Consider the following 55,695-nt stretch of genomic DNA (forward strand, 5'->3'; position numbering starts at 1 on the left):
ACCGAGAGCGTGTCGCAGCGGCATCTCGGGGGCGCCGAAGGAGCAAATCCTCCCCGGAATCTCTCAGGCATCCGTACCGCAGGGGCGAGGTCACTCTGGAAAGCAGGACCCGCCCCGGGAGCGCCGTTCACGGGACGGGTCTTCACCGAAGGTGAAAGCCGTCCCGTCAAGGGGCGGTGAAACTCTCAGGTTCTGATGACAGAGGGGGAGGCCGTACGGGTGCCCGCGCCGGGTACCCCCGAAGGTCGTCGCCGACCAGGAGGCCTCCGCAGATGACTGAGCCGACCGCCCGCCGCACCCCGCTCGCCGACCTCGAAGCCGGCCTGCCCTTCGCCCGCCGCCACATCGGCCCTGACGCGGCGGACCGGGCCAAGATGCTCGCCCAGGTGGGGTACGGCTCGCTCGACGAGCTGACCGCCGCGGCCGTACCGGACACCATCAGGAGCGCCGAGGCCCTCGCGCTGCCCGCCGCCCGCACCGAGGCCGAGGTGCTGGCCGAACTGCGCGAGCTGGCCGACCGCAACCAGGTGCTGACCCCGATGATCGGCCTGGGCTACTACGGCACCTTCACGCCCCCGGTGATCCTGCGCAACGTCATGGAGAATCCCGCCTGGTACACGGCCTACACGCCCTACCAGCCGGAGATCTCGCAGGGCCGGCTCGAAGCCCTGATCAACTTCCAGACCGTCGTCGCCGACCTCACCGGGCTGCCCACCTCCGGCGCCTCGCTGCTGGACGAGGCCACCGCGGCGGCCGAGGCGATGGCGCTGTCCCGGCGGGTCGGCAAGGTCAAGGACGGCGTCTTCCTGGTCGACGCCGACACCTTCCCGCAGACCACCGCCGTGATCGGCACCCGGGCCGAGCCCACCGGCGTCGAGGTCGTGGTGGCAGACCTGAGCGACGGCATCCCGGCTGAGGTCGCCGAGCGCGGCGTCTTCGGCGTTCTGCTGCAGTATCCGGGTGCCTCGGGCGCCGTACGGGACCTGCGGCCGGTCATCGAGCAGGCGCACGGGCTGGGGGCGGTCGTCACGGTGGCCGCCGACCTGCTGGCGCTGACCCTGCTCACCTCGCCCGGCGCGCTCGGCGCGGACATCGCGGTCGGCACCACCCAGCGCTTCGGCGTCCCCATGGGCTTCGGCGGGCCGCACGCCGGATACATGGCGGTGCGCGAGTCCTACGCCCGCAACCTGCCGGGGCGCCTGGTCGGTGTCTCGGTCGACGCCGACGGCGACACCGCCTACCGGCTGGCGCTGCAGACCCGCGAGCAGCACATCCGCCGGGAGAAGGCCACCAGCAACATCTGCACCGCGCAGGTGCTGCTCGCCGTGATGGCCGGGATATACGCCGTCTACCACGGCCCCGAGGGCCTGGCGCAGATCGCCCGCCGCACCCACCGCTACGCGGCCGTCCTGGCCACGGGTCTGCGGGCGGCCGGCGTGGAGCTGGTGCACGACGGCTACTTCGACACCCTCACCGCCCGGGTGCCGGGACGGGCCGCCGAGGTCGTCGCCGCGGCCCGCGCCGCCGGCGTCAACCTGCGGCAGACCGACGCCGACCTGGTCGGCATCGCCTGCGACGAGACCACCAACCGCGCCGCGCTGGCCGCGGTGCTCGCCGCCTTCGGTGCCACCGGCGACATCGACGACATCGACGCCGCCACGCCGGACGCGCTGCCCGCCGGCCTGGTGCGCACCGAGCCGTACCTGACCCACCCGGTCTTCCACCTGCACCGCAGCGAGACCGCCATGCTGCGCTATCTGCGCCGGCTCGCCGACCGCGACTACGCGCTGGACCGCGGCATGATCCCGCTCGGCTCCTGCACCATGAAGCTCAACGCGACCACCGAGATGGAGCCGGTCACCTGGCCCGAGTTCGGCGCGCTGCACCCCTTCGCGCCCGCCGAGCAGGCCGAGGGCTACCTGACCCTCATCCGTGGCCTGGAGGACCAGCTCGCCGAGGTCACCGGCTACGACAAGGTCAGCCTGCAGCCCAACGCCGGTTCGCAGGGCGAGCTGGCGGGCCTGCTCGCGGTCCGCGCCTACCACCGGGCAGCCGGGGACACCGCCCGTACGGTGTGCCTGATCCCGTCCTCCGCGCACGGCACCAACGCCGCGAGCGCCGTGATGGCCGGTATGAGGGTCGTCGTGGTCAGGACCGGCCAGGACGGCGACGTGGACATCGACGACCTGCGCGCGAAGATCGAGCAGCACCGCGAGCAGCTGGCCGTGCTGATGGTCACCTACCCCTCCACGCACGGCGTCTTCGAGGACAACATCACCGACATCTGCGCCGCCGTGCACGACGCGGGCGGCCAGGTCTACGTGGACGGCGCCAACCTCAACGCGCTGGTCGGCCTCGCCCGGCCCGGCCGCTTCGGCGCCGACGTCTCGCACCTGAACCTGCACAAGACCTTCTGCATCCCGCACGGCGGCGGCGGCCCCGGCGTCGGTCCGGTCGCGGTGCGCGCGCACCTGGCGCCGTACCTGCCCAACCACCCGCTCCAGCCGGCCGCGGGCCCCGCCACCGGCGTCGGCCCGATCTCGGCGGCGCCCTGGGGCTCCGCGGGCATACTGCCGATCTCCTGGACGTATGTGCGGCTGATGGGCGCCGACGGGCTCAGGCAGGCCACCCAGCAGGCGGTGCTGAGCGCCAACTACGTCGCCAGGCGCCTGGAGCCGCACTACCCGGTGCTCTACACCGGCCCCGGCGGCCTGGTCGCCCACGAGTGCATCGTCGACCTGCGCCCGCTGGCCAAGGAGACCGGCGTCAGCGTCGACGACATCGCCAAGCGGCTGATCGACTACGGCTTCCACGCGCCGACCATGTCCTTCCCGGTCGCGGGCACGCTGATGATCGAGCCGACCGAGAGCGAGGACCTGGCGGAGCTGGACCGCTTCTGCGACGCGATGATCGCCATCCGCGGCGAGGCCGACCGGGTCGGGTCCGGCGAGTGGCCCGCCGACGACAACCCGCTGCGGGGCGCCCCGCACACCGCGGCGGCGCTGGGCGGCGACTGGGACCACCCGTACAGCCGGCAGGAGGCGGTCTTCCCCGCCGGGGTCTCCGCGGCGGACAAGTACTGGCCGCCGGTGCGGCGCATCGACGGAGCCTACGGCGACCGCAACCTGGTCTGCTCGTGCCCGCCGCTGGACGCCTACGACAACTGACGTCGACCGCCCGCCCGCGCGCATGGCGAAGCCGGTTCCCTTGGCAACGGGGGAACCGGCTTTGTGTGCTGCGGCGCGACGGTGCGGGCGTCAGGCCGCGGTCGTGATGTGCTCGGTGCCCAGCGGGCGGTGCGGCGCGATGATCTGCCCGTCGGGCAGCAGCTCCCCGGTGTCCTCGAAGAGCACGACGCCATTGCACAGCAGGCTCCAGCCCTGCTCCGGATGGTGGGCCACGGTGAAAGCGGCCTCACGGTCGGGGCCTTCTGCGGTGGGGCACTGCGGCTTGTGCTGGCACATGGATGGAGTCTTTCGCTGCGTGAGGTGAGTGGTGCGGTGGGTCGCGCGATCTGCTTCGTACATCTCCGTCCCCCGATTGTGCGTGCGGCCGGTCCCAGTGTTGCCCTCCTGGCGTCAATCCGCAGGGATTTCGGCGAGGCGGTACTCCACGGGGGAAGACGCGTCACCCACCCGGGCGGTTGCCGTCACCGTCTGTTCACGGCCGGCGGCGTGTTCACGCACGGCGCCCCGACACCCGGCTCGGCAGCGGCCTCCCCGTACGCGCAAAGGTGGTGCCCCGCGGCCCGACACGGGCGCGGGGCACCACCTCAGGGCGCGGGACGTCAGGCGGGCGAGCCCATCAGCGGTGGCGGCGCGAGTCGCAGGCTCAAGGCCGGCGCGAGCTCCGTCAACCGGTGCACCCGGTGCGGTGCGATACCGGGGGGCGCGGGCGCCAGCGGCACCAGCAGGTCGTCCGGGTCGGGCTGGGCCGTGGACGCATCGGCCCGCGCGTCGCAGTGCAGCCACAGCGCCAGCATGTACAGCCCGGGTACCGAGAGCAGGTGCGGCTGGTACGTCGCCGGCAGCGTCTCCGCCTGCATCAGCGCCCGCTCGATCGACGCCAGGAACGGCCCCTCGGAGAAGCGCGAGAAGACCCAGCCGTCGGGGGTCACCACAGTCTCTCCCGCCGCGGCCACCCGGGCACCTGCCCTGATATGGAAGCGCCAGCCGGTCAGCCGCGCCTGCGGCAGTGCTCCGGGAACGGCCGCCGGCTCGAACACATGGACAGGCAGCGGGTGTTCGGCGGCCAGCGGCCCTTCTGCGGTACGCAGCGCCGGTGTCCTGGCTTCCAGGACCGCGGTGGGCGAACTGAGCGCGGCGAGGACGCTCAGCAGGGCTGGGGCGGGTGCTGGGGGAACAAGCAGCGGCATGATGTCGCCTCTCACTGGGAGACACGTGGTGCGGGGAGGGCGGGGCGCGGACGGCACGTCGGTTCGATGCTCTGCGGGAGACCTGCTCAGGCACGTCCGGCGACGGCGGATGCTTTGCCTTGTGCGCGGAGTTTATACGACCTGTGTTCGCTCCGTGTTTCATCTAGTCGCTGCCAGTATTACGCGCAAGGCGATAATTCGCCTTCTTCTGCGGACGTGTCGATGGCATTCTCGCAGCGTATGGGGAGGGCGGCGCATAATTCTGCCCGCCACGGACGGCCGGATCCCGACGGTCATTTCACCCGTACTTCCGCGGGTCCCATGGCATCCGAATGTGCCACTGGAACGTGCGCGTTCGCTGCTACAGCAAGCCTAGCGTGGACCGGCACCGCGGTGGGGCCTTATCGATCATTTGGGTGGGCATCCTCCGATGGGCGGCCGTGCGGCGGCCGGGTGAGGAGGAGTGCGCCGATGGGGGAGAAGGTCGTCGCCAGCGGGTTCGAACCCGCCGATCGCGGGCGCTACCGGCACAAGCTCCAGCAGTGCCTGCGGGGGCTGGAGCGGCTGCTGGAGGGGCAGCGTTTCGACCGGCCCCGCAATCTGATGGGCCTGGAGATCGAATTGAATCTCGCGGATTCCGCGGGACTGCCGCGCATGATGAACGAAGAAGTGCTCGAGCGCATCGCGAGCCAGGATTTCCAGACCGAGCTGGCTCAGTTCAACATTGAAGTGAACATAGCCCCGCACCGGCTTTCAGGCTCCGTACTCGACCGGCTGGCCGAGGAACTGCGGACCGGTCTCGCATACGCCGACCGGATGGCGGGCGAGGTCGGCGCGCACATCGTGATGGTCGGAATTCTGCCGACCCTCGAAGCGCAGGACCTGGTATCCGCCAACCTCTCCCGCGCCGACCGCTACACCCTGCTCAACGACCGCATCCTGGCGATGCGCGGCGAGGACATCACCCTGGACATCCAGGGCGTGGAGCGCCTGGTCTACACCTCGGCCTCGATCGCCCCCGAGGCGGCCTGCACCTCCACCCAGATGCACCTGCAGGTCACCCCGGGCCGCTTCGCCGCGGTCTGGAACGCCGCCCAGGCGGTGTCGGGACCGCAGGTCGCCGCCGCGGCCAACTCGCCCTTCCTCTTCGGCCGCGAGCTGTGGCGGGAGACCCGCGCGCCGCTCTTCCAGCAGGCCACGGACACCCGCCCGCAGGAGCTGCGCAGCCAGGGCGTACGCCCGCTGACCTGGTTCGGCGAGCGCTGGATCGACTCGCCGCTCGACCTCTTCGCCGAGAACGTCCGCTACTTCCCCCCGCTGCTGCCGATCTGCGACGACGAGGAGCCGCTGCGGGTGCTGGACGACGGGGGAGTGCCCGCACTGCGCGAGCTGACCTTGCACAACGGCACGATCTACCGCTGGAACCGCCCGGTCTACGCCGTCGTCGACGGGGTGCCCCACCTGCGGGTGGAGAACCGGGTCCTGCCGGCCGGCCCCACCGTCGCCGACGTCCTGGCCAACGCCGCCTTCTACTACGGCCTGGTCAGGTCGCTGGCCGATGCGCCCCGCCCGATCTGGCAGCGGCTCCCCTTCGACGTGGCGGCCGCCAACTTCGACGCGGGCTGCCGGGACGGCATCGGCGCCGTCATGCGGTGGCCGCGCGGCCGCGGCGGCCTGGTCGAGATCCCCGCCGCCGACCTGATCAGGGACGAGCTGCTGCCGCTGGCCGCCGCCGGGCTCGACGGCTGGGGCATCGAGCCCGCCGACCGCGACCACTACCTCGGCATCATCGAGGAGCGCTGCCGGCTGCGCAGCAACGGCGCGGAGTGGCAGGCCGCGACCTTCCACCGGCTGCTGGAGCGCACCCCGGACCGGCGGGCCGCACTGGCCGCCATGACCCAGCGCTACCGCGAGAACATGCGCGACGGCGAGCCCGTGCACCGGTGGCCCGCGGGCTGAAACCGGCGGCACCGGCGGGGGGTGGCTCCGCGGCGGGAGGCGCGATCTTCGTATCTTGTCCGGAGACACCCGCGTCGTTGGAGGACCCCGCATGCGCACAGAGCCACATCCCGTGGATGCGGAAGAGGGACAGCCGGACCGGACGCTGCGCAACGAGACGCTGATCGTGCTGGCGCTGTCCCTGGGCGCCAGCGGCCTGTCCGCGCTGATCAGCTTCGTCGGATCGGTCACCAGGCCGGGCGCGCTGAAGAACCAGTCGGCGACCCTGGTCGGCTCCTACGCGCACGGCCGGCCGTGGCTCGACCTGGCCTGGCAGCTGTTCTCCATCGCCACCGCGCTGGCCCCGGTCGCACTGGTCGCCCATCTGCTCGGCCGCGAGCGGGCCGGCATGCGGTCGATCGGCTTCGACCTGAGCCGCCCGCGGTCGGACCTGGCCAGGGGCGCGGTGGTCGCCGCGGTGATCGGCGGTACGGGCCTGGCCTTCTACCTCGGTGCGCGGGCGGCGGGCTTCAACCTGACGGTGGTGCCCGAGTCGCTGCCGAACGTGTGGTGGAAGATCCCGGTGCTGATCGCCTCCGCCGTGCAGAACGCGGTACTCGAAGAGGTGATCGTGGTGGGTTACCTGCTGCGCCGGCTCGACCGGCTCGGCTGGACCCCGGCGGCCGCGCTCGCCGCCAGCGCCGTGCTGCGCGGCTCCTACCACCTCTACCAGGGCATCGGCGGCTTCCTCGGCAACATGGCGATGGGCGTCGTCTTCGTGCTGCTCTACCGCCGCTGGGGCCGGGTCGGGCCGCTGGTCGCCGCGCACGCCCTGATCGACACGGTCGCCTTCGTCGGCTACGCCCTGCTGGCGGGCCGGGTCGGCTGGCTGCCCACCGGCTGACCCCGTCCCGCCGCTCTACGGCACCGCGTGCAGCTCGCCGTCGATCACCGTCACCGCCGACCCGGTCAGCAGCACCCGGTCGCCCGCCAGCCGGGTACGGACCAGGCCGCCGCGGGCCGAGGCCTGCCACCCTGCCAGCTCGGTGCGGCCCAGCCGGGCCGACCAGAAGGGCGCCAGCGCGGTGTGGGCGCTGCCGGTCACGGGGTCCTCGTCGATGCCGACCGCCGGGAAGAAGCCGCGCGAGACGAAGTCGTAGCCGGCGGCGGGGTCGGCCCCTGCCGCGGTGGCGATCACGCCGCGCCGCGACAGCCGGGCCAGCGCGGCGAAGTCCGGGGCCAGGGCGCGCACCGCCGCCTCGTCGGCGACCTCGACCAGCAGGTCACCGCAGTCGGGCCCGGTGTCGAACACGGCCAGCGCAGCGGTGCCCAGCGCCTCGGCCAGGCCGTCGGGCGCATGCTCCGGGGTCAGCGGCGCGGCGGGGAAGTCCAGGGTGATGGAGCCGTCGCCGTTCGCGTCGGCAGTCAGCACGCCCGCCCTGGTCCTGAACGCGACGGCGCCACTTGCCGCGCCCGTCGTCCGCAGCACGTGGGCGGTGGCCAGCGTGGCGTGGCCGCACAGCCCCACCTCGGTCGCGGGGGTGAACCAGCGCAGCGCCCAAGCGGCCTCCGGCGCACCGGTCAGCGGGTGCGCGAACGCGGTCTCGGACAGGTTGACCTCGCCGGCGACCTGCTGGAGCCAGCCGTCACCGGGGAAGCTGTCGGAGTCCAGCAGCACCACCCCGGCGGGATTCCCGGCGAAAGGGCGGTCGGTGAACGCGTCGACGATACGGATACGCATGGCGAGAGCGTAGGGGACCGGGGACCCCGCGCACCGGCACACGGCCCGAGAACCCCCGGCGGCCGGGACGGACGCCTGTCAGCCGCCCTGCGGCCCCTCGTCCTTGAGCGTGGAGCGGACCTGGTCGCGCAGCTCCGGGCTGTCGCTGTGCCCGTGCACGGAGACCGCGTGCTCGCTCGCGGCCCGCACCACTTCGTCTTCCTCACCGGAGATCGTGAGCGTGCAGTTGGTCTCGCTCGGGAATTCCCTGCAGTCGGCGACCTTGCGCATGGCTCTCTCCTCCTTCTGCCTACCTCCGAGTCTAGGTCGGCGCCGCCGGGCACGGGGCGCCGACCAGCCGGATCAGTGCTTGGCCTGGTTGAACCGCACCTCGTTGCCCGCCGGGTCGCGGAAGGCGCAGTCGCGTACGCCGTAGGGCTGGTCGGTCGGCTCCTGGACGACGTCGGCGCCGGCGCTCTGGACGCGGTCGAAGGTCTGGTCGACGTCGTCGGTCCAGAACACCACGCGGGCGTACACGCCCTTGGCCATCAGGTCGGCCACGGCGCTGCGGTCCGCGGGCGACATGTTCGGATTGGCGGCCGGCGGTTCGAGGACGATGTCGACCTCGGGCTGGGAGGGGGCGCCGACGGTGACCCAGCGCATGCTGCCGTAGCCGACCTCGTTGCGGACTTCCAGGCCGAGCACGTCGCGGTAGAACTCGACGGCCTTGTCGTGATCGTCGACGGCCAGGAAGGTGTGCGAAAGTTTGATGTCCATGCGGCTCACGCTATGGCAGGACCCGCACCTCGGGCTTCTCCGTTCCTGACCGGACGGGTGATCATCCTCGCGACGCAGGCGGGCAGCGCGGACAGCTCGGAGTGGTTGCGCGCGCGATAGGCACTCGGCGTCTCGCCGACCAGCTCGGTGAAGCGCGAGCTGAACGAGCCCAGCGACGAACACCCCACCGCCATGCAGACATCGGTCACCGACATGTCGCCCCGCCGCAGCAGCGCCTTCGCCCGCTCTATCCGGCGGGTCATGAGATACGCGTACGGCGTCTCGCCGAAGGCCGCCCGGAAGCTGCGCGAGAAGTGCCCGGGTGACATCAGTGCCTCGCGCGCGAGCGCCGGCACGTCGAGCGGCCGGGCGTGGTCGCGGTCCATCCGGTCGCGGGCCCGCCGCAGCCGTACGAGATCCGATCTGTCCATGCCTTCAGTATGTCCGAACCCTCTGACACGCCCCCGGCTCCGCCCTGACCTGGATGCTTGCCAGTCGAACACTTCCGATATATCGTTGAGCCATCGCGAATGGTTCGCGAACCATCACGACAGGAGTATCACCATGCATGGACACGGACACGGACACGAGCACGGCCCCTGCGGCACCGACCGGCGCGGCTGGGGCGAGCGCGAGGGCCGCAGGGCCGCTTTCGGGCCCTTCGGACCGCCCTTCGGCGGCGGCCCGTTCGGACCTGGCGGCCGAGGGCGCGGCGGACCGCGCGGCCGAGCGAGGCGAGGTGATGTGCGGGCGTCGATCCTGGCCCTGCTCAAGGACCGGCCGATGCACGGCTACGAGATGATCCAGGAGATCGCCGAGCGCAGTGGCGGCGCGTGGAAGCCGAGCCCCGGCTCGGTCTACCCGACGCTGCAACTGCTGGAGGACGAGGGCCTGATCAGCAGCGCGAGCGAGGGCGGCAAGAAGCTGTTCACGCTCACCGACACCGGCAGCCAGGAAGCCGAGGCCGGGCCCGAGGCCCCCTGGGAGGACGCGGGCCGCGGTGTCGACTGGGACGCCATGAACGAGATAAGGAAGGCCGGCGGCGGCCTCATCGAGGCCTTCCGCCAGGTCTGGGCCACCGGCACCCCGGAGCAGCGCGAGAAGGCGCTCACCGTGGTGAACGAGGCCCGCAAGAGGCTCTACCTGATCCTCGCCGAGGAAGACGCCGAGCGGGACTGAGCCGCCCCGCGGCGCCGGTGACAAGACCGAGCCGCGATTGTCGACCGAGCCGGCCCAGGGATCACACCCCGGGCCGGCTCGATCCGCGTATCAGCAGCCGGGTCGGGATGATCCGGGGCTGCGCCTGCGCGGCGTCCACCGTGGTCGCGTCGATCAGCCCGCGCAGCGCCTCCACCGCCGCCACCCCGAGCCCCCGCTGGTCCTGCGCGACCGTGCTCAGCGCCGGCCGTACCAGCGCCGCCGCGTCGATGTCGTCGAAGCCGACCACCGCCAGGTCGCCGGGCACCGTCAGGCCGGCGTCGGCCGCCGCGTGGATGGCGCCGATCGCCATCTGGTCGCCGGCCGCGAAGATCGCCGTCGGCCGGTCGGGGGCCGCGAGCAGCCGCTTGCCCGCGGCCTCGCCGCTGGCCAGGAAGAAGTCCCCCTCGGTCACGTATTCCGGCGGCACGCTCAGCCCGAGCCGGGAGCAGGCCCGCAGGTAGCCCGCGAGGCGCTCCGCGGCCGGCGGCAGGTGCAGCGGCCCGGTGACGGTGGCGATCCTGCGGTGACCCAGCTCGTACAGGTGCTGCACGGCAGCCTCCGCGCCCGCCGCGTTGTCCGAGCTGACCCGCACCGTGCGCGGCCCGGTGAAGGCCGTGTCGATCCCCGCGCAGGGCACCGTCGAATCGGCGAGGACCCGCAGGCAGCGGTCGTCCGGCGGGGTGGTCAGCACGATCACCCCCTCCAGATTGTGCCGCTGCACCGCCTGCAGATGGGCCCCGTCCTGGTCCTCGGCGCCCGGTGTGGTCAGCAGCATCAGGTGGTAGTCCGCGTCGGACAGCGCGGTGCGCACGGCGCTCAGCAGGCCGAGCAGAAAGGGGTTGTGCTGGCCCATCGCCTCCTGCCCGCTGTCCCACACCAGCCCGATCGTGTCGGACCGGCGACGCACCAGAGTGCGGGCGGGCTCGTTGGGCGCGTACCCCAACTCGCTCGCCAGCCGCCGGATCTTGGCCCGGGTGGCCTCGCTCACCTCCGCGCGGTCGTTCAGCGCCCGGGAGACGGTGGCGGTCGACACGCCGCTGCGGCGGGCGAGTTCACGGATGTTCACGGCATACCCGTTCTGCGCGAGTGGACTTCGGGACCGGACGAGGACCGGATGGCGACGATATGAGAATTGTGTGAGGACGCCGCAAAAAGCTTCCTGCGCACAGTCTTGACGATCAGTCGGGGCAAGGACAGACTTCCCGCCGATCGGAAACGTTTACGGCTATCGACCCCGGTCAGCCGGGGCCCCCAACAGGAACGGGACGCCTGCGATGCCAACGAACGCTCGACGACTACGCATGAGAAGCCTCCTGACACTCGCCACCGCGGCCGCCTGTGTCGCCGCCGTGGCATCCGTACCGGCGCAGGCCGGCGACAACCCGAGCTACACCAATCCCAAGGCCCCGATCGACGTCCGGGTCAAGGACCTCCTCAAGCGGATGACGCTGGAGGAGAAGATCGGGCAGATGGACCAGATATCGGTGGTCAGGATGCAGGGCGACTGCCAGTGGAGCGGTGGTGCCTACACCGAATCCTGCCTGAAGTCGGTGCTGGTCGACAATGCCGCCGGCTCGGTGCTCTCCGGCGGCGGCGCCGGCCCCACCGTGAACACGCCCGCTAACTGGGCGACCATGGTCAACACCGTGCAGAAGTACGCGATCGACAACTCGCGCCTGCACATCCCGATCATCTACGGCGTCGACGCCGTCCACGGCCACAACAACGTGTTGGGCGCCACGATCTTCCCTCAGGAGATCGGCCTGGGCTCCACCTGGAACCCGGACCTGGTCAAGGACGCCGGCGCGTCCACCGCCAAGGCGGTCGCCGCCACCGGCATCGACTGGAATTTCGCCCCGGTCGCCGACATCGCCCGCGACCAGCGCTGGGGCCGCTACTACGAGACCTACGGCGAGGACCCGCTGCTGGCCGGCACGCTGGCGTCCGCCGCGGTCGAGGGCATCCAGGGCGCGGACGGCGCCAAGAACGTCGCCGCCACGGTCAAGCACTTCGGCGGCTACGGCGAACCCGGCAACGGCCACGACCGGGTGCCCGGCGACGTCTCGATCCGCTACCTCCAGGACACCCTGCTCCCGTCCTACAAGCAGGCCGTGGACGCCGGCGCCATGTCGGTCATGGTCAACTCCGGCGCCGTCAACGGCATCCCGGCGACCTCCTCGCACTACCTGCTGACCGACGTGCTGCGCGGCCAGTGGGGCTTCCAGGGCGTCGAGGTCAGCGACTGGCAGGACGTCCGCGCCCTCCAGACGACCTACCACATCGCCGCCGACTACCCCGAGGCCATCGCGAAGGCCGTCAACGCCGGCCTGGACATGGCGATGGAGCCCTACGACGCGCAAGGGTGGAGCGACGGGCTCAGGACCGCCGTCCAGCGCGGCCTGGTCTCCGTCAAGCGGATCGACCAGTCGGTGAGCCGCATCCTGACCATGAAGTTCAAGCTCGGCCTGTTCGAACACCCCTACGTGGACGCCTCGAAGGCCGACTCCCGGGTCCTCGGCGCCGACACCGCGCTCGCCCGGCAGGCCGCCGACGAGTCGCAGGTGCTGCTGCGCAACGACGGCAACGTGCTGCCGATCCCGTCCTCGGCGAAGAAGATCGTCGTCGCCGGCTCCTACGCCGACGACATCAACGACCAGGCCGGCGGCTGGACCGTCGGCTGGCAGGGCGTGCCCGCCGGCGTGCAGCTGCCCGGCACCACCGTGCTCCAGGGCATCAAGGAGGCGGCGCCCTCGGGCACGTCCGTGGTGAGCGCGACCTCTTCCGACGACGCGGTCGCGCAGGCCCGGGACGCGGACCTGACCGTCGTCGTGGTCGGCGAGAAGGCGGCGGCCGAGGGTTCCGCGGACTCCCCGCGGCCCGCGCTGTCCGCCGACCAGCAGGCGCTCGTCAAGTCGCTCAAGGCGACCGGCAAGCCGGTGGTCACCGTGGTCATCGCCGGCCGCCCGCTGGTCCTCGGCGACGCCGACGGCACCCAGGGCCTGCTGATGTCCTGGCTGCCCGGCAGCGAGGGCGGCCACGCGGTCGCCGACGTGCTCTTCGGCAAGGTCGACCCCAGCGGCCGGCTCAGCGCCTCCTGGCCCAAGGACATCGGCAACGAGCCGCTGTACTACCAGCAGCTCCCCGGCACCAACGCCGGAACCGAGTCCACCTACGACGCGGCCTACCGCTTCGGCGCCGGACTGTCCTACACCAGCTACTCCTTCGACGCGATCACGGCCGGCTCCCCGACCGCCCGCCCCCGCGACACCGTCAGCCTCCAGGTGAAGGTGTCCAACACCGGTGCCAGGGCCGGCGACCTGGTCGTGCCGGTCTACGTCTCGCAGCCGTCGAGCGACGTGCTCGCGCCGCCCACCAAGCTGGTCGCCTTCACCAAGGTGCACCTGGCGGCCGGTCAGAGCGCGACGGTCACCCTCAAGGTGCCGCCGAACCGGCTGGCAGTCACCCCGGGCGACATCGACGGCTCCGGCAGCCAGCAGGTGGCCCGCGGCGCCTACGTCTTCACCGCCGGCGCCCAGAGCACCACGGTCACCCTGCGCTGACCGCTCCCGCCGGCCGCCCCACCGGCCGCGCACAGCCACGACGGGCCGTGCCCGGGACACCTTTCCCGGGGACGGCCCGTCGTGCCGCGTGCGCCGCGCGACCGCACCGGCAAGGCTGGGGTGGACAGCCGGAGCCGCACGCTCGTGGGAGGACGCACATGCAAGGCAGGAACGAGGACGAGGGCACCGTGCGCGGTGGGACCGCGGACCGGGACGGGGACGCCGGTGCCGTACGCGACAGGACCGCGGACGGTGCCGCCGACGCCGACCGGGCGCTGCTCGCCCGGATCAGGGCCGCGCCCGTGCTCGCCGGGCCGCTGCCGCGGTTCGACCCGGACAGCGCTCCCGGCGCCCCCGGACCGCTCTTCGCCGGCTGGCTCGACCGGGCGCTGACCGACGGCGTGCCCGAACCGCAGATCATGACGCTGAGCACGGCCGGGGCCGACGGCACGCCCAGCGCCCGGGTGCTCATCCTGCGCGGTGTCGACTCCGCGGACTGCGCCTTCGTCTTCGCCGCGGACCGCGGCAGCGGCAAGGGCCAGGACCTCGCCGCGCGGCCCTTCGCCGCCCTGACCTGGTACTGGCCGGCACACGGCCGGCAGATCCGGATGGCCGGTCCGGTCGACGTCCTCGGCGCCGAGGCCGCCCGGCAGGACTTCCTCGGGCGCTCGCCCTCCTCCCGCGCAGCCGCCTTCACCGGCCGCATCAGCACACCGCTGAGCGGAAGAGAGGACTACGAGCGCGAGCGCCGCGCCGCCGAGGCGCTGGTGGCGGAGCAGCCGGAAAGGGTGCCCGCCGGCCACACCGTCTACCGGCTGCGGGCTGCCGAGGCGGAATTCTTCCAGGCCGACCCCGCGCGCTTCCACCTGCGGCTGCGCTACACCAGGCAGGGCGACGGCTGGACCCGCACTTTGCTGTGGCCATGACTCATCCCCACGGAGGAGGCACCCGCCCGCCGCCCCCCTCCGAGGGCTGACGCCGAGATGCCCCGCTCAGCCGATGCGGCACGCCGGGGCGCTCTGGTGAGATGGCTGGTGTGTACAGCGACCACGGGCGCCCGCTCGATCCGGCCCACCCGGCGGACGACGCCCGCCTCACCGCCGAGGTGCGCGCGGTGGCCGCCAGTGCCCGGCGGCGGGCGGTCAGGGACGGCGACTCGCAGGCCGACACCGCCCACCTGCTGCACTCCCTGCTGGAGTACGACCCGGAGGCCCGCGCCGCCTGCGACATCCCGGCCGGCCGCAGCGCCCGGGTGCTCGGCTATCTCGTGCAGCGCAGCATCGGCTACGGGCTGCGCTGGCGCGGCTCGGTGGAGGACTCCGGTGCGCTGCCGACCCTCACGCTGACCGTGCCGGGCTGGAGCCCGGCCGCGGCGGCGGCCTTCCGCGCCGCGCTCGACCTGGCCGGGCAGCGCGGCGGTGCGCAGGCCGACGGCATCGACCTGCTGCACGCGCTGGCCGCCGACCCCGACTGCCGGGCCGCCGACGTCCTGCGCTCGGCCGGCCTCGACCCGGACGGTCTGCACGACGGTCCCGGGTCCGTGCCGGGGCCGCGCGATGTCAGGGATTAAAAGGGTGACGGTCCTGTCGCCCGCTGGCATGATGACCTGATGCACGGATCAGGCGGCAAGAACAGCGGACTCGGGCTCGCGCTGCTGTCGGCGTTCGCCTTCGGCGGCTCGGGCGTGGCCGCCAAACCGCTCATCGACCTCGGCATCGACCCGCTCCAGGTGGTGTGGATGCGGGTGGCCGGCGCCGCCCTCATCCTGCTGCCCGTCGCGCTGCGGTCCCGCGCACTGCTCCGGCAACGGCCCGGCCTCGTCGCCGGGTTCGGGCTGCTGGCCATCACCGGCTGCCAGGCCCTCTACTTCGTGGCCATCGCCCGCATCCCGGTCGGCATCGCCATCCTGGTCGAATTCCTCGGCCCCGCGCTGCTGCTGGGCTGGATCCGCTTCGTCCAGCGCCGCCCGGTCACCCGGGCCGCCGCGCTCGGCGTCGTCCTCGCCTTGGCCGGCATGACCTGCGTCGTCGAAGTCTGGTCCGGGCTCGCCTTCGACGCGCTCGGACTGCTCTACGCCTTCGGTGCCGCGTGCTGCCAGGTCGCGTACTTCGTCCTCGCCGACCACCGCACGGACGGGGCTGACGCCCCGGAGCCTCTCGCCGTCATCGCGCACGGCCTCGCCGTCGGCGCGGTCGTCCTCACCGCGCTCGCCCACCCGTGGACCATGGACTGGTCCACGCTCGGCCACCAGGCCGCGCTCGGCGACCGCGACGTGCCCGCGGTGCTGCTGATCGGCTGGATCGTACTGGTCTCCACGGTCGTGGCCTACCTCACCGGTGTGCTCGCGGTCCGCACGCTCAGTGCGCAGGTCGCCGGCGTCGTCGCCGGCCTCGAAGCGGTGGTCGCCACGGTGCTGGCGTGGGTGCTGCTCGCGGAACACCTGGGCTCCGCTCAGATGTTCGGGGGTGCGCTGGTCCTGGCCGGCGCGATCGTCGCCCAGACCGCCCCAACCGAGCCGGCTGCGCCGGAGCCGCTCCCCGACCGGGCGCTGAGCTCCGGCTGAGCCGCGCCCTGCGGGGCTGTTCGCGTCTCCACGGTTGCGCCGTGTGGGCGGCTCGGCGCGCAGTTCTGTGGGGATACCCCCACGCGCCCCTGGCGGTGCGGTGGTTGTGTGGCGGTGTGTGCGCGACCGCCACGACGCGCCCGCAGGCGAGCAGCGCACCGCAAGGGGCAGGTCGGAGAGATCCGGGGGAGCCCATAGGGTGGGGGAATGCATTCCACCGTATTGCCGCCTCCCGCTGCCTGACGCGGGCAGCGGCTCAGCGGCCCGCAGGGGCCGACGGATGACGTAGACGCGGACCGGGTCCGCCCGGCGGGGATACCGCCGGGGTGCCAGGCGGGGATACCGCCGGGGTGCCCGGGACGGTCGGTGCTGCCCGCACACGGCGATGAGCGAACCGGCCACCCCCCTCTTCCCATCGGGAGAACTCCGTGTCATCCAGGCATGCCCCGGCCACCCGGGGCCTGATCTACGTCGTCGTCGCGGCAACCGGCTGGGGCACGGCCGGCGCCGTGGCCGCGGCGTTGTACGGCCGCAGCGGCCTCGGCCCGCTGTCCCTCACCTTCTGGCGCGCCGCAGGCGGCTTCGCGCTACTGCTCGCGGTCCGGCTGCTGCGCCGCCGCCCGGCGCGGGGCGTCGCGGCGCCGCGGGGGGCGGCCGTGCGCCGGCTGCTGGCGACCGGCGCCGGGCTGACCCTCTTCCAGGCCGCCTACTTCTGCGCGGTGCGCTCGACGGGGCTCGCCGTCGCCACCGTCGTGACGCTCGGCTCGGGCCCCGTGCTGATCGCGCTGGTGGCGCGGTTCACGATGGGCGAACGGCTCGGCCGCAGCGGTGTCCTGGCCGTGGCGGGGGCGCTCGGCGGGCTGGCCGTCCTGGTCCTGGGCGGTGGCACCGGCGGCGCCGTCCGTCCGGCCGGCGTCGGCCTCGCGGTGCTGTCGGCGGCGGGCTATGCCGCGATCACCCTGCTGACCCGCTGGTGGGGGCGGCAGGGCGTGGCGGGCGACCCGTTCGACACCTCGATGTGGGCGTTCGGGATCTGCGCGGCCCTGCTGCTTCCCGCCGCATGGGCCGAGGGACTGCTGCCGCACGCGGCGGGGCTCGGTCGCACCCTGCTGCTGCTCGGCTATCTGGCCTCGGTGCCCACCGCGCTGGCCTACGGCCTGTACTTCGCGGGCGCGGCGGTGCTGCGCGCCGCGACGGTGTCGGTGGTCGCGCTGATCGAGCCGGTGTCGGCGACGGTGCTCGCCGTCATGCTGCTCGGCGAGCACCTGACCGCGCCCACCGTGCTCGGCACCGTGTGCCTGCTGGTCGGGTTGCTGGTCGCCGACGAGGTCCGCGGTATGCGGCGGGCGCCGCGGCGGGTGGTGGTGGTCAGCGCGGCAGCGGCGGCAGGTAGTCCGGCAGCGGTACGTCCTGGCCGGGAATCTCCGCGGGTTCGGGAGAGCCGTAGGAGGTGATGACCGGGACGACGCCGGACCAGTGGGGGAGTGCGAGGTCCTCCGGCTCCTCGTTGGGGCCGCCGGAGCGCAGCTTCGCCGACACCTCGTGCAGGTCGAGGCGTATGACGGCGGTCTGCGCCAACTCCTTGGCGTTCGGCCGCCGCGCGTCGGCGGAGCGGCCGGGGACCGCCTGGTCGACGATCGCGTCGAGTGCGGCGGCCCGCTCGTCCGGGTCCACCACCTGGTAGGCGGTGCCGTGCACCACCACGGAGCGGTAGTTGATCGAGTGGTGGAAGGCGGACTTGGCCAGTACCAGGCCGTCCAGATGAGTCACCGTCAGGCACACCGCGAGGCCGCCGTCCGCGGCTCCCCGTAGCGGGCGGGACCCGGTGGAACCGTGCACGTACAGCACCTCGCCGCTGCGGGCGTAGAGCGTCGGCAGCACCACGGGTGCGCCGTCCCGGACGAAGCCGAGGTGGCAGACGTAGCCCTGGTCGAGGATCGCGTGCACGGTCGCGCGGTCGTAGGCGGCGCGCTCCTTGGAGCGGGTGGGCGTGCTGCGGTCGGTGGCGGGATAGCCGGCAGGGGATGCGGTGGTCATGGCGCGATCCTTTGAACTAGTGCATAATCTCGTTTGTGCTAGGAGAGTATCGAATCACCGGGCGTGGCGCATCGGGAATCGCCGCCGACATCGAGAGTGCGGTGGGCAGTGGCGCGCTGGGCCCCGGCCAGTCGCTGCCGCCCCTGCGGGAACTGGCCGCGGAGCTGGACGTCAACCCGAACACGGTGGCGGCCGCCTACCGGCTGCTGCGCGACCGCGGGGTGATCGAGACCGCGGGCCGCCGCGGCAGCCGGGTCAGGGCCAGACCGGCGACCGCCCCGCGCGAGCAGATCAGGATCGCCGTCCCGCCCGGTGCGCGGGACATCTCCGCGGGCAACCCCGACCCCGCGCTGCTGCCGCCGCTGGCCGAGGCGCTCGCGGTGGCCGCCGCCCGGCACGCGCGGGCGCCCGCGCTCTACGGGGGTCCGCCGGTGGACGAGGACCTGAGCCGCCTGGCCCGCGCCGCGCTGGACGCGGACGGGGTGCCCGCCGGGCCCGTCGGGCTCACCTCGGGCTCGCTGGACGCCATGGACCGGGTGCTCACCGCGCATCTGCGGCCGGGCGACGCGGTGGCCGTCGAGGACCCGGGCTGGGGGAGCGTGCTCGACCTCGTACCGGCGCTGGGGCTGCGGGCGGTGCCGGTGGCGGTGGACGACGAGGGACCGGTGACCGAGGAGGTCGCACGGGCGCTGCGGTCAGGGGTGCGCGCCCTGGTGGTGACCGACCGCGGGCAGAATCCCACCGGCGCGGCCCTGTCGGCGGCGCGTGCCGGCGAACTGCGCGCCCTGCTCGCCGACCACCGCCGGGTGCTGGTGATCGACGACGACCATGTGAGCGGCATCGTGGACCTGCCGCTGCACTGCCTGTCGGGCGCCACCGAGCACTGGGCGCTGATCCGCTCCGTCGCGAAGGCGTACGGCCCGGACCTGCGGCTGGCGCTTTACACGGGTGACGCGACGACGGTGGACCGCGTACGCGGCAGGCATCGTCTCGGCGCGGGCTGGGTCAGCCATCTGCTCCAGCACGCCCTGGTCCACCTGTGGCGGACCGGCGCGGTCGACCCGGCGGCGGTCGCCAGGTCGTACGGCGAGCGGCGCGACGCGCTGGTACGGGCGCTGGCCGCCCGGGGAGTGCCGTCCCACGGGCGTAGCGGCATGAACGTCTGGGTGCCGGTCAGCGACGAGACCGGTGCGGTCGCCGGACTGTTGCAGCGCGGCTGGGCGGTCGCGCCGGGCGCCCGCTTCCGGGTGCGCTCGGCGCCCGGAGTGCGGCTGACCGTCTCACCGCTCGCCCCGGGCGACATCGAGCCGCTGGCCGACGCGGTCGCCGAGGTGCTGCACGGCCCGGCCGCCGGCGGCCGCTACGGCTGAGCCTCGGCGGCCGGCCGCGGCTTCGGTCGCCGCTGGGTGAGCGCGGCGCCGACCAGGATCACCACCGCACCGACCGGTTCGTTCCAGTGCAGCGTCTCGCCGAGCAGTGCCACGCCCGCCGTGGTCGCGACGATGGGTATCAGATACGTCACCATGGAGCCGATCGTCGGGCCCTTCTCCGCCACCAGGCCGTACTGGATCAGGAAGGCCACGCCCGTGCCCAGCGCGCCCAGCGCCAGCACCGACAGGACCGACTTGGCGGGCCAGCTGTCCGGCATCGAGGTGAAGAACGGTGTGACGACCAGCAGTTGCAGCGTGCCGAGCAGCAACTGGCTGGCGGACACCGCCAGGTGCGAGCTGCCGGTGCCGGTGAGGGTGCGGCGGACGTAGGCCCAGCCCACCGCGTAGCTGAGGGCGGCGGTCAGCGCCATCACCGTGCCCTTGGGGTCCTGGCCGGAGAAGCCCTGCCAGGCGCCGAGCACCGTCAGCACTCCGATGAAGCCCAGGCCGACGCCTGCGAAGCGCTCCCGGGACGGGCGGTCCTCGGACAGCGCGACGAGCGAGACCAGCATCGAGAACAGCGGTGTGGCCGCGTTGCATATACCGGCCAGCATCGAGGGGATGGTCTGCTCGGCGGTCGCGAAGAGCGTGAAGGGCAGCGAATTGAGCAGGAAAGCGGCGACTGCCAGATGCAGCCAGGTCCGCGGGGAGCGCGGCAGCCGCTCCCGCTTGACCGCGACCGCCGCGGCGAGCACCGCGGTGCCGAAGACCATCCGGCCGAGCGTGACCTGGAGCGGTGCGAAGGCTTCGTTGCCCACCTTCATGAACAGGAAGCTGAAGCCCCACACCAGACCGAGGGCGGCGAAGCGGATGCGCCAGTCCACCGCCGGCCGGCGCGCGGGCGACGCGGCTGCGCCGCCAGGACTGGCGCCACGACTGGCGGCGGGCGCGGCTGGGGCGGTTCGGCTCTTGGCGGGTGCGGTCATGCCACCACCATGACGGCTGTGATCTCGTAGAACAAGCGAGTTTTCGTACACAGTCGACGTAGTATTTCTTACATGTTGAGCCTGGAACGCCTGCGCATCCTGCACGCCATCGACACCTACGGTTCGGTGAGCGCCGCCGCGGACGTGCTCGGCGTGACCACGTCGGCGGTCTCGCAGCAGATGGCTAAGCTGGAGCGGGAGACCGGGCAGTCGCTGCTGGCCAAGAGCGGCCGCGGTGTGCGGCTCACCGACGCGGGACGGCTGCTGTCCGGGCACGCCGAACGGATCCTGTCGCTGGTCGAGACGGCGCACGCGGACCTGGAGGCGCACCGCGGGGCCGCGCTCGGCGACCTGATCGCCGGTGCCTTCCCCACCGCGGTGCGCGGCCTCTTCCCCGCCGCGCTCACCGAGCTGCGGCGCGAGCACCCGCAGCTGCGCACGATGGTGCACGAGCTGGAGCCGCAGGAGTCACTGGCCCGCCTCACCCGCGGCGACATCGACCTGGCGCTCGTCCTGGACTGGTACAACAAGCCGCTGTCGCTGCCGGGCGGACTGGCCAAGGTGCCGCTCTTCGACGACATCGTCGACGTGGCCCTGCCGGCCGGCCACCCGCTGGAGGACCGCCCGCAGATCGACCTGGACGAGCTCGCGCAGGACGCCTGGATCGCCTGGCCGGACGGCGGCTTCTGCCACGAGTGGCTGCTGTTCACGCTGCGCGGCAAGGGCATAGAGCCGCGGGTCGCGCACCATGCCGAGGAGCACGCCACCGTGCTCGCCCTGGTCGCCGCCGGGCTCGGCGTGGCGGTCATCCCCCGGCTGGGCCGCGACCCGATGCCGGCCGGCGTCCGGGTGGTGCCGGTACGCCACACCATGCGGCGCCACGTCTACGCGGTGTGGCGCGAGGACGCCGACCGCCGCCCGGCGATCCGGGCGGCGGTCGACGCCCTCAGGACCGCGGCACGCCGCTACTGCTGACCAGGGACTTGCCTCGCGGGGCGGGTCAGGCCAGGGAGACGGTGCCGCCGGAGACGGTGACCGACTGCGACGGCAGTGCCTGGGTGGCCGGGCCGTGCGCCACCGAGCCGTCGGCGATGTGGAATTTGCTCCCGTGACAGGGGCAGTTGATCGTGCCGCCGGTGACCTCGGCCACCGTGCAGCTCCGGTGGGTGCAGACCGCCGAGAAGCCCTTGAAGTGGCCGGCCGTCGGCTGGGTGACGACCACCTTCTGGTCGGCGAAGACCTTCCCGCCGCCGACCGGGATGTCCGCGGTCTTCCCCAGCGGGGCCCCGCCGGCGGCGCCGAAGGAGGACGACGCGGACGGCGTGCCGGTGTCCGAGGGAGCCGAGGACGGCATGTCGGACGTGGGGGCGTCGGACGAGGGGGCGCCGGCCGCCGAGCCCGAGCCCGAGTCGGACCCGCATGCGGTGAGGACGGCGGCGAGACCGGCACCGCCCGCGGCGGCGAAGACGGTGCGGCGGGTGGGGGACACGGAGGGTCCGGGGGTTTCTGCCATGAGCTGCATCCTGTCCGCTGATCGGGCCGGACGGCCGCATTGGGCCGCCCGGCGGCGTGTGGCCACGCGTGTCCGTTGATACGGGCGGTCACCGCGATCCGTTCAACGACGCGCGCGGGAATTCCCCCGGGCGTCGCAGCGGCCACCCGGCCGTCCGGCCCCCGCCGGCACCGGCGATAGCCTGGGGCAATGCTGAGAGACGTGACGGGCATCCGCTATGTGACGCCGCTGCGCGAGGGCGGCTCGGTGCCCGGTGTGGTCGAGGCCGACGACCTCGGCACGTACGTGGTGAAATTCCGCGGCGCCGCCCAGGGCCGCAAGGCGCTGGTCGCCGAGGTGATCGCCGGCGAGCTGGGCCGCAGGCTGGGCCTGCGGGTGCCGGAGCTGGTCCGCTTCGACTTCGACCCGGTGATCGGCCTGGGGGAGCCCGACGAGGAGATCCAGGACCTGCTCAAGGCCAGCGGCGGCCTCAACCTCGGCATGGACTTCCTGCCCGGCTCTCTCGGCTTCGACCCGCTGGTCTTCGGCGTCGAGCCCGCGGAGGCGAGCCGGATCGTCTGGTTCGACGCGCTGATCGGCAACGTCGACCGGTCCTGGCGCAATCCCAACCTCCTGGTGTGGCACCGCAGCACCTGGCTGATCGACCACGGCGCCTCGCTGATCTGGCACCACAACTGGAAGACCGCGCGGACCGCGGCCGCGAAGGCCTACGACGCCTCCGACCACGCCCTGTCCCGCTTCTCGCCGCAGCCGGCCGCCGCCGCGGCCGAACTGGCGCCGCTGGTCACCGCGGAACTGCTCGCCGAGGTCACCGCGCTGGTCCCCGATGAGTGGCTGGCCGACGAGCCGGGCTTCGAGGCGCCCGACGACGTACGCCGGGCGTACGCCGAACTGCTGGCCGCACGGGCGGCGGACATCCACGAACGGATCACGCTCGCGCCCGTGTCGCGCGAGCGGCAGCCGCCGCCGGAGTGGCTGCGTACCTGGGTCGAGGGGAAGAACGCCTGATGAGCGGGCGCGAGGTGTTCGAGTACGCGCTGGTGCGCGTGATGCCGCGGATCGAGCGCGGCGAGATGATCAACGCCGGGGTGCTGGTCTACTGCAGGGCCAGGAGCTTCGTCGGCGCCCGGGTGCACCTGGACGAGACCCGGCTGCGCTGCCTCGACCCCGAGGTGGATGTGCCGGGGGTGCGGGCCGCGCTGCGCGGCTACCAGGACGTCTGCGCGGGCGGCGAGGACGCCGGCCAGGCGGGCGGCGACGACCCGGGGCGCCGCTTCCGCTGGCTGACCGCGCCCCGCAGCACGATCGTGCAGCCGGGCCCGATCCACACCGGGCTGACCGCCGACCCGCGGGCCGAGGTGGACCGGCTGCTGGCCCTGCTGGTCCGCTGAGCCGCCGGAAGCGCGGGTGCGTCCGGTGCGCTGAGCCACATCCCCCGTGGTGGCGTTGACACTGGGTCACTGTCCTCCTACGGTTTCGGCAACGGGACCTACTAAGCGGTCGCTCATGCGTTTCGGGCGCGGGCCGGCCGCACCACAGGGCTGAGGAGAACAGATGTCCAGCACCGAGCAGCGCGTCGCGATCGTCACCGGCGCCGCCCGCGGAATCGGCGCCGCCACCGCGGTGCGGCTGGCCGAGCAGGGCCGCGCCGTCGCCGTACTCGACCTCGACGAGAGCGCCTGCAAGGACACCGTCGAGACCATCACCGCGGCTGGCGGCCGGGCCGTCGCGGTGGGCGCCGACGTGTCGGACGAGGCGCAGGTCGAGGCCGCCGTCGCCAGGGTCGCCGCCGAACTGGGGCAGCCGACCGTCCTGGTGAACAACGCGGGAGTGCTCCGCGACAACCTGCTGTTCAAGATGAGCGCCGGCGACTGGGACACCGTCATGGGCGTCCACCTGCGCGGCGCCTTCCTGATGACCCGTGCCGTCCAGAGCCACATGGTCGACGCGCACTTCGGCCGGGTGGTCAACCTCTCCTCGTCCTCCGCGCTGGGCAACCGCGGCCAGGCCAACTACTCCGCCGCCAAGGCCGGCCTGCAGGGCTTCACCAAGACCCTCGCCATCGAGCTGGGCAAATTCGGCGTCACCGCCAACGCCGTGGCCCCCGGCTTCATCGTCACCGACATGACGGCGGCCACCGCCGCCCGGGTCGGCATGGACTTCGAGGAGTTCCAGACCGCCGCCGCCACCCAGATCCCGGTCCAGCGGGTCGGCAGGCCGGAGGACGTCGCGGGCGCCATCGCCTTCTTCACCGGCGACGACGCCGGATTCATCTCGGGACAGGTGCTCTACGTGGCCGGCGGCCCGCTCAACTGACCGGCCGGAGGCCCGACATCATGACCCAGCTCCCCAGCACCACCCCCGGCGCCGCGCCCGTCCAGGACACCGGCAGGGTCGCCCTGGTCACCGGCGCGAGCCGCGGCATCGGCTACGGCATCGCGCAGGCCCTGGTCGCCCGCGGCGACCGGGTGTGCATCACCGGACGCAACGAGGACGCGCTCAAGGACGCCGTCGAGCGGCTCGGCCCCGACCGGGTGATCGGCGTCGCGGGCAAGGCCCACGACGAGGCGCACCAGGCCATCGCCGTGGAACGCACCATGGAGGCCTTCGGCCGGGTGGACTACCTGGCCAACAACGCGGGCACCAACCCGGTCTACGGCCTGCTCGCCGACCTCGACCTCGGGGTGGCGCGCAAGGTCTACGAGACCAACGTGATCTCCGCGCTCGGCTTCGCCCAGCAGACCTGGCGTGCCTGGCAGAAGGACAACGGCGGCGCGATACTCAACATCACCTCGATCGCGGGCCTGGCGCCGTCGCCCTTCATCGGCGCCTACGGCATCAGCAAGGCCGCGATGGTCAACCTGACCGTCCAGCTCGCCGCCGAGATGGCACCCGGCGTGCGGGTCAACTCCATCGCCCCCGCGGTGGTCAAGACGAAATTCGCCGCGGCGCTCTACGAGGGCCGCGAGGAGGAGGCCGCCGCCGGCTACCCGCTGGGGCGGCTCGGCGTGCCGGAGGACATCGGCGGCGCCGCCGCCTTCCTGCTCGGCGACCAGGCCGGCTGGATCACCGGCCAGAACCTGGTGATCGACGGCGGGCTCTTCCTGCGCGCCGGCGGCGCCTGAGCCAAGCGGCGCCGGCCGCCGCCCGGCCCCGGCCCCCTGCGGCCGGGGCCGGGCGGCGGCCGCGATGTGGGCGCTGTCAGTGCCTGCCGGTACGTTCTGACGCAGTAACGGATCGCGTACCGGAGGTTCCCGACGTGCCCAGCATGCTGCCCGACTCCTGGCAGAGCGTCCTCGGCGAGGAGTTGGACAAGCCGTACTACCGGCAGCTCACCGAGTTCGTGGAGGCCGAACGCAAGGAGCACCGGATCTTCCCGCCCCGCGACGAGGTCTTCGCGGCGCTGGAGGCGACGCCCTTCGACCGGGTCAAGGTGCTGGTCCTCGGCCAGGACCCCTACCACGGCGACGGACAGGGCCACGGGCTGTGCTTCTCCGTCCGCCCGGGCGTGAAGACCCCACCGTCGCTGCGCAACATCTTCAAGGAGATGCGCGACGAGCTGGGCCACCCCGTGCCGGACAACGGCTATCTGCTCCCCTGGGCGGAGCAGGGCGTCCTGCTGCTCAACGCGGTGCTGACGGTGCGCGAAGGCGAGGCCAACTCCCACAAGGGCAAGGGCTGGGAGAAATTCACCGACGCGGTGATCAAGGCCGTGTCGGCGCGCACCGACCCCGCGGTCTTCGTGCTGTGGGGCAATTACGCCAAGAAGAAGCTGCCGCTGATCGACACCGGCCGGCACGCCGTCATCCAGGGGGCGCACCCCTCGCCGCTGTCGGCGAAGCTCTTCCTCGGCAGCCGCCCCTTCACCCAGATCGACGCCGCGGTCCGGGCGCAGGGGCACGAGCCCATCGACTGGCGCATCCCCGATCTCGGGGTGCGCGCCGGTTAGCGTCGTCGGATGCGAGGACATCAGGAGGCGCCGATGGAGGACCCGGCGGCCGCGGACGACGCCATGACGGGCAGGATCGGGCAGGTGGTGATGCTGCTGCACGCCGGGGACCGGGAGGAGGCGCGCAACCGCTTCACCGCCCTGTGGGCCGAGCTGGGGGAGCAGGGCGACGCCCTGCACCGCTGCACCGTCGCGCACTACCTGGCCGACGCCCAGGACGACCCGGAGGACGAGCTGGCCTGGGACCTGCGGGCGCTGCGGGCCGCCGACGCGGTGGCCGCGGAGCGCTCCGGCGACGAGCGCAGGACCGGCCAGGTACGCGGCTTCTACCCGTCGCTGCACCTGAACCTGGCGGCGGCCTACGCCCGGGTCGGCGAGGACCGACTGGCCCGCAGCCACCTCGCCCTGGCCCGCAAGGCCTGCGGCGCCCTGGCCGAGGACGCGTACGGCGACGGGGTGCGGGCCGCGGTGGGCCGGCTGGAACTGCGGCTGACCGGTTCGGGTCAGCTGCCCTAGGACCGCGCGCAGAGGGCGGCCGTGGGACTGTCCGCCGCCCAGCCGCCGTACGTACGGCCCAGCGCGCACGCCCCGGCCGCCGCGGGCACCCGCGGCACCGGTGTCCGCGGCGCCCGGTGCACCACCGGCCGCCTCCGGCGCCGTACGGCCGGTACGTGCCGCCGCCGGGGGGCCCGCGCGGTCCGGGCCGGTGGCGGCACGGCCTCGGCGGCGGGGGCCGCGGCGTCCGGCGCCGCCGTCGCCAGCAGCGGCCGGGCCGGTGGCGGGGTCAGCCGGACGACGTCGGGCGCCCCGCGGCTGGGCGCCGGGGCGGGAAGGGCGGGCGGGGAGGCGGAGACGGTGGTGCATCCGGCCGCGGCACAGACCGCCACCAGGACCACCGCAGCGGGGAGCAGGCGCACGGTCCCAACAGTGCCCGCACCCCGGGGCGCCCGACAGTCCCCGCAGGGGTGAAAGACCCGCCCCGGACGTTCGCCGCTCACCCGGACGAGTGAGCGGCGGCCCCGCCGCCCCGGTTGGGAGCTGGCCGGAATCCGGCCCGTATGCTGCGGTGACACCGCTCCCACCAGGGGGTATTGCGGGACCGGCACGAGGAGCACGCATGGCATCGGGCAGCGCCCCTTTGAAGATCGGCGTCATCGGACTCGGTGACATCGCGCAGAAGGCGTATCTGCCGGTGCTCGCCGCCCAGCCGGGCCTGGAGATCCATCTGCAGACCCGCACCCCCGCGACCCTGGACCTGGTCGGCGACGCCTACCGGCTGCCGTACCGGCACACCGCCCTCGACGACCTGCTCGCCCAGGGCCTCGGCGCCGCCTTCGTGCACGCGCCCACCGAGCACCACGTAGACATCGCCTCCCGCGTCGTGGCGGCCGGGGTGCCGGTCTACGTCGACAAGCCGCTGGCCCGGGACGCCGAGGGCGCCCGCGGCCTCGTCGCGCTCGCACGGCGGCACGGCGTGCCGCTGATGGCCGGCTTCAACCGCCGCTACGCCCCCGGCTACGTGCAGTGCCTGGACCACTCGCGGGATCTGATCTTCCTGCAGAAGAACCGGATCGGGCTGGCCGACGATCCGCGCGAGGTCGTCTTCGACGACTTCATCCACGTCGTGGACACCCTGCGCTTCCTGGCGCCCGGGCCCGTCGAGCAGGTCAGGGTCTCGGCGAAGGTCGCCGGCGGCCTGCTGCACCACGTCGTGCTGCACCTGTCGGGCGCGGGTTTCACCGCGATCGGCTCGATGAACCGGATGAGCGGCTCCGTCGAGGAGAGCCTCGACGTCAGCGGCGGCGACACCCGGCGCCAGGTACTCAACCTCGCCGAGGTCGTCGACCACAAGGGCCAGCCGACGGTGCGCCGCCGAGGCGACTGGGTGCCGGTCGCCCGGCAGCGCGGCATCGAGCAGATCACCCTGGCCTTCCTCGACGCGGTCCGCGCCGGCACCCCGCTCGACGGCGGCGACGCGCTGGCCACCCACGAGCTGTGCGAACGGATCGTCACCGAGGTACGGGAACAGGCCGCCTGACCGCGCACGTCAGCTCGTAGGCCGCCGCGGCCAGCACCAGCAGCAGCGCCAGGTGCGGCACCCAGTCGCCGAACCGCACGTAGAGGCTGCGGCCGGACGCCAGCGGCACCTCGTAGACCGCCGAGGTGCTGCTGCCGGTGCCGATCGCGGGGCCGACCCGGTCGCCGTCGGCGTCGTAGACCGCGCTGATCCCTGTCAGCGTGGCGTGCACCATCGGCCGCCAGCTCTCGGCGGCCCGCAGCGCGGCGAGCGAGGCGTGCTGCGCGGGCGCCCAGCTGTGCTGGAAGGACGACGTGGAGGACTGGGCGACGAGCAACTGGGCGCCGTCGCCGGCCAGATGGCGGCTCATGTCGGGGAAGGCCGTCTCGAAGCACACCAGCGGCCCGAACCGCAGCCCCCCGGCGTCCATCACCACCTGCCGGGTGCCCGGCTGCCGGTCCTCGCCCGCGGCCTTGCCCACCGACGTGGCCCAGCCCAGCACCGACCGCAGCGGGATGTACTCGCCGAACGGCACCAGCCGCATCTTGTCGTACGAGGGTCCGGCGACCCCGTCCGGGCCGACGAGCACCGTCGTCTTGGAGATGCCGCTGCCGTCGGCCCGCGCGGCGTCCACATTGACCAGCAGGTACGCCCCGACCTGCCGGGACAGCGCGGCCAGCCGACGCGCCACGTCGGGCCGCGCGGTCAGGTCGACGCCGATGCTGCTCTCGCCCCACACCACCAGGTCCGGGTGGTCGCCGGCCAGCCGCGCGGTCAGCAGCGCCTCCCGGTCCAGCCGCGCGTCACCGCCTGCGACGACCCCCGGCTGGACCACCGCGATCCTGGTGCTGCCCGCGGTCTGCGGGCGCGGTGTCCACAGCCAGACAGCGCCGGTCAGCACCGCGGTGGCCAGCAGCGCCCCCGCGGCCCGCCCGCGCACCCCGGGGACGGCGACCAGCACGACCACGGCGGTGTTCACCAGCACGACCAGCAGGCTGGCCAGCCACACCCCGCCGATCGACACCAGCCGCAGCGCCGGGGCCACTTGCCACTGGCTGGCCCCCATCAGCCCCCACGGTCCGCCGAGATACTGCCAGGAGCGCACCAGCTCCACCATCAGCCACCCGCACGGCAGCAGCGCCAGGGCGGCCCCGACCCGCGGCGCCCCCTCCGCGCCTGCCCCGAGCAGCCGGCGCACCAGCCAGCCCCACGGCGCCCACAGGGCGCCGAGCAGCAGCGCGAGCACCACGATGAAGACGTTCAGGCTCGGGATCAGCCAGTGGTGCACGGCCAGCATGAAGCCGGCGCCGCCGAGCCACCCGTCGAGCAGCGCCCGGCGCGGACTGCCGGCCGAGCGCGCCAGCAACATCCACGGCACCAGGGCCACGTAGGCCAGCCACCACAGCGACGGCGCGGGGAAGGCCAGCGCGGGCAGTGCCCCGGCGAGTGCCGCGGCGGCGCCGCGGATCCAGGGCGACGCGAGCCGCGACCGCTGTCCCCGTACCGTCACCGTCATACGCGCTCCCTCACCCGTCGGCGCACACCGGCCCGTACCGGCTACGGGGATGTGGAGCGACCAGTGTGCGGGGTCCTGCGGGCCCCGGGCGGTCGGCGACATGCGGGGCGCCCGGCGTGTCGGGCGCCGATCCGGCGGGGCTCACGGCCGGTCAGGCGGTGCCGCGCGCACCGGTGCGGCCGCCGGGCGTACGGCTCAGGGCTGCCGGTTCCAGGAGGTCAGCACGTGGCGGCCGTGTTCGGAGCCGAGCCTGCTGACCGTACCGGTTGCCAGTTGGAACAGGGCGCCGTCGGCGGGCGGCAGGCCCAGCCGGCGGGCCGTCAGGACCCGCAGGAAATGGGCGTGCGCGACCAGCACCACGTCGCCGCCGTCGCCGTTGGCGAAGGCCGCCTCGGCCCGCGCGAGGACCCGGTCGGCGCGCTCGCCGATCTGCTGCGGGGACTCACCGGGATGGCCCTCGGGCCCCGGGATCACACCGTCGGTCCACAGATCCCAGCCGGGCCGCTCGCGCAGGATGTCCCGGGTGGTCACGCCCTCGTAGCCGCCGTAGTCCCATTCGCGCAGTCCCGGGTCGACCTTGGTGTGGTCGAGTCCGGCCAGCTTCGCGGTGTCGCGGGCGCGCTGCATCGGGCTGGTCAGGACGCAGGAGATGTGCCGGGAGGCGAGCAGCGGCGCCAGCGAGCGGGCCTGCTCCTCGCCGTGCGCGGTCAGCGGGAGGTCGGTGTAGCTGGTGTGCCGCCCTGTCATGCTCCACTCGGTCTCACCGTGCCGGATCAGCACCAGTTCACCCATCGCGCACCTCCTGCGACGCCGCTCGGCGCCCCGAAGTGATCATACGTCGCAGGCGTAACCGACGGCCGGGCCGCACCGTCCCGCCGGGCGCCCGACCGGTGCCGGTCACCGGCATGTCATCCGCGACGCACCTGGCATGACACGCGGGCGCCGGGAAAGACTTCCGGTCATCCGGCGTCGTTACGATGACCGCGCGCCCCCCGGTTGCGGCATCAGTGTGACACCGGTGTGATCGAAGGGGCGTGCCGCGGACCGTGGTGTCCCAGGCCCCGCCGGGTCCGCCCCGCCGTCCGCCGACAGCAACAGGAGCTGCCATGAACGACGCCTCCCGCACCTACGACGTGATCGTCATCGGTGCAGGCCCTGTCGGTGAGAACCTGGCGGACCGGGCCCGGGCCGCCGGGCTGAGCACGGTGGTCGTGGAGAGCGAACTCGTCGGCGGCGAGTGCTCGTACTGGGCGTGCATGCCGAGCAAGGCCCTGCTGCGCCCGGCCCTGGCCCGGGCGGACGCCCGCCGGCTGCCCGGCCTGAGCCGTGCCGTGAGGGGGCCGCTCGACACCTCCGCGGTGCTGGCCAGGCGCGACGAGTTCACGTCCCACTGGAAGGACGACGGGCAGGTGGGCTGGCTGCGGTCGGTCGACGTGGATCTCGTCCGCGGCCACGGCAGGCTGACCGGCGAGCGCCAGGTGGCCGTCACCACCCCGGAGGGCGACACCGTACGGCTGGCTGCCCGGCACGCGGTGGCGGTGTGCACCGGCACGACCGCGGCGCTGCCGCCCATGCCGGGCATCGCCGACGTCAACCCGTGGACCAGCAGGGACGCCACCAGCGCCAAGAAGGCCCCGCGGCGGCTCGCGGTGGTCGGCGGCGGCGTCGTCGCGGTCGAGATGGCCACCGCCTGGCAGGCGCTCGGCTCCCAGGTCACGCTGCTGGTGCGGGGCGGCTCGCTGCTGGACAAGATCGAGCCCTTCGCCGGCGAGATGGTCGCCGACGCGCTGCGGGAGGCCGGGGTCGACCTGCGGTTCGGGGCGAACGTGGCGTCGGTGGAGCGGGACGGCGCCCACGGCGAGGTCAGGATCGGCCTGGAGGGTGGCGCCCAGGTCAGTTGCGACGAGGTGCTCTTCGCCGTGGGACGCGCCCCGCACACCGGCGACATCGGCCTGGAGACCGTCGGCCTCAAGCCGGGCGGCTGGCTGCAGGTCGACGACACCTGCCGGGTCACCGGCGTCGAGGGCGGCTGGCTGTACGCGGCCGGCGACGTCAACCACCGGGCGCTGCTCACCCACCAGGGCAAATACCAGGGGCGTATCGCCGGCGCGGTGATCGGCGCCCGCGCCAAGGGCGAGCCGGTGGACGACGCTCCCTGGGGCGCCCATGTCGCGACCGCCGACCACGCTGCGGTGCCGCAGGTGGTCTTCACCGACCCCGAGGTCGCCGCGGTCGGCCTGTCGGCCGCCGAGGCGGAGCAGGCGGGCCGGCGCACCAAGGTCGTGGACTACGACCTCGCCCAGGTTGCCGGCGCGAGCCTGTACGGCGACGACTACCGCGGCCGGGCCAGGATGGTCGTGGACCTGGACCGCGACATCCTGCTGGGTGTCACCTTCGTCGGCCCGGGCGTCGGCGAGCTGCTGCACTCGGCGACGGTGGCGGTCGCGGGCGAGGTGCCGGTGGACCGGCTGTGGCACGCCGTCCCGGCCTACCCGACGGTCAGCGAGGTCTGGCTGCGGCTGCTGGAGGCCTACCGCGGCTGACCGGGCGCCCCGGGTCAGCCCGTGGCACTCACCGCGCCCGTGGCGAGCTGCGGGTAGAGGGCGGTGAGGTCGGCCGCCAGCCCCGCCTTGACCTGCTTGCTGAGGTCGTCGGCGAGCACCTCGTGCAGCCCGTCCCGTACGCCGTCGAGCGCGGTGCGCGCGACCGCCGCGGGGTCGAGCTTCGGGGCGGTGACCGCGGCCGTCATGTCGGTGTCCATGTAGCCGACGTGCAGCGAGGTGACCTGGGTGCCCTGCTCGGCGAGCGCCACCCGCAGCGCGTTGGTCATCGACCACTCGGCCGACTTCGCGGCGGCGTAGGCGGCGGAGCCGGGCATCGTGACCCAGGACAGCACCGAGAGGACGTTGAGGACCGCGCCGCCCCCGTTGCGCGCCAGGACGGGAGCGAAGGCCCGGCTGACGTCCAGGGTGCCCAGCACGTGCGTCTCGAACTCCGTGCGGTAGGCGCCCAGCTCGCCGTCCAGGATGGCCGCGCCGGTCGAGGTGCCCGCGTTGTTGACCAGCAGGGTGACGTCCTGCGCCTGCTCGGCCGCGGTGCGCACCGAGGCGGGATCGGTGACGTCCAGGGCGATCGGCACGGCTCCGGGGACCCGCACCGAGCCGGGGTTGCGTGCGGCGGCGTAGACCTTGGCCGCTCCGGCGTCGAGCAGTGCCTTCACGAACTGCTCGCCGAGCCCGCGGTTGCCACCGGTGACGAGTGCGACTGCTCCGTCGATCTGCATGGGAGGTCCTTCGGTAGGAATGTCCGACCAGTGGAAACCGATCGGTTTTCACCACGGTAAACCGATCTGTTTCCGATGTCGAGCCGGGGCGGTAGTCTCGACTCATGGACACCGAGCAGCAGCAGCCGAGCACCGGGAGGCCGGCGCGCGCGGCGACGCCCTCGCCGGCCGTGAAGGCCTCCTCGCGGGACCGCCTGCTGGACGCCGCGTCCGCGCTCTTCTACCGGCAGGGCGTCGGTACCGGCATCGACGCCCTGTGCAAGGCCGCGGGTGTCTCGAAGCGCTCGATGTACCAGCTCTTCGACGGCAAGGACGACATGCTGGCCGCCGCGCTCGAACGGTCCGCGGCCGGCTACCAGGCGCTCGTGCTGCCGCCGCCGGACGGCCCCGGCACCCCCCGCGACCGGCTGCTGCACGTCTTCGAGCGGCTGGAGCAGGCGGCGCTGTCGCCCGACTACCTCGGCTGCCCGTTCCTGGCCACCCAGGTGGAGCTGAAGGATCCGGCCCACCCCGCCAGCGTGGTGGCCGCCCGCGGCAAGCAGGTGCTCACCGACTTCTTCCGGGCGGAGGCCGCCCGTGGCGGCGCCGCCGACCCGGACCTGCTGGCCCGTCAGCTGACGCTGGTCTTCGACGGGGCGAGCGCCAGGGCCGGGATCGGCGCGGACAGCCTGGACGGCCTCGCGGTCACGACGGCCGCCGCCCTGGTCGACGCGGCGGGCGTCGAAGGGTGACTGTCCGGGGCCGGGGGAGTGGTGGGAACGCCCCTTCTCGGGACCCGGCGGAAGCCGTCCATCCAATGGTCATGATGTCCAGCATGCGGGCAGGTGTTTGACCGGGCTCCTCCGCGCCGGTTACGTTGCGCGGCATGCAGCGCACCACACACCTGACGACGCGGGGTCATGTCGACCTCAAGCGTGTGTGCTCCGCCGCGTGTCACCAGGTCTGACAGCACAGCTCCGCGAGGAGCGCCAACGGGATCGCCCGCCCCGCCGGTTCGCCACCGGTGCGGCCCTACGGGTACGCCCGCCGCCGTCGACCACCCTGGAAGGCCATCGTGGTAGTCCTGCCACCGCCCGACCGCCGTGACACCGCCCCGCCGCTCCCGGCTCCCCTTCGCCGCGCCGACCTTCCGCAGCCCGCTGCCCCGCCCCGCCGTCCGCCCGCGGCCGGCGCCGTGCTCGGTGCGATCCTCGACCACGGGCCGGTGGCCCGCAGCACCGTCGCCCGGCTGACCGGCCTGTCGCCCGCCGCGGTCAGCGGGCACTGTGCGCAGTTCCTGGCCCGCGGGCTGGTCCGGGAGAGCCCGGAGACCGCGGGGCCCCGCGGACTCGGCCGCCCGCACATCCCGCTGGAGATCGACACCAGCCGCTATCTGGTGGCCGGCGCGCACATCGCCGTCGCCCACTCCACCCTGGCGCTGATGGACCTGCGCGGCCGTATCGTCGTGGGCGACCGCACACCGCACCGCGGCACCGACCCGCAGCAGGTGCTCGGCGGACTCGCCGCCCGGCTGCCGCGGATGGTCGCCGCGCACGCCGACGGCCGTACGGTCCTGGCGCTGGGTCTCGCCACCGGCCAGTGGGTCGACCCCGAAGCCGGTGTGATCGTGGACCACCCCCGGTTGGGCTGGCGCGACGTGGCGGCCCGTGAGTTCCTGACAGCTGCCACCGGACTGCCCGTGTACGTCGACAGCCACTCCCGGGCGCTGGCCCGCGCCGAGCAGCTGCTGGGCGCGGTCGCCACCCGGGACAGCGCGGTGCTGCTCTTCGTCGGCGCGGTCGTGGACGCCGCCTTCGCCACCGCGGACGGCGTCCACCGCGGCCCGCGCTCGGCCGCCGGCAGCGTGGCGCATCTGCCGGTCGGACCCGGCACCGACTCCGCCGAACCCTGTACGTGCGGTACGGCCGGCTGTCTGCAGTCCGAGGTCTCCGAGCCCGCCCTCGTACGGCAGGCCGCCGCCCGCGGGCTGGAGGTCACCGACTTCCGCGCCCTGCTCGACCTGGCACTGGCCGGCGAGCCGCGCGCGGTGGACCTCTTCCGGCGGCGGGCGCTGCTGGTGGGCCGGGCGGTCGCGCTGCTGCTCGACATGTTCGACCCGGAGGTCGTGGTGGTCGTCGAGGCGGGCTCGGGGCGGCTGGCGGAGTGTCTGGCCGTACTGCGCGCCGAGGTCGCCGCCCGCTCGTGGGTCTGCGACGACCCGGAGCGGGCAGTGGTGCCGAGCAGCTTCACCGGGTCGGTCCTGCCGGTCGCGGGCGCCGCGGTGGCACTCGGGGCGCTCTACGCCGACCCGCTCGGTCCGTGGCCGGTGCTGCCCGCCGTGTGCTGAGCCGGTGTGTGCTGAAGGGGTGTCACCTGAACCGGTGTCACCTTCGCCGGAACCGCCGTCGGGACCGCCGCGGTAACCGACTTAATTCAGGCAGTTGCATTGTTGACCCGGGCACGGCACGGACGCGAGAATGGAAACATGAACGGTCAGCAGCGGAATCCGGAGCGGGCGCAGAGCCCGACGCTTTCCTGTTGTCGCCACAGCGCCGCCGGTGCGTGTTGTCCGCGCCGTTCCCGCCAGGGCGCCCGCCGGGCCGCGTAATCTTCGCGCCGCCCGCATAACGAAAATCCCACTGCATTTCCGTCGTATTCCACTGTGTGAACAGCCGCGCCCGCAGGGTGCCGCACAAGGCCGTGCGGCCCGTCGACGCGGTGCTTTCTGCTGCGCACATTCCGCCCCACCCAGGTAAATCGGGGGAGACGTTGACCATCACCGTGCCGTCGCTTCCCGCCACGGGCATCGCCCCTGAGCGGTTCAAACAGATATTCCGCAACCACCCCGCGGGCGTGGTCGTCGTCACCGTGGACGCCGGCAGCGGTCCGGCCGGCTTCACCGCGACCTCGCTCACCTCGCTGTCCCTCGAACCGCCGCTGGTGTCCTTCGGTATCGGCGTCACCGCGTCGTCCTGGCCGCATGTCGGGCAGGCCCGCAGCGCGGTGGTCAACTTCCTCGGCTCCGACCAGGAACAGCTCGCCAGGACCTTCGCCACCAGCGGGATCGACCGCTTCGCCGAGCCCACCCGGTGGCGTCGGCTGCCGGACGGCGAACCCGTGCTCGACGGGGTGACCGGCTGGCTGCGGCTCGACCTGGAACAGATCGTGCCGGCCGGCGACCACCGGGTCGTCATCGGCCGGGTCCAGGACTCCTGGACCGGCGGTGCCCGCGCCCCGCTGGTCTTCCACGACGGCGGCTACCACTCCCTCTGACCGGCCACGTATCCACACCATCCACCCGACCAGCGACCGGACGACGATTCCGGCCTCTCACCAGGAATTCACATGAGCGCACGTCCCATCGCCCGACTCGTCCCCCGCCGGTCGTTTCTCGCCCTCGCGGGCGGAGCCGCGTTCCTCGCCGCCTGCTCCCGGAATTCGGCCGCGTCGATCGACACCGTCCCGACCCGCGGACTCCCCTCGGGGGCGCCGCCGCCCGGTACCAAACTCGCGATATCCATTCACACCTCGCAGCTGCAACTGGCCGACTCGGGCCTGGACAAGCAATTGCCCTTCACGGTGTCGAGTTGGCCCAACCTCACCGCGGGGCCCGACGTCATCCAGGGATTCCGCGCCCATTCCATCGACCTGGCGAGCAACGCCGGAATTCCGCCGATCCAGGCCGAGGCCATCAAGGTCGGTGCCCGTATCGTCGCCGTCCAGACCCGCGACCACCCCATCTACAGCTTCGCGACCGCGCCGGGCTCCGGCGACGCCATCGCCTCGGCGAAGGACTTCCGGGGCAAGAAGATCGGCTTCTCCCAGGGCCAGGCGCAGGGCGTCGTGGTGCTGCGCGCCCTGAAGGAAGCGGGGCTGCGCAATTCCGACGTCCAGCTGATCGCGCTGCCCAGCACGCAGTTCCTGACCGCGCTGCAGTCCAAGCAGGTCGACGTGGCGCCGCTGGCCGAACCGTCGCTCACCAAATACCTGGGCCAGTACGGCAAGGACGGCGCCCGGGCGGTCGCCACCGACGTGGTCGACCTGCTGGCGATCCTGTGGGCGCCCACCGAGGTCCTCAACGACGACGCCAAGGTCGCCGCCATCCGCAGCTTCATCCCGCTGTGGGCCAAGGGCCTGGTGTGGGCCTGGGAGAACACCGACCAGTGGATCCAGAGCTACTACGTCAAGGACCAGGGCGTGTCCGCCGCGGCCGGCCGGCGCATCGTCTCCTCGCTCGAGCAGCCGCAGTTCCCGCGCAGCTGGGACAAGGCCATCGCCTGGGAGCAGGAGACGGCCGATCTGATGGCCGAGGGCGGCTTCGTACCGAAAATCAAGGCCGAGACGCTCTTCGACCGCCGCTTCGAGGGGCTCGCGGCGCGGGCCGTACCGGCGAAATATCAGGTGGCGTCATGACCGACATCCTGCCCCAGGTGCGGACGGCCGAGCCCGCCGCCAAGGACCGTGCCCAGCCGTTCCCCACCGTACGGGAGCTTCGGCCCGCCACCACGGCGACCGGCACCCGGCGGCGGCTCGGCCCCGGGAAGGCCGTCCCCTTCGCCCGGCTGACCGGTCCCGTGCTGGTCGTGCTGATCTGGTGGGCCGCCTCCGCCACCGGCTATCTCGACCCGCGCATCCTGTCGGGACCCGGCGCCGTCGCCTCCACCGCCGCGGACCTGATCAAGAGCGGGCGGTTGCAGAGCAATGTGGCCGTCTCGCTGCAACGCGCCGGGCTCGGCCTGCTGTTCGGGGTGCTCGCCGGCGTGCTGCTCGCGGTCGCCGCGGGCCTCAGCCGGGTCGGCGAGTACCTGCTCGACGGCACCCTCCAGGTCAAGCGGGCCATCCCGTCGCTCGCCCTGCTGCCGCTGATGATCCTCTGGCTCGGCATCGGCGAGGAGATGAAGGTGACCCTGATCGCGCTGGGGGTCACCGTCGTCGTCTACATCAACACCTACGCCTCGCTCACCGGCATCGACCGCAGGTACGTGGAGCTGGGCGAGAGCCTGGACCTGAGCCGGCTGCAGTTCATCCGCAAGGTGGTGGTCCCCGGCGCGCTGCCCGGCTTCTTCGTCGGCCTGCGCCTCGCGGTCACCGCGTCCTGGCTCGGCCTGGTGGTCGTCGAGCAGGTCAACGCCACCAAAGGCCTCGGCTACATGATGTTCCAGGCCCAGCTCTACGCCCAGTCCGACGTGATCATCGTCGGCCTGGTCGTCTACGGAGTCTTCGGATTCGTGTCGGACGCGCTGGTGCGCGCCGCGGAACGGAGGGTGCTGTCATGGCGACGCACACTGGCGGACTGACCGCACCGCGCCCGGCGGTCCGCGCCGCCGCGGTCCGCACCACCCGCCTGGTGCGCTCCTTCGGCGACCGGGACGTGCTCAAGGGAATCGACCTGACCCTGGGCCAGGGCGAGTTCACCGCGCTGCTGGGCCGCAGCGGCTCCGGCAAGTCCACCCTGCTGCGCGCGGTCGCCCGGCTCGACCACGGGGTCGCGGGCTCCGGCGAACTGCACGTGCCGGAGCGGGTGTCGCTGTCCTTCCAGGACTCCCGGCTGCTGCCCTGGCTGCGGGTGCTGGACAACGTGGTGCTCGGCGTGCGCGGCAGGGACGCCAAGGAGCGCGGCGCCAAGGCGCTGGCCGAGGTCGGCCTCGAAGGGCGCGAGCGGTCCTGGCCGCACGAGCTCTCCGGCGGCGAGCAGCAGCGCGCCGCCCTGGCCCGCGCCCTGGTCCGCGATCCCGAACTGCTGCTGGCCGACGAGCCGTTCGGGGCACTGGACGCCCTCACCCGGATCAGGATGCACGACCTGCTGCGGGAGCTGTACGAGCGGCACCGTCCTGCGGTGCTGCTGGTCACCCACGACGTGGACGAGGCCGTCGAACTGGCCGACCGCGTGCTGGTCCTGGAGGACGGTCGGATCGCGGTCGACCTGGCGGTGGACCTGCCGACCCCGCGCAGCCGCCGCGACCCGCGCTTCCAGGAATACCGCGACACGCTGCTCGCCGCGCTCGGCGTGCACCAGCCCGACGGCTCCGCCGACCCGGTACACCCCGACCCGCAGCCCGCCGACCTCCCCGCTCCGGGCGGGCGCCCGCTCAAGGACAAGGACCCCCATGACCCGCAGGACTGACCGCAAACCGATGCACCTCAACGCGTTCCTGATGTCGGTCGGGCACCACGAGGCGGCCTGGCGGCTGCCGGAGAGCCCCGCCTCCGGCGGCACCGACATCGCGCACTACCAGAACCTCGCGCGGATCGCGGAACGCGGCAAGCTCGACTCGCTGTTCCTGGCCGACAGCCCCGTCCTGATGGGCGACCCGGGGCGCCGCCCCGCCAACAAGCTGGAACCCACCGTGCTGCTGACCGCGCTCGCCGCCGTCACCGAGCACATCGGGCTGATCGCCACCGCCTCCACCAGCTACAACGAGCCCTACAACCTGGCCCGCAGGTTCGCCTCCGTCGACCACGTCTCCGGCGGCCGCGCCGGCTGGAACATCGTCACCACCGCGGGCGCCGACGCCGCCCGCAACTTCGGCCTCGACGACACCCCGCTGCACCACGACCGCTACCTGCGGGCCGCCGAGTTCGTGGACGTCGCCACCAAGCTGTGGGACAGCTGGGCCGACGACGCGGTCATCGCCGACAAGGAGTCGGGCGTCCACGCCCGCGCCGACCGGGTGCGCAAGTTCGAGCACAAGGGTACGTATTTCAGGGTGGACGGACCGCTGAACGTACAGCGCTCCCCGCAGGGCTACCCACTGCTGGTGCAGGCCGGTTCCAGCGAGGACGGCAAGGACTTCGCCGCCCGCTACGCCGAGGCGGTCTTCACCGCGCAGCAGACCCTTGAAGAGGCCATCGCCTTCGCCAAGGACGTCAAGCAGCGCGCCGTCGGCTTCGGCCGCGACCCCGAGGGCATCAAGATCCTGCCCGGCATCGTGCCCGTCATCGGCGACACCGAGGAGCAGGCGCGGGCCCTGGACGACGAGCTGGACCGGCTGATCCGGCCCGAGTTCGCGGTCACGCAGCTGTCCAAGACGCTGCGCGTCGACCCGGCGACGCTGGACCTGGACCGCGAACTCCCCGACGACATCCCCTCCGAGGACGAGATCGAGGGCGCCAAGAGCCGCTTCACCCTCATCGTGGAGCTGGCCAGGCGCGAGCGGCTGACCGTACGGCAGCTGATCGGCCGGCTGGGAGGCGGGCGCGGCCACCGCACCTTCGCGGGCACCGCCGAGCAGGTCGCCGACACCATCGAGCACTGGTACGCCGCGGGCGCCGCGGACGGCTTCAACATCATGCCCGCGGTGCTGCCGTCAGGACTCGAGCTGTTCGTGGACCGGGTGGTGCCGATCCTCCAGGAGCGCGGCCTGTTCCGCACCGAGTACACCGGCCGCACCCTGCGCGAGCACTACGGGCTGCCGCGCCCCGCCAACCGCCTCTTCGACACCGTCGACGCCAGTGCCGGGCACCTCGGCATCGCACTCTCGGAGGTTTCGTGACGGGCTGTAGAACGACCACCTCCGGGCCGGCCGCCACCGCGGCCGGCCCGGCCGTGCCGCCTCCCGGCTGGGTCCGCCGGCTGGGCGGCTACTGCCTGCGGCACCGGGGCGACCTGCTCGCCGCCTTCACCGGGGCGGTGGTCGCCGCGGTCGCCACCGCGGTGCTGCCGCTGGTCCTGCGGCATGTGGTCGACGCCGTCGCGGGAGGCGCCGGCGGCCCGCTCGGCTGGTGGATCGCGCTGCTCGCCGGACTCGGCCTGGCCCGGTTCGCGGCCGGCTACACCCGCCGCTACCGGGCCGGCCGGCTGTCGCTCGGGGTGCAGTACGACCTGCGCAACGACGCCTTCGCGGCACTGCTGCGGCTCGGCGGCGCCCAGCAGGACGACCTGCGCACCGGGCAGATCGTCAGCCGCTCCATCTCCGACATCACCCTGATCCAGACGCTGCTGCAGTTCCTGCCGAACATGACAGGCAACGCCCTGATGTTCCTGGTCTCGCTGGTCTTCATGGCGCTGCTGTCCCCGCTGCTGACCGTGGTGGCGCTGGTCGTCGGCCCGTTGCTGTGGCTGATCGCGCTGCGCAGCCGCAAGGACCTCTTCCCGGCGAACTGGCACGCGCAGCAGGAGGCCGCCGAGGTCGCCTCCACCGTCGAGGCCGCCGTCAGCGGTGTCCGGGTCGTCAAGGGCTTCGGGCAGGAGCAACGCGAACTGGCGGGCCTGGAAGGCAAGGCCAGGCTGCTGTTCTCCTCACGGCTGCGGGTGGTGCGCTACACCAGCCGCTACACGCCCGCGCTGCAGGCCGTCCCCGCACTCGGTCAGGTCGCGGTGCTCGCGCTGGGCGGCTGGCTCGCCCTGCACGGCCGGATCTCGCTCGGCACCTTCCTCGCCTTCACCAGCTACCTCGGCTCGTTCGTCACCCCGGTCCGCCAGGTCGCCACCCTGCTCACCGTCTGGCAGCAGGCCAGGGCGGGCACCGAACGCGTCCTGGAAGTCATCGACGAGGCCCCGGCCGTCACCGACGCCCCCGGCGCCGCCGACCTGCCCGCCGGACCACCCGCGCTGAGCTGGCAGGACGTCACGTTCGGGTACGGCAACGGGCGCCAGCCGCTGCTGCGCGGTTTCACCCTCGACATCGCGCCCGGCGAGACGGTCGCCCTCATCGGCCCGGCAGGCTCCGGCAAGTCCACCGCCGCCGCCCTGCTGCCGCGCTTCTACGACGTCGCGTCCGGCTCCGTGAAGGTCGGCGGCACCGACGTGCGCGACCTGCGGCTCGACTCGCTGCGCGGCGCCATCGGCTACGTCTTCGAGGAGAGCCTGCTGCTGTCCGACACCGTGCGGGCCAACATCGCCTACGGCGACCCCGACGTGTCCGACGAGCGGATCGCCCGGGCCGCCCGGACAGCCCGCGCCGACGAATTCGTCGGAGGGCTGCCGCAGGGCTACGACACCGTCGTCGGCGAGCAGGGCCTGACCCTGTCCGGCGGGCAGCGGCAGCGCGTCGCACTGGCCCGCGCCCTGCTCGGCGACCCGGCCGTGCTGATCCTCGACGACGCCACGTCCGCGATCGACGCCCGCGTGGAGTCCGAGATCCACACCGGCCTGCGCACCGCGACCCGCAGGCCCACCACCCTGATCGTCGCGCACCGCAGGTCCACCCTCGAACTCGCCGACCGCATCGCCGTACTGGACGGCGGCCGGGTGGTCGACACCGGCACCATGGACGAACTGCGCTCCAGATCCGCGCTCTTCCGCAGCCTGCTGTCCGCCGCCGAGGTCACCGAACCCGCACCGGCCGGCGCCGCGGCGCCCGCCGAGCACGTACCGGACGCCGGGGACGAGCCGGCGCTGCCCGCCGTGACCGCCCGCCTGTGGCGGCGTACCGCCACGCCCGCGGGCCGGCGCAGCGACGACGCCGACCTCAAGGCCGCCCAGGCGATGGCCATCAGCTCCGCCACCGCGGGCCGCGGCCGCGGCGGGCCCGGCGCCTCCGTGCTCGGCGCCGCACCGCCCACCCCCGAACTGCTCGACGGGCTCGCCAGGATGCCGCTGCCCGACGCCGACCCCGACGTGCCCGCCGGCCAGACCAGGGCCGCGGACCCGCACTTCGGACTGCGGGCGCTGATCCGCCCCTTCCGCCTGCCACTGCTGCTCGGGCTGCTGCTGGTCGCCGCGGACGCCGTCGCGCAGATAGCGGTGCCCATCCTGGTCAGGCACGGCGTCGACAACGGCGTCGCCCGGCACTCCGGCGCCGCCCTGCTGGCCGCCGCGGGCGCGGCCGCCGCCGTCGTCGGCGCCGACTGGGTCGTCGGCGTCGCCCAGACGCGCACCACCGGACGTACCGGCGAACGCCTGCTCTACACGCTGCGGGTGAAGACCTACGCGCAGCTCCAGCGGCTCGGCCTGGACTACTACGAGCGCGAGCTGGGCGGCCGGATCATGACGCGGATGACGACCGACGTCGACGCGCTGTCCAACTTCCTGCAGACCGGCCTGATCACCGCGGTCGTCAGCCTGCTGACCGTGGTCGGCGTCCTGGTCACCCTGCTGGTCATCGACGCGGGCCTGGCCGTCGTGCTGCTGTGCGCGCTGCCGCTGCTGATCGGCGGCACCGCGCTCTTCCGCCGCCGCTCGGTGCCCGCCTACCACGAGGCCAGGGAACGCATCAGCGCCGTCAACGCCTGCCTCCAGGAGAACGTCACCGCCATCCGCGTCACCCAGGCCTTCCGCCGCGAGGAGCGCAACGCCCGCGACTTCGCCGCGCTCGCCTGGGCCTTCCGCGACTCCCGGCTGCGCGCCCAGCGCTACATCGCCACCTTCTTCCCCTTCGTGGAACTGCTCGGCGTGCTGTCCGCCGCCGCCGTCCTCGCCGTCGGCGCGGGCCAGGTCCGCTCCGGGGCGCTCACCGCCGGCACCCTGATCGCCTTCCTCCTCTACGTCGACCTGTTCTTCTCCCCGATCCAGCAGCTCTCCCAGGTCTTCGACGGCTACCAGCAGGCCGTGGTGGGCCTCGGCCGGCTGCGCACCCTGATGCGTACCCCCACCGGCACCCCGGCGGCCGCCTCCCCCCTGCCGGTCACCGCCCTGCGCGGCGAGATCGCCTTCGACCGGGTGTCGTTCGGCTACGCGGGCGGCGGCGGCCAGGAGGTGCTGCACGGCGTCTCGCTGCGGATCGCCCCCGGCGAGACCGTCGCCCTGGTCGGAGCCACCGGCGCCGGCAAGTCCACCGTGATGAAGCTCATCGCCCGCTTCTACGACCCCACGTCCGGCGCGGTCCTGGTCGACGGGCACGACCTGCGCGGCCTCGACCTCGCGGCATTCCGCGCCAGGCTCGGCGTGGTGCCGCAGGAGGCGCACCTCTTCAGCGGCACCGTCAGGGACGCCATCGCCTACGGCCGCCCCGGCGCCTGCGACGCCGAGGTGGAGGCCGCCGCCCGCGCGGTCGGCGCCCACGACATGGTCGCCGCGCTGCCGCTCGGCTACCTCCAGCCGGTCGGCGAACGCGGCAGGAACCTGTCCGCGGGTCAGCGCCAGCTGATCGCACTGGCCCGCGCCGAAATGGTCGACCCCGACATCCTGCTGCTCGACGAGGCGACCGCCTCGCTGGACCTGGCCACCGAGAGCCGCGTCGCGACCGCCACCGACGCGCTGACCCGGCGGCGCACCACGCTGGTCGTCGCCCACCGGCTGACCACCGCCGCCCGCGCCGACCGGGTCGTGGTCATCGACCGCGGCACCGTGGTCGAGACGGGTACGCACACCGCGCTGCTTGCCGCGCAGGGCCCTTACCGCAGGCTCTGGGACGCCTTCCGGCAGACCGGCGCGTCCGCCGGCGTCGACCAGCTGGCCCCCGCCGCGGCGCTCCGCCCCGACCCCACCCCCGACCATCTCGTCAACGGGAGAGCACGATGACGCAGTACCGCCCCTTCGGACGCACCGGCGTCCAGGTCAGCCCGCTGTGCCTGGGCACCATGATGTTCGGCCCCCGGGGCAACCCGGACCACGCCGACGCGGCCCGGATCATCCACCACGCCCTCGACTCGGGCATCAACTTCGTGGACACCGCCGACGCCTACTCGGCCGGCGAGTCCGAGACCATCGTCGGCAAGGCTCTGGCCGGCGGCCGCAGGGACAACGTCGTGCTGGCCACGAAATTCCACGCCAGCCTCGGCTCCGACCCCAACGAGCAGGGCAACTCGCGCCGCTGGATCGTCCGCGAGGTCGAGAACAGCCTGCGCAGGCTCGGCACCGACTGGATCGACCTCTACCAGGTGCACAGGCCCGAGCCCGACACCGACTTCGACGAGACGCTCGGCGCGCTGTCCGACCTCGTCCGGCAGGGCAAGATCCGCTACATCGGCACCTCGACCTTCGAGCCGTCGGCGATCGTGGAGGGCCAGTGGATCGCCGAACGCCGCGGGCGCGAGCGGGTGGTGGCCGAGCAGCCCCCCTACTCGCTGCTGGCCCGCGGCATCGAACGCGAGGTGCTGCCCGTCGCCCAGCGCTACGGCCTCGCGGTGCTCTCCTGGAGCCCGCTCGCCGGCGGCTGGCTCTCCGGCCACTACCGCAAGGGCGTCCCGCAACCGGCCTCCAGCCGGGCCGACCGCCAGCCCGGCCGCTTCGACATCACGGCGGCGGAGAACGCGGCGAAGCTCGCGGCGGCCGACGCGCTGGCCGCGCTGGCCGAGGAGGCAGGCCTCACCCTGGTCCAACTGGCCCTGGCTTTCGTGCTGCAGCACCCCGCCGTCACCTCGGCCATCATCGGTCCGCGGACCTTCGCCCAGCTGGAGAGCCAGCTGGGCGCGGACAAGATCACCCTGGACCGCGAGGTGCTCGACCGCATCGACGCGATCGTGCCGCCGGGTACGAACCTGTCGCCCCGCGACGCCGGTTACACCCCGCCGTCGCTGACCGAACCGGCCACCCGCCGCCGCGCCGTCTGACCCCCCGGGGCTGCCCCCCGCGCCCCTTTGGGCCTCCCGCCATCCGCCGACCAGGCGTTGGCTCCTGCCAGGGGCCCTTCGTGCAGGAGGGTGAGCGTTTTCAGGGGCGCAGGGAAGCGGTCTACCGGTCTACCGTGAGGGCGATCTTGCCGCGGGTGTGACCCTGCTCCACCGCCCGGAGCGCCTTGTCCGCCTCGGCGAGCGGGAAGGTGCGCGTCACGTACGGGTCCAGGGCGCCCTCGACAACCAGGGCGGCCACCGCCGAGAGCACCGCGCCGGTGCGGGCGCGGACGATCGCGCTGCCGCCGAGCGACGCGGCCAGCGCCTTGTCCGCGCCGCTGACGAGGTGGGAACGGTCGGCGAGCAGGTCGGCGAGCTCGCGCAGCGAGTCGCCGCCGACCAGGTCGAGGATGCCGTCGACGCCACCGGGGGCGGCCGCGCGGACGCGGTCCGCGACGCCCTCGCCCGAGGGCACGTGGATCACGCCCAGGGACTGCGCGAAGGACCGCTTCGCGGCGCTGGCCGTGCCGATGACGGTCAGACCGCGGTGCCGGGCGATCTGGGCCGCGGCGACACCGACGCCGCCGCCGACGCCGTTGACGAGCAGCGTCGCGCCCGCTGGCAGGGCGAGTTGGACGAGGGCGTCGTAGGCGGTGGCGGCCGCGACCGGCAGGGTGGCCGCGTCGGTCCAGGACAGGGCGGCCGGCTTGTGCGCGGTGCCGGCCGCGGGCAGCAGGGTCAGCTCGGCGTAGCCGCCGGTGTCCGTGCCGCCGAAGACCTCGTCGCCGACCGCGAAGCCCTCGACGCCGGGCCCGACCTCCTCGACCACGCCGGCGGCCTCGCTGCCGAAGACCGACGGCAGCACGGTCGGCGCGGCGCCGGCCCGCTGGTAGCCGTCGCGTCGCTTCCAGTCGACGGGGTTGACGCCCGCGGCCCGAACCGCGATCAGCAGCCGGCCGGGCCCCGGCACCGGTCGCGGCAGGTCCGCGAAAGTCTCGGTCTCGGGGCCGCCGAAGGCGGTGTGGAGGTAGGCGGTGGGCATGCGGTGCTCCTCGCGTGTGCGGGTTCAGCGGTCGCCGGGGACCTGGAGGAAGTGGAAGTGGACGCCGCGGCGCAGCGTGAAGCCGAGCGTCTCGTAGAGCCGGATCGCGCCGGTGTTGACGGCGGCCGCGTGCAGGAACGGCGTGTCGCCGCGGGCGCCGATCCCGGCCGCGGTGTGCAGCAGCAGCCGGGTGGCGAGCCCCTGGCCGCGGTGCTGCTCGTCGGTGCACACCGCGCTGATCTCGGTCCAGCCGGGCGGCCGCAGCCGCTCCCCGGCCATCGCGACCAGCCGGCCCTCGCGGCGGATGCCGTAGTAAGCGCCCATCGCGATCGTGCGGGGCAGGAAGGGACCGGGCTTGGCCCGGGCGACCAGCTCCAGCATCTCGGGCACGTCGGACGGTCCCAGCGGCACGGCCTCGGAGTCGGTGCGGGCGTGCACCGCGGTCGCCACCATCTGGACGCCCTGCGCGGACTGGCCGGTCGACCACTGGGCGGGCAGCGAGGACACCCCGGTGATCGCGACGGGATTGCCCGGGCCGGCGAGGTCGGCCAGATCCGCCCAGCTCTGCGGCTCCGCGGGATCGGCTATCGCCACGAAGGGCGACACGTCGGTCCGGTACCGGGCGGCGGAACCGGTGGTCTCGGCGAGGTGCCGGTGCGGGCCGTTCAGCGCGGACCACACGGCGTTGTCCAGCACGTGCGGTTCCGCGGTGCCGGGGTGCGACGGCGGCTGGGAGGACTCAAGGCGGGTCGACATGGGCGCGGTGCTGCTCCGTTTCTGCGCCGGCTGCGTGGCGCTCACTGGGGCCAACCCGTTCGGGCCGCGGGAAAATCCCGTTCCGGCCCCCGTAAGTACGCCGTTGCGCCCGCGGGTCAGAACCGCACGCCTTCGGCGAGCAGCGCGAACTGCCGGTCGTAGAGCGCGACCAGGTCCACCTCGCCGTCCCGCTGCACCCAGTGGCGTACCACCGCGGTCGACACCGCGATGAGGGCGGCCGCGGCGCAGTGCACGTCCAGGTCGTCCGGGTCGCGGCCGGTGCGCTCGCTGATCACCGCGGCCACCACGTCCTGGGTGCGCTGGAATTCGTCCCAGGAACGCGCCCTGATGGCCGGGTCGGTGAAGCCGAGCCTGGTCCGCAGCAGCAGCTCGTCGTGGTCGGCCTCGATCAGCCGCCCGAGGGAGTCGGTCAGCGCGTGCCGGATCGAGTCGATGATCGGCTCGCCGGGCGGCCGGGCCCGTAGCGCCTCGACGAGCGCGGGGTCGTACTCGTCGTTGAGGACCACGTCCTCCTTGGTCGGGAAGTAGCGGAAGAAGGTGCTGGGGGAGACCTCGGCCGCGGCGGCGATCTGGTCGACGGTGGTGGCCTCGTAGCCCTGGGCGGCGAAGAGGCGGTAGGCCTCGCGCCTGATGGTCTCCAGGGTGCGCAGCTTCTTGCGCTCCCGCAGGCCCATCTCCGGCGCGGTCGGGGTCTCCTTGGCGTTCATGCCAGCGATTGTCCGTGCTCGGCGGGGGATGTGGCGACCTCCCGCGCGGCCGGGACCGCGTCGCCGGCCCCGGTCCTCCCGCCCCGCGCGGGCAGGAAGAGGGCCGCGAGCACGGCACCGGCCAGGGCGATCCCCGCGCACACCAGCAGGGCCAGGCTCATGCCGTGCACGAAGGCGTGGTGCGCCGAGGCGGTCAGGTCGCGGTCCCGCAGCCGCGCCGCCACCGCGCCGGCCCCACTCACCGAGTCGCGTGCCGCGTCGGCGTCCTGGCGGGACAGCCCCCCGGTGCTCAGCCCGGCCAGATAGCCCGCGCTCAGCAGGCTGCCGAGACCGGCGACCCCGAGCACCCCGCCGACCTGCTGCACGGTCTCCAGCAGGCTGGTGCCGCGTCCCGAGGCCTGCGCGGGCAGCGACGCCATCACCAGGCTGGTCGCGGGCACCACGGCGAGGCCGAAGCCGAAGCCCGTCATGGTCAGCCACAGCGCGGCGTACGCGTATCCGTCGCCGGTGCCGGTGGCCGCGCCGACCAGGGTGCCCGCGGCGAAGACCAGCAGCCCCGCGGCCACCACGACCCGCGTGCCCAGCCGCGGCACCAGCGTTTCGCCCAGCGTGGCGGCGGCCATCAGCCCGCCGATCAGCGGCAGGATCCGCAGGCCCGTGCCGAGCGCGTCGTGGCCGAGCACCTCCTGCAGATACTGCGGGACGACGAACATGATGCCCATCAGCGCGAAGTTCACGAAGACCGCGATCAGCGTGCCCCAGCGGAACCGCGGGTCGGCGAACAGCCGCGTGTCCACCAGCGGGTGCGGACACCGCTGCTGCCACCAGGCGAAGACCGCCAGCACCAGCGCGCCGCCGACGACACCGCCCAGCACCCGGGGGCTGCCCCAGCCGTCGTCGGGGACCAGGATCGTCCCGTAGACGAGCGCCGTGATGCCCACGGCGCTGAGCCCCGTGCCCACGGTGTCGAACGGCACGGCGGGGCCGCGCTCCCGGGCCCGGTCGGCGGGCAGCAGCCAGACGCAGGCGATCAGCGCGAGCACCACCACCGGCACGTTGAAGAGGAAGACCGAGCCCCACCAGAAGTGGTTGAGCAGCCAGCCGCCGACCAGCGGGCCCACCGGCATGCCCACCGCGGTGGCCGCGGTCCAGGCGCCGATCGCCTTGGGCAGCTCGGCCGGGCCGAAGACCCGGGGGAGCACCGCCATCGACACCGGCATGATCATCGCCGCGGCCAGTCCCAGCACGGTCCGCACGGCGATCAGCTGCCCCGGTGAGCCCGCCTGGGTGCCGGCCAGCGAGGCCAGGCCGAACAGCGCGATGCCGCCGATCAGGACGCGCTTGTGGCCGTAGCGGTCGCCGAGCAGCCCCACCGGCAGCATCGCCACCGAGAGCGCCAGCAGGTAGCCGCCGTTGATCCACTGCAACTGGGCGCTGTCGGCGCCCAGTTCGCCCGACAGGGTGGGCAGCGCCACGGTGATGACGGTGCCGTCGAGGGCGATGATCAGCACGCTCAGCGTCAGGGCGGCCAGCGCCCACCAGCGGCGGGGCGAGTTCGCGAGCGGGGGAGGAGCGGGCGCGGGCACGGACATGACGGCCTCCTGGGGGTCGACTCTGTAATGAGAGTAACTTCCAGCAAGGTGTCATGTGTCAAATGAAAGTGGTCTGTCAGTTTGCTTTGCGGTGAGTTGTGGTCTTCTTGGCCGTCTTCTTCGCCGCGGTCTTCCCCGCGGTGGTCTTCTTGGCCGCCGCCGACTTTTTCGACGCCGCCTTCTTGGCCGGACGCTTCCCGGCCCCGCCCTCGCCCTTCGAGCTCAGTTCGGTGACGGTCGCGTGCGTCCCGTCGCCGCCGCCGCGGCTGTCCTTGGCCTGGTCCACCGAGGCCTGCAGCGCCGCCATCAGGTCCACCACCTTGCCGCCGCCCTCGTCGGCCGGCGCGGGCGGCTCGGCGCCCTCCAGCTTCGCCGTCACCATCGCCTCGACGGCCACCGCGTACTCGTCCTCGTACGCCGACAGGTCCGCCTCGCCGAGCGCCTCGATGAGGGTGTCGGCGAGCCGCAGCTCGTTGTCGCTGATGTTGACCTTGCCGCGCGGGACGGCGTCGGCCGCCGAGTTCAGCTCGTCGGGCCAGCGCAGCGTCTGGAGCAGCAGGATGTCGTCGCGTGCGGTGATCAGCGCCAGGTGCTCGGAGTTGCGCATCGCGAACTTGCCCACCGCGGCCTTGCCCGAGCGGGCCAGCGCCTCGCGCATCAGGACGTACGGCTTGTTCGCCGTCGGCGAGGACGGCGCCAGGAAATAGGGCGTGTCCAGCTGCATCGCGTCGACCGACGCGGCCTCGACGAAGCCGCTCACCTCGATGGTCTTGGCGGTCGGCAGCGGCAGCCGCTGGAGGTCCGCGTCGGTGACCTCGACCAGCTGGTCGTCCGGGGTCTCGAAGGCCCGGCCGATGTCGGCGGAGGTCAGTACCTTCTCGTCCAGCTCGCAGGTCTTCTGGTAGCGCACCCGGCCGTGGTCGGCCAGATGGATCTGCCGGAAGCTGATCTTGTGGCTCGACACCGCGGACCCGAGCTTCACCGGGATGGAGACCAGACCGAAGGCCAGGTTCCCGCTCCAGACACTGCGCATGGCATGTCCTTTTTGTCAGGCTATGGGAATCTTTATGGTATGCCGATCACCGAGGTCGAGGGCCGCCAGATCAAGCTCAGCCACCTTGACCGGGTGCTCTGGCCGGAGACCGGCACCACCAAGGGCGAGCTGCTGCACTACTACGCGAGCGTCGCCGACGCCCTCGTCCCGCACTGCGCCGGGCGCCCGGCGAGCTTCGTCAGGACCCCCGACGGCGTGCAGGGTCAGCGCTTCTTCCAGAAACGCCCGCCCGCCGGTACGCCCGACTGGGTGACGACCGCCGAGACCCTCAGGAGCAGCGGCGAACTCATGCCGCAGGTGCAGATGGACGACCTCGCGACCTTGATGTGGGCGGCGAACCTCGCGTGCGTGGAGATCCACACCCCGCAGTGGCGCTCCGCGGCGCCCGGCATCGCCGACCGCCTGGTCATCGACCTCGACCCCGGCCCCGGTCGCACTGTCGTCGACTGCTGCGAGGTGGCACTCCTGCTGCGCGAACGGCTCGCCGCCGACGGCATCGAGAGCTGGGCCAAGACCAGCGGCTCCAAGGGCCTGCACCTCTATGCCGCGCTGCGGGGCGCCGACTCTCCGCAGGCCTCCGCCTACGCACGGCGCGTCGCCCAGGAGCTGGAACGCGCCCACCCCGACCGGGTGGTCTCCCGGATGGCCAAGGCGGACCGCACCGGGCGGATCTTCATCGACTGGTCGCAGAATTCGGCGAAGAAGACGACGGCGACGCCCTACACGGTGCGAGCCCGCCCGCATCCGACGGTCTCCACACCCCTCGCGTGGGACGAGGTGTCCGCCGCGGCCACCCCCGAGGACCTGACCTTCACCCTCACCGACGTCCCCCCGCGGCTGGCCGCCCACGGCGACCTCCTGGCCCCCCTCCTCGCACCCGAAGCGGCGTCCCCTCTTCCCTGACCGAGCCACGGCCGTGCGAAGGTGACGGGCCGTCCGGGCCTCCCGGGGAAGTACGTGGCCGGGGGTCTGCGGCCGTGAGAACCCGTCGGGTCACGCGCGCGGCTTCCCGCCCGTCGGGTTACGCCCGCGGCTCCCCGGACCAGCGCCAGCCGGTGCGGCGCTCACGGCCCGGCAGGGCGACGCGCCCGGTCGACCACAGCAGCGCGGGCCACGGCTCGGCGTCCGCGGGAGCGTCGGGGAAGAGCCGGTGCAGGGATCTGGCGCACAGATCGGCGGGCGGCTCGAAGGGCAGGTCGAACCCGGCGGCGATGTCGTGGGTGTGGACGAGCGTCTCGACCACGCCCATCGCACCGAAGCCCGCCGGGTCGGACGCCCCGAAGACGTGGTGCGACCGCAGGTCGGGTGACGTGGTGCGGACCATCGAGGTGAGCAGCGCGCCGCAGGCCTCCAGGACCTGCAGCAGGCCCGCGACGCCCTCCCCGCGGTCCACGAAGATCGTGCAGCAGGGCCCGTCGGGCGTCTCCCGGCGCCAGGTGGCCGGTACATGGGTGGTCAGCGACGGGACCCGCGGGCCGAGTTGGAGTGCGTACGCGAACAGGTCGTCGGCCAGGTGCTCCGCGGTCTGCCAGCAGGTCCAGGTCAACGTGCCTGCCGGTGCGTCCCAGCCGCCGTCGGGGGCCTCCCGCAGCGCGGTCACCGACAGCCGTACGGCCAGGTCGACGTCGTCGGCGGTCACGGGTCCCGGGCTGTGCTGCGCTGCGGAAGTCATACCGGGACCGTACTACTCCGAGGACCGCCGGTGATCAGGGGGCGAAGACCTGCTGCGCGGCCACCGCGGCGCCGCCCCGCGCCCAGGCCTCGAACGGCAGCGGGCGCACCACCAGGTCGCATTCGGCCGCGGCCCCGAAGGCCTGGGCGCGGAAGGCGGCGCGGACCGCGTCGGCGAAGAGGTCGTAGGAGGCCACCCCCTCGCCGGAGATGACGATGCGCTGCGGGCCGACCAGGTTGGCGATCGAGGCCATGGCGAGGCCGAGCGCGCGCCCGGCGCGGGCGAAGACCTCGCGTACGGCGGGGTCGCCGGCGTGTGCGCGCCGGACGGCCGCGGCCATGGTCATGCCGGGGTCGCCGGTGGCCTGCCTGGCCTGCTCGGTGATCGCGTGGGTGGCGGCGACGGCCTCCACGCAGCCGGTGTTGCCACAGGTGCAGACCCGGTCGCCGCCCACCGGCAGGTGTCCGGCCTCGCCGGCGACGCCGTACGCCCCCGACACCACGCGCCCGTCGACCGCGATGCCGCAGCCGATGCCGGCGCCGACGGTGACCAGCGCGAAGGACGACAGGCCCGCGCCCGCGCCGAACCACTGCTCGGCCACGGTCAGTGCCCGCACGTCGTTGTCGACCACCGTGGGGGTGCCGGTCGCCGCCCCGGCCAGCCGGGCCAGCGGCACCTGGCGCCAGTCCAGGAACGGCGAATACTGCACGGTTCCGGCCCGCGCGTCGATGTCCCCGGCGAGGGTGACCCCGATACCGTGCACCCCGCCCGGTGACTCGGCGCCGTGCTCCGCCGTGCTGCCCTTCGCCGCCCCGTCCTTTGCCGCCCCGCCGGCCGTCCGCAGCCGCGTCACCAGCCGGGCGATCGCCCGCACCACGCTGTCGACGTCCCGCGAGGCCAGCGGGGCACGGCGGGTGGCGAGCGGGGTGGCGGTCAGGTCGGTGAGGACGCCGATCAGCTCGTCCGCGGTGACCTTGACCCCGATGAAACGCGCGCGCTCCGCCCGTACGGCCATCGGCGTCGCGGGCCGGCCGCTGGCCCGCTCCCCGGCGGGACGGCCCAGTTCGGTGATCCAGCCGTCGGCCAGCAGGGGCGCGGCGACCTTGGTGACGGCACCCGGCGACAGGCCGGTGCGCCGGCCCAACTCGGCCCGGGTGAGCGGTCCCTGCACCAGCAGCGTCCTGAAGACCAGGGCGGCGGCCGGCGGTCGTCCGGCGAGCGTCATGCCGCCGACCTTACCTTTCCACCGGCAATCATCAACCTCGCCGACGGCGAAGTCTATGGCCGTGATCCTGTGCCAGATCGGGTCCGGAATATGTTGACCGAGGAAGGAAAGTCGGCCTAGATTCGGCCGGAGCCGAGGAAAGGACCCCGCCATGCAGAACGCCACCGGACGGACCGTCTCCCTGCGCGCGGCGGGCACCGCCCTGGTCGTGGAGCTGACCGAGCCGGTGCCGCGGGTCCTGCACTGGGGCGCCGACCTCGGCGAGCTGTCGGACGCGGACACGGCCGCGCTGAGCCTCACCGCGGACGGCGCCGTCCTCAACAACGCCATCGACCAGCCGCGCCGCTTCACCGTCTGGCCCACCGAGGCCGACGGCTGGTCGGGCACCCCCGCGCAGGAGGGCCACCTCGCCGGCGGCGCCGCGGCCCCCGGGCCCGTACTCACCGGCAGCACCCACCGGGACCTCGCCGGCGGCGGCGGTGAGATCGGCATCGCCATGACGGACCGCACCACCGGCCTCGACATCACCGTCACCTACCGCCTGGAGCCCTCCGGCGTGCTCGGCGTCAGCGCGGAGCTGACCCGCAGGGCCGACGCGGAGCCCGTACCGTACGACCTCGCGCGGGTCTCCACCCTGCTGCCGCTGCCCGCCCGGGCCGCCGAGGTGCTGGACTTCACGGGCAAGTGGAGCTCGGAGCGCCGCCCGCAGCGCCGCCCGCTCGGCCACGGCGGCCATGTGCGCGAGGTGCGGCGCGGCAAGCCGGGCCTGGACTCGCCGTACCTGCTGGCCGTCGGGGTGCCCGGCTTCGGCTTCAGGGACGGCGAGGTGTGGGGCGTGCACGTCGCCTGGAGCGGCGACCAGCGCTATCTGGCCGAGCAGCTCCCCGAGGGCGCCGGTGTCCATGCCGCGGTCCTCGGCGGCGGCGAACTGCTCCGGGCCGGCGAGATACGCCTCGCGCCCGGCGCGACCTACCGCACCCCGGTCTGCCACTTCGGCTGGTCGGCCGACGGCCTCGACGGTCTCGCCGACCGCTTCCACGCCCTGCTGCGCGCCCGCCCCGGGCACCCGCGCACCCCGCGCCCCGTGGTGCTCAACAGCTGGGAGGCCGTCTACTTCGACCACGACCTGGACCGGCTGCGCCGGCTCGCCGACCGGGCCGCCGAGGTCGGGGTGGAGCGCTTCGTGCTGGACGACGGCTGGTTCACCGGCCGCCGCGCCGACGACGCGGGCCTCGGCGACTGGTACGTCGACCCGCGGGTGTGGCCCGACGGCCTCGCGCCGCTGGCCGACCACGTACGGTCGCTCGGGATGGACTTCGGGCTGTGGTTCGAACCGGAGATGGTCAACCCCGACTCCGACCTGGCCCGCGAGCACCCGGACTGGATCCTCGGCCCGGCCCGCGGACGCGGCCCCACCTCCCGCAACCAGTACGTGCTCGACGTCTCGCACCCCGACGCGTGGGCGTATCTGCTGGAACGGCTCGACACCCTGGTCGGCGAGTACGGCATCGCCTACCTCAAGTGGGACCACAACCGCGAGCTGCACGAGGCGGTGCACGGCCCCGGCGACCGGCCCGCGGGCCACGCCCAGGTCGAGGCCTTCTACCGGCTGCTCGACACGCTGCGCTCCCGGCACCCGGCGCTGGAGATCGAGAGCTGCGCCTCCGGCGGCGGCCGGATCGACCTGGGCGTCCTGGCGAGGACCGACCGGGTGTGGACCTCGGACTGCAACGACCCGGTGGAGCGCCAGAGCATCCAGCGCTGGACCGGGCAGCTGCTGCCGCCCGAGCTGATCGGCTCCCACGTCGGGGCCGCGGAGAGCCACACCACCGGCCGGGTCACCGCCGACACCTTCCGGCTGGCCACCAGCCTCTTCTGCCACCCCGGCATCGAGCAGGACCTCACCCGGTGCGAGCCCGCCGAGCTGGCCAGGATCACCGCGTGGACCGCGCTCTACCGCGAGCTGCGCCCGCTGCTGCACGGCGGCCGCCAGGTGCGCGCCGACCTGCCCGGTGACGCGACCCTGCTGCACGGCGTCGTCGCCGCCGACTCCTCGGCCGCGCTCTACTGCTGGGCGCGGCTGGCCACCTCGGCGGAGGGCCAGTCGGGCCGGGTGCCGCTGCCGGGCCTGGGGCCGGACGCCCGCTACCTGGTGCGGGTCCGCACCGACCTCGGGCTGCCGTCGCTGCACCAGACGGCGGGCCCCGCGTGGTTCACCGCGGCGCTGGACGGCTGGGTGCCGATCCCGGGGGCGGTGCTGGTGCGGGCGGGGCTGCCGATGCCGACGCTCAACCCGGGGCACGCGGCCCTGATCGAGGTGCGCGCCGCCTGAACGGGGCCGCCCCCTGTATCGTCCGTTCGGCCCACCCCGGCTGCGGCGGCACCGCCCGCCGACCAGGGTGCTGAGCGAG

The 55,695-nt window shown here is 73.5% G+C and carries 51 protein-coding genes and 2 riboswitches; of the genes, 30 read left to right on the plus strand and 21 right to left on the minus strand.

Annotated elements, in window-relative coordinates:
• Positions 1-8: 8 nt before the first annotated feature.
• Positions 9-89, plus strand: a riboswitch (glycine riboswitch).
• A gap of 1 nt (position 90) precedes the next feature.
• Positions 91-209, plus strand: a riboswitch (glycine riboswitch).
• Positions 210-272: 63 nt separating this feature from the next.
• Positions 273-3,167: an aminomethyl-transferring glycine dehydrogenase gene (gene gcvP / locus BUE44_RS15345; protein ID WP_073498511.1), complete on the plus strand. Its 2,895-nt coding sequence runs from the start codon at positions 273-275 to the stop codon at positions 3,165-3,167.
• Positions 3,168-3,257: 90 nt separating this feature from the next.
• Here the strand turns inward: gcvP and BUE44_RS15350 are convergent, their stop codons facing one another.
• Together BUE44_RS15350 and BUE44_RS15355 are read right to left on the minus strand one after the other, a co-directional pair.
• Positions 3,258-3,464, minus strand: coding sequence for a DUF5999 family protein (locus BUE44_RS15350; protein WP_079189770.1), 207 nt, complete (start codon positions 3,462-3,464; stop codon positions 3,258-3,260).
• A 323-nt stretch (positions 3,465-3,787) separates the two neighbouring features.
• Positions 3,788-4,375 carry a hypothetical protein gene (locus tag BUE44_RS15355; protein WP_073498515.1) on the minus strand — a complete coding sequence of 196 codons (588 nt, stop codon included), beginning with the start codon at positions 4,373-4,375 and terminating at the stop codon, positions 3,788-3,790.
• A gap of 471 nt (positions 4,376-4,846) precedes the next feature.
• On the opposite strand from BUE44_RS15355, the gene BUE44_RS15360 reads away from it, so the two are divergent.
• Together BUE44_RS15360 and BUE44_RS15365 are read left to right on the plus strand one after the other, a co-directional pair.
• Positions 4,847-6,334 (plus strand): glutamate--cysteine ligase family protein, encoded by a 1,488-nt coding sequence (locus BUE44_RS15360; RefSeq protein ID WP_073498517.1) that lies wholly within the window; start codon positions 4,847-4,849, stop codon positions 6,332-6,334.
• 91 nt (positions 6,335-6,425) lie between these two features.
• Positions 6,426-7,217, plus strand: a complete 792-nt coding sequence (locus BUE44_RS15365) for a CPBP family intramembrane glutamic endopeptidase (protein WP_073498519.1) — start codon at positions 6,426-6,428, stop codon at positions 7,215-7,217.
• Positions 7,218-7,232: 15 nt separating this feature from the next.
• Here BUE44_RS15365 and BUE44_RS15370 read toward each other — a convergent pair whose 3' ends face one another.
• The 4 genes from BUE44_RS15370 to BUE44_RS15385 all read right to left on the minus strand — a co-directional run bounded on the left by BUE44_RS15370 (position 7,233) and on the right by BUE44_RS15385 (position 9,241).
• Complete coding sequence (locus BUE44_RS15370) at positions 7,233-8,054, minus strand: PhzF family phenazine biosynthesis protein (protein WP_073498521.1); 822 nt, start codon at positions 8,052-8,054, stop codon at positions 7,233-7,235.
• A gap of 78 nt (positions 8,055-8,132) precedes the next feature.
• On the minus strand, positions 8,133-8,324 hold the full coding sequence (locus BUE44_RS15375) for a DUF1059 domain-containing protein (protein WP_073498524.1): 192 nt from the start codon (positions 8,322-8,324) through the stop codon (positions 8,133-8,135).
• 72 nt (positions 8,325-8,396) lie between these two features.
• Positions 8,397-8,810 carry a VOC family protein gene (locus tag BUE44_RS15380; protein ID WP_073498911.1) on the minus strand — a complete coding sequence of 138 codons (414 nt, stop codon included), beginning with the start codon at positions 8,808-8,810 and terminating at the stop codon, positions 8,397-8,399.
• A 5-nt stretch (positions 8,811-8,815) separates the two neighbouring features.
• The gene (locus tag BUE44_RS15385; RefSeq protein WP_073498526.1) at positions 8,816-9,241 is read right to left on the minus strand and encodes a helix-turn-helix transcriptional regulator; all 426 of its coding nucleotides are present in this window, start codon (positions 9,239-9,241) and stop codon (positions 8,816-8,818) included.
• 133 nt (positions 9,242-9,374) lie between these two features.
• Between BUE44_RS15385 and BUE44_RS15390 the strand changes: the two genes are divergently transcribed.
• Positions 9,375-9,989, plus strand: a complete 615-nt coding sequence (locus tag BUE44_RS15390; protein ID WP_073498528.1) for a PadR family transcriptional regulator — start codon at positions 9,375-9,377, stop codon at positions 9,987-9,989.
• 61 nt (positions 9,990-10,050) lie between these two features.
• Here BUE44_RS15390 and BUE44_RS15395 read toward each other — a convergent pair whose 3' ends face one another.
• Positions 10,051-11,076, minus strand: coding sequence for a LacI family DNA-binding transcriptional regulator (locus BUE44_RS15395; RefSeq protein WP_073498530.1), 1,026 nt, complete (start codon positions 11,074-11,076; stop codon positions 10,051-10,053).
• Positions 11,077-11,311: 235 nt separating this feature from the next.
• On the opposite strand from BUE44_RS15395, the gene BUE44_RS15400 reads away from it, so the two are divergent.
• The 5 genes from BUE44_RS15400 (at position 11,312) to BUE44_RS15420 (ending at position 17,587) form a co-directional block, all read left to right on the plus strand.
• On the plus strand, positions 11,312-13,570 hold the full coding sequence (locus BUE44_RS15400; RefSeq protein ID WP_073498532.1) for a glycoside hydrolase family 3 N-terminal domain-containing protein: 2,259 nt from the start codon (positions 11,312-11,314) through the stop codon (positions 13,568-13,570).
• A gap of 158 nt (positions 13,571-13,728) precedes the next feature.
• Positions 13,729-14,496, plus strand: coding sequence for a pyridoxine/pyridoxamine 5'-phosphate oxidase (locus tag BUE44_RS15405; RefSeq protein ID WP_079189772.1), 768 nt, complete (start codon positions 13,729-13,731; stop codon positions 14,494-14,496).
• A 101-nt stretch (positions 14,497-14,597) separates the two neighbouring features.
• Complete coding sequence (locus tag BUE44_RS15410; protein ID WP_073498534.1) at positions 14,598-15,140, plus strand: Clp protease N-terminal domain-containing protein; 543 nt, start codon at positions 14,598-14,600, stop codon at positions 15,138-15,140.
• Between the two features lie 39 nt (positions 15,141-15,179).
• Positions 15,180-16,133, plus strand: coding sequence for an EamA family transporter (locus tag BUE44_RS15415; protein WP_073498536.1), 954 nt, complete (start codon positions 15,180-15,182; stop codon positions 16,131-16,133).
• A 428-nt stretch (positions 16,134-16,561) separates the two neighbouring features.
• Entirely contained in the window at positions 16,562-17,587 is a 1,026-nt protein-coding gene (locus BUE44_RS15420) for a DMT family transporter (protein WP_073498538.1), read from the plus strand.
• Here BUE44_RS15420 and BUE44_RS15425 read toward each other — a convergent pair.
• Positions 17,502-18,170 carry a pyridoxamine 5'-phosphate oxidase family protein gene (locus BUE44_RS15425; RefSeq protein WP_073498540.1) on the minus strand — a complete coding sequence of 223 codons (669 nt, stop codon included), beginning with the start codon at positions 18,168-18,170 and terminating at the stop codon, positions 17,502-17,504. The genes BUE44_RS15420 and BUE44_RS15425 overlap by 86 nt on opposite strands.
• Positions 18,171-18,205: 35 nt before the next feature.
• On the opposite strand from BUE44_RS15425, the gene BUE44_RS15430 reads away from it, so the two are divergent.
• Positions 18,206-19,540: an aminotransferase class I/II-fold pyridoxal phosphate-dependent enzyme gene (locus BUE44_RS15430; protein WP_073498543.1), complete on the plus strand. Its 1,335-nt coding sequence runs from the start codon at positions 18,206-18,208 to the stop codon at positions 19,538-19,540.
• Here the strand turns inward: BUE44_RS15430 and BUE44_RS15435 are convergent.
• Entirely contained in the window at positions 19,531-20,526 is a 996-nt protein-coding gene (locus BUE44_RS15435; protein ID WP_073498545.1) for a DMT family transporter, read from the minus strand. The genes BUE44_RS15430 and BUE44_RS15435 overlap by 10 nt on opposite strands.
• Before the next feature lie 72 nt (positions 20,527-20,598).
• On the opposite strand from BUE44_RS15435, the gene BUE44_RS15440 reads away from it, so the two are divergent.
• Positions 20,599-21,501: a LysR family transcriptional regulator gene (locus BUE44_RS15440; RefSeq protein WP_073498547.1), complete on the plus strand. Its 903-nt coding sequence runs from the start codon at positions 20,599-20,601 to the stop codon at positions 21,499-21,501.
• A gap of 25 nt (positions 21,502-21,526) precedes the next feature.
• Here BUE44_RS15440 and BUE44_RS15445 read toward each other — a convergent pair whose 3' ends face one another.
• Positions 21,527-22,039, minus strand: coding sequence for a Rieske (2Fe-2S) protein (locus BUE44_RS15445; RefSeq protein WP_073498549.1), 513 nt, complete (start codon positions 22,037-22,039; stop codon positions 21,527-21,529).
• Positions 22,040-22,228: 189 nt separating this feature from the next.
• Here BUE44_RS15445 and BUE44_RS15450 point away from each other — a divergent pair, with 189 nt between their 5' ends.
• The 6 genes from BUE44_RS15450 (at position 22,229) to BUE44_RS15475 (ending at position 26,504) form a co-directional block, all read left to right on the plus strand.
• A complete protein-coding gene (locus BUE44_RS15450; protein ID WP_200804428.1) occupies positions 22,229-23,047 on the plus strand; it encodes a HipA family kinase in 819 nt (272 codons plus the stop codon).
• The gene (locus BUE44_RS15455; protein WP_073498553.1) at positions 23,047-23,430 is read left to right on the plus strand and encodes a DUF3037 domain-containing protein; all 384 of its coding nucleotides are present in this window, start codon (positions 23,047-23,049) and stop codon (positions 23,428-23,430) included. Before BUE44_RS15450 ends, BUE44_RS15455 begins: the two co-directional genes overlap by 1 nt.
• A gap of 163 nt (positions 23,431-23,593) precedes the next feature.
• Positions 23,594-24,355: a 3-oxoacyl-ACP reductase FabG gene (gene fabG / locus BUE44_RS15460; RefSeq protein ID WP_073498555.1), complete on the plus strand. Its 762-nt coding sequence runs from the start codon at positions 23,594-23,596 to the stop codon at positions 24,353-24,355.
• 20 nt (positions 24,356-24,375) lie between these two features.
• Positions 24,376-25,164, plus strand: a complete 789-nt coding sequence (locus tag BUE44_RS15465; RefSeq protein WP_073498557.1) for an SDR family oxidoreductase — start codon at positions 24,376-24,378, stop codon at positions 25,162-25,164.
• Between the two features lie 134 nt (positions 25,165-25,298).
• Complete coding sequence (gene ung / locus BUE44_RS15470) at positions 25,299-25,988, plus strand: uracil-DNA glycosylase (protein WP_107415740.1); 690 nt, start codon at positions 25,299-25,301, stop codon at positions 25,986-25,988.
• Between the two features lie 9 nt (positions 25,989-25,997).
• A complete protein-coding gene (locus BUE44_RS15475; RefSeq protein ID WP_235002176.1) occupies positions 25,998-26,504 on the plus strand; it encodes a hypothetical protein in 507 nt (168 codons plus the stop codon).
• Here the strand turns inward: BUE44_RS15475 and BUE44_RS15480 are convergent.
• Positions 26,501-26,905, minus strand: a complete 405-nt coding sequence (locus BUE44_RS15480) for a hypothetical protein (RefSeq protein ID WP_073498561.1) — start codon at positions 26,903-26,905, stop codon at positions 26,501-26,503. The two genes, BUE44_RS15475 and BUE44_RS15480, sit on opposite strands and share 4 nt — an antisense overlap.
• Before the next feature lie 221 nt (positions 26,906-27,126).
• Here BUE44_RS15480 and BUE44_RS15485 point away from each other — a divergent pair, with 221 nt between their 5' ends.
• The gene (locus BUE44_RS15485) at positions 27,127-28,026 is read left to right on the plus strand and encodes a Gfo/Idh/MocA family protein (protein WP_073498563.1); all 900 of its coding nucleotides are present in this window, start codon (positions 27,127-27,129) and stop codon (positions 28,024-28,026) included.
• Here BUE44_RS15485 and lnt read toward each other — a convergent pair.
• Both lnt and BUE44_RS15495 read right to left on the minus strand, forming a co-directional pair.
• On the minus strand, positions 27,998-29,521 hold the full coding sequence (gene lnt / locus BUE44_RS15490; RefSeq protein WP_073498566.1) for an apolipoprotein N-acyltransferase: 1,524 nt from the start codon (positions 29,519-29,521) through the stop codon (positions 27,998-28,000). The two genes, BUE44_RS15485 and lnt, sit on opposite strands and share 29 nt — an antisense overlap.
• A 195-nt stretch (positions 29,522-29,716) precedes the next feature.
• Positions 29,717-30,313 carry a histidine phosphatase family protein gene (locus tag BUE44_RS15495; protein ID WP_073498568.1) on the minus strand — a complete coding sequence of 199 codons (597 nt, stop codon included), beginning with the start codon at positions 30,311-30,313 and terminating at the stop codon, positions 29,717-29,719.
• 314 nt (positions 30,314-30,627) lie between these two features.
• On the opposite strand from BUE44_RS15495, the gene BUE44_RS15500 reads away from it, so the two are divergent.
• Positions 30,628-32,064, plus strand: a complete 1,437-nt coding sequence (locus BUE44_RS15500) for a dihydrolipoyl dehydrogenase family protein (protein ID WP_073498571.1) — start codon at positions 30,628-30,630, stop codon at positions 32,062-32,064.
• A 14-nt stretch (positions 32,065-32,078) separates the two neighbouring features.
• On the opposite strand, the gene BUE44_RS15505 is transcribed toward BUE44_RS15500, so the two are convergent.
• Positions 32,079-32,804: an SDR family oxidoreductase gene (locus tag BUE44_RS15505; protein ID WP_073498573.1), complete on the minus strand. Its 726-nt coding sequence runs from the start codon at positions 32,802-32,804 to the stop codon at positions 32,079-32,081.
• A 104-nt stretch (positions 32,805-32,908) separates the two neighbouring features.
• Here BUE44_RS15505 and BUE44_RS15510 point away from each other — a divergent pair, with 104 nt between their 5' ends.
• The 9 genes from BUE44_RS15510 to BUE44_RS15550 all read left to right on the plus strand — a co-directional run bounded on the left by BUE44_RS15510 (position 32,909) and on the right by BUE44_RS15550 (position 45,215).
• Positions 32,909-33,535, plus strand: a complete 627-nt coding sequence (locus BUE44_RS15510) for a TetR/AcrR family transcriptional regulator (protein WP_079189773.1) — start codon at positions 32,909-32,911, stop codon at positions 33,533-33,535.
• A 323-nt stretch (positions 33,536-33,858) separates the two neighbouring features.
• On the plus strand, positions 33,859-35,130 hold the full coding sequence (locus BUE44_RS15515; RefSeq protein WP_407640029.1) for an ROK family transcriptional regulator: 1,272 nt from the start codon (positions 33,859-33,861) through the stop codon (positions 35,128-35,130).
• Between the two features lie 422 nt (positions 35,131-35,552).
• The gene (locus BUE44_RS15520) at positions 35,553-36,056 is read left to right on the plus strand and encodes a flavin reductase family protein (protein ID WP_073498576.1); all 504 of its coding nucleotides are present in this window, start codon (positions 35,553-35,555) and stop codon (positions 36,054-36,056) included.
• Positions 36,057-36,128: 72 nt separating this feature from the next.
• Complete coding sequence (locus BUE44_RS15525; protein WP_073498578.1) at positions 36,129-37,196, plus strand: ABC transporter substrate-binding protein; 1,068 nt, start codon at positions 36,129-36,131, stop codon at positions 37,194-37,196.
• On the plus strand, positions 37,193-38,080 hold the full coding sequence (locus tag BUE44_RS15530; RefSeq protein ID WP_073498580.1) for an ABC transporter permease: 888 nt from the start codon (positions 37,193-37,195) through the stop codon (positions 38,078-38,080). The genes BUE44_RS15525 and BUE44_RS15530 overlap by 4 nt, the downstream gene beginning before the upstream one ends.
• Positions 38,056-38,907 carry an ABC transporter ATP-binding protein gene (locus tag BUE44_RS15535; protein ID WP_079189774.1) on the plus strand — a complete coding sequence of 284 codons (852 nt, stop codon included), beginning with the start codon at positions 38,056-38,058 and terminating at the stop codon, positions 38,905-38,907. Before BUE44_RS15530 ends, BUE44_RS15535 begins: the two co-directional genes overlap by 25 nt.
• Complete coding sequence (locus BUE44_RS15540) at positions 38,891-40,276, plus strand: LLM class flavin-dependent oxidoreductase (RefSeq protein ID WP_073498583.1); 1,386 nt, start codon at positions 38,891-38,893, stop codon at positions 40,274-40,276. The genes BUE44_RS15535 and BUE44_RS15540 overlap by 17 nt, the downstream gene beginning before the upstream one ends.
• On the plus strand, positions 40,273-44,184 hold the full coding sequence (locus BUE44_RS15545; RefSeq protein WP_073498585.1) for an ABC transporter ATP-binding protein: 3,912 nt from the start codon (positions 40,273-40,275) through the stop codon (positions 44,182-44,184). The genes BUE44_RS15540 and BUE44_RS15545 overlap by 4 nt, the downstream gene beginning before the upstream one ends.
• The gene (locus BUE44_RS15550) at positions 44,181-45,215 is read left to right on the plus strand and encodes an aldo/keto reductase (protein WP_073498587.1); all 1,035 of its coding nucleotides are present in this window, start codon (positions 44,181-44,183) and stop codon (positions 45,213-45,215) included. The genes BUE44_RS15545 and BUE44_RS15550 overlap by 4 nt, the downstream gene beginning before the upstream one ends.
• Before the next feature lie 121 nt (positions 45,216-45,336).
• Here the strand turns inward: BUE44_RS15550 and BUE44_RS15555 are convergent, their stop codons facing one another.
• The 5 genes from BUE44_RS15555 to ku form a co-directional block, all read right to left on the minus strand.
• The gene (locus tag BUE44_RS15555) at positions 45,337-46,257 is read right to left on the minus strand and encodes an NADP-dependent oxidoreductase (protein ID WP_073498590.1); all 921 of its coding nucleotides are present in this window, start codon (positions 46,255-46,257) and stop codon (positions 45,337-45,339) included.
• A gap of 24 nt (positions 46,258-46,281) precedes the next feature.
• Positions 46,282-47,013 (minus strand): GNAT family N-acetyltransferase, encoded by a 732-nt coding sequence (locus BUE44_RS15560; RefSeq protein WP_073498592.1) that lies wholly within the window; start codon positions 47,011-47,013, stop codon positions 46,282-46,284.
• Between the two features lie 116 nt (positions 47,014-47,129).
• On the minus strand, positions 47,130-47,741 hold the full coding sequence (locus BUE44_RS15565) for an acyl-CoA-like ligand-binding transcription factor (protein WP_073498594.1): 612 nt from the start codon (positions 47,739-47,741) through the stop codon (positions 47,130-47,132).
• Positions 47,738-49,333 carry a DHA2 family efflux MFS transporter permease subunit gene (locus BUE44_RS15570; RefSeq protein ID WP_073498596.1) on the minus strand — a complete coding sequence of 532 codons (1,596 nt, stop codon included), beginning with the start codon at positions 49,331-49,333 and terminating at the stop codon, positions 47,738-47,740. Before BUE44_RS15570 ends, BUE44_RS15565 begins: the two co-directional genes overlap by 4 nt.
• Positions 49,334-49,409: 76 nt before the next feature.
• Positions 49,410-50,366 carry a non-homologous end joining protein Ku gene (ku, locus tag BUE44_RS15575; protein ID WP_073498598.1) on the minus strand — a complete coding sequence of 319 codons (957 nt, stop codon included), beginning with the start codon at positions 50,364-50,366 and terminating at the stop codon, positions 49,410-49,412.
• A 39-nt stretch (positions 50,367-50,405) separates the two neighbouring features.
• On the opposite strand from ku, the gene ligD reads away from it, so the two are divergent.
• The gene (ligD, locus tag BUE44_RS15580; protein ID WP_073498600.1) at positions 50,406-51,290 is read left to right on the plus strand and encodes a non-homologous end-joining DNA ligase; all 885 of its coding nucleotides are present in this window, start codon (positions 50,406-50,408) and stop codon (positions 51,288-51,290) included.
• A 118-nt stretch (positions 51,291-51,408) separates the two neighbouring features.
• Here the strand turns inward: ligD and BUE44_RS15585 are convergent, their stop codons facing one another.
• Entirely contained in the window at positions 51,409-52,059 is a 651-nt protein-coding gene (locus BUE44_RS15585; protein WP_073498602.1) for a DinB family protein, read from the minus strand.
• Positions 52,060-52,093: 34 nt separating this feature from the next.
• A complete protein-coding gene (locus tag BUE44_RS15590) occupies positions 52,094-53,284 on the minus strand; it encodes an ROK family transcriptional regulator (protein WP_073498605.1) in 1,191 nt (396 codons plus the stop codon).
• A gap of 151 nt (positions 53,285-53,435) precedes the next feature.
• On the opposite strand from BUE44_RS15590, the gene BUE44_RS15595 reads away from it, so the two are divergent.
• Positions 53,436-55,616 carry an alpha-galactosidase gene (locus BUE44_RS15595; protein WP_073498607.1) on the plus strand — a complete coding sequence of 727 codons (2,181 nt, stop codon included), beginning with the start codon at positions 53,436-53,438 and terminating at the stop codon, positions 55,614-55,616.
• The last annotated feature ends 79 nt before the right edge of the window (positions 55,617-55,695 follow it).

The organism is Actinacidiphila paucisporea, assembly GCF_900142575.1.
GTDB lineage: Bacteria > Actinomycetota > Actinomycetes > Streptomycetales > Streptomycetaceae > Actinacidiphila > Actinacidiphila paucisporea.

Bases quoted from the DNA above. Each gene is read 5' to 3' on its own strand.
- BUE44_RS15560 (WP_073498592.1), bottom strand. From the start codon at position 47,013: ATGTCGACCCGCCTTGAGTCCTCCCAGCCGCCGTCGCACCCCGGCACC.
- BUE44_RS15370 (WP_073498521.1), bottom strand. From the start codon at position 8,054: ATGCGTATCCGTATCGTCGACGCGTTCACCGACCGCCCTTTCGCCGGG.
- BUE44_RS15535 (WP_079189774.1), top strand. From the start codon at position 38,056: ATGGCGACGCACACTGGCGGACTGACCGCACCGCGCCCGGCGGTCCGC.
- lnt (WP_073498566.1), bottom strand. From the start codon at position 29,521: ATGACGGTGACGGTACGGGGACAGCGGTCGCGGCTCGCGTCGCCCTGG.
- BUE44_RS15570 (WP_073498596.1), bottom strand. From the start codon at position 49,333: ATGTCCGTGCCCGCGCCCGCTCCTCCCCCGCTCGCGAACTCGCCCCGC.
- BUE44_RS15355 (WP_073498515.1), bottom strand. From the start codon at position 4,375: ATGCCGCTGCTTGTTCCCCCAGCACCCGCCCCAGCCCTGCTGAGCGTC.
- BUE44_RS15450 (WP_200804428.1), top strand. From the start codon at position 22,229: ATGCTGAGAGACGTGACGGGCATCCGCTATGTGACGCCGCTGCGCGAG.
- BUE44_RS15550 (WP_073498587.1), top strand. From the start codon at position 44,181: ATGACGCAGTACCGCCCCTTCGGACGCACCGGCGTCCAGGTCAGCCCG.
- BUE44_RS15415 (WP_073498536.1), top strand. From the start codon at position 15,180: ATGCACGGATCAGGCGGCAAGAACAGCGGACTCGGGCTCGCGCTGCTG.
- BUE44_RS15380 (WP_073498911.1), bottom strand. From the start codon at position 8,810: ATGGACATCAAACTTTCGCACACCTTCCTGGCCGTCGACGATCACGAC.
- BUE44_RS15495 (WP_073498568.1), bottom strand. From the start codon at position 30,313: ATGGGTGAACTGGTGCTGATCCGGCACGGTGAGACCGAGTGGAGCATG.
- BUE44_RS15400 (WP_073498532.1), top strand. From the start codon at position 11,312: ATGAGAAGCCTCCTGACACTCGCCACCGCGGCCGCCTGTGTCGCCGCC.
- BUE44_RS15565 (WP_073498594.1), bottom strand. From the start codon at position 47,741: ATGAACGCCAAGGAGACCCCGACCGCGCCGGAGATGGGCCTGCGGGAG.
- BUE44_RS15595 (WP_073498607.1), top strand. From the start codon at position 53,436: ATGCAGAACGCCACCGGACGGACCGTCTCCCTGCGCGCGGCGGGCACC.
- BUE44_RS15475 (WP_235002176.1), top strand. From the start codon at position 25,998: ATGCGAGGACATCAGGAGGCGCCGATGGAGGACCCGGCGGCCGCGGAC.
- BUE44_RS15510 (WP_079189773.1), top strand. From the start codon at position 32,909: ATGGACACCGAGCAGCAGCAGCCGAGCACCGGGAGGCCGGCGCGCGCG.
- fabG (WP_073498555.1), top strand. From the start codon at position 23,594: ATGTCCAGCACCGAGCAGCGCGTCGCGATCGTCACCGGCGCCGCCCGC.
- BUE44_RS15360 (WP_073498517.1), top strand. From the start codon at position 4,847: ATGGGGGAGAAGGTCGTCGCCAGCGGGTTCGAACCCGCCGATCGCGGG.
- gcvP (WP_073498511.1), top strand. From the start codon at position 273: ATGACTGAGCCGACCGCCCGCCGCACCCCGCTCGCCGACCTCGAAGCC.
- BUE44_RS15555 (WP_073498590.1), bottom strand. From the start codon at position 46,257: ATGCCCACCGCCTACCTCCACACCGCCTTCGGCGGCCCCGAGACCGAG.
- BUE44_RS15375 (WP_073498524.1), bottom strand. From the start codon at position 8,324: ATGCGCAAGGTCGCCGACTGCAGGGAATTCCCGAGCGAGACCAACTGC.
- BUE44_RS15530 (WP_073498580.1), top strand. From the start codon at position 37,193: ATGACCGACATCCTGCCCCAGGTGCGGACGGCCGAGCCCGCCGCCAAG.
- BUE44_RS15445 (WP_073498549.1), bottom strand. From the start codon at position 22,039: ATGGCAGAAACCCCCGGACCCTCCGTGTCCCCCACCCGCCGCACCGTC.
- ku (WP_073498598.1), bottom strand. From the start codon at position 50,366: ATGCGCAGTGTCTGGAGCGGGAACCTGGCCTTCGGTCTGGTCTCCATC.
- BUE44_RS15500 (WP_073498571.1), top strand. From the start codon at position 30,628: ATGAACGACGCCTCCCGCACCTACGACGTGATCGTCATCGGTGCAGGC.
- BUE44_RS15385 (WP_073498526.1), bottom strand. From the start codon at position 9,241: ATGGACAGATCGGATCTCGTACGGCTGCGGCGGGCCCGCGACCGGATG.
- BUE44_RS15465 (WP_073498557.1), top strand. From the start codon at position 24,376: ATGACCCAGCTCCCCAGCACCACCCCCGGCGCCGCGCCCGTCCAGGAC.
- BUE44_RS15350 (WP_079189770.1), bottom strand. From the start codon at position 3,464: ATGTGCCAGCACAAGCCGCAGTGCCCCACCGCAGAAGGCCCCGACCGT.
- BUE44_RS15425 (WP_073498540.1), bottom strand. From the start codon at position 18,170: ATGACCACCGCATCCCCTGCCGGCTATCCCGCCACCGACCGCAGCACG.
- BUE44_RS15405 (WP_079189772.1), top strand. From the start codon at position 13,729: ATGCAAGGCAGGAACGAGGACGAGGGCACCGTGCGCGGTGGGACCGCG.
- ligD (WP_073498600.1), top strand. From the start codon at position 50,406: ATGCCGATCACCGAGGTCGAGGGCCGCCAGATCAAGCTCAGCCACCTT.
- BUE44_RS15540 (WP_073498583.1), top strand. From the start codon at position 38,891: ATGACCCGCAGGACTGACCGCAAACCGATGCACCTCAACGCGTTCCTG.
- BUE44_RS15505 (WP_073498573.1), bottom strand. From the start codon at position 32,804: ATGCAGATCGACGGAGCAGTCGCACTCGTCACCGGTGGCAACCGCGGG.
- BUE44_RS15410 (WP_073498534.1), top strand. From the start codon at position 14,598: ATGGCTGGTGTGTACAGCGACCACGGGCGCCCGCTCGATCCGGCCCAC.
- BUE44_RS15435 (WP_073498545.1), bottom strand. From the start codon at position 20,526: ATGACCGCACCCGCCAAGAGCCGAACCGCCCCAGCCGCGCCCGCCGCC.
- BUE44_RS15390 (WP_073498528.1), top strand. From the start codon at position 9,375: ATGCATGGACACGGACACGGACACGAGCACGGCCCCTGCGGCACCGAC.
- BUE44_RS15590 (WP_073498605.1), bottom strand. From the start codon at position 53,284: ATGACGCTCGCCGGACGACCGCCGGCCGCCGCCCTGGTCTTCAGGACG.
- BUE44_RS15440 (WP_073498547.1), top strand. From the start codon at position 20,599: ATGTTGAGCCTGGAACGCCTGCGCATCCTGCACGCCATCGACACCTAC.
- BUE44_RS15365 (WP_073498519.1), top strand. From the start codon at position 6,426: ATGCGCACAGAGCCACATCCCGTGGATGCGGAAGAGGGACAGCCGGAC.
- BUE44_RS15525 (WP_073498578.1), top strand. From the start codon at position 36,129: ATGAGCGCACGTCCCATCGCCCGACTCGTCCCCCGCCGGTCGTTTCTC.
- BUE44_RS15585 (WP_073498602.1), bottom strand. From the start codon at position 52,059: ATGACTTCCGCAGCGCAGCACAGCCCGGGACCCGTGACCGCCGACGAC.
- BUE44_RS15455 (WP_073498553.1), top strand. From the start codon at position 23,047: ATGAGCGGGCGCGAGGTGTTCGAGTACGCGCTGGTGCGCGTGATGCCG.